Consider the following 43,612-nt stretch of genomic DNA (forward strand, 5'->3'; position numbering starts at 1 on the left):
GATGGTCGCATCTTTAGAAAACCCAGACTATCTCGGTTCACCAACGTCCCGCGGCTTGACCGCGGGATCTATAGATCCTCCTAGTTCTGGATCCCTCGAACAAGTCGTGGGGTGAAGGCAGATAAGCCGCTGTTGCGGATATCGAGGTTAGCCGATATGAGATTAACACCTCCCTCTTTGTATATTCTATACTCTAATAAATGGATTTGTTATTAAAGTGACCGTATGTTTCTTTTTAAAAATGGCATTTTAAAATTAATGACAATTATTGGTTTATCAGTCAGTACCAATATATTTGCCTGTCAGTGTTTTAATTCATTTTTTTTATCTTCGATTTTTTCTAATAACCCCAAAGAAATGACCTGTTCACTATCTACAGATTATGGCAGAGTTGTTCGGGTTACTCTCTCTGATGGAAGAAATAGTGCAATTTCCTCTATTTATGGTTGCTCACTAAACTCTGTCAGCAGCAACATCCATAGGGACTTTTTTGAATACACTAATGATAATGAACTGTGTGCTGAAGAAATCTTGAATGCTTGCCGGATGCTGAACATTGAAATTCAATCTTATTAACTAACAAATATAAATGCTATCTGAACGAGGCCTCTACTTTTGATAACACTCTTGATGTTCCCTATTATCGTATTGTATATCATAAAATATAAGTCGATTTCTTTTTTTAGTTATTACCATAATCAAAAGGTGTATGTTGTAGTCCTTTCGAAACTTCAGTTGACGCTCCTTTTGCACGCAAAAAACTTTGACTGGCTATCGAGGAAAGTGAATTGGCATTTAAACGCCATTTACCTAAAATGGATGGTGTGCTCCACTCCATAGGCTGTATAGCAGGCTCGGAATTTACACAATTTTTTTCATTCGCATTAATTTTTGATTTATCCTGGATTCATATTGTGCTTCATCCAAAAGTATTTTATTTTTTTCCTGAGGAGGAACGGGGTCAACTTTGTACGAATAAAAAGGCGCAAGCACTCTTAATTTTACAACCATCAAAAAAGCTTTAAGCGGAGTAAGCTCCTCGTATCCATAGTGGCTGGCAATAAAGGGGGAATTTTTGTATTTATGATGGAGAAAATGTCAATCAATTTTAAATCACCATTGCACTGAGCATTTGATGATAAAATAAAGCCCATCAACTAGCAACGGGCTTTATCTTTGAATAGCTCCATCAGAACTGACAGAGCTTTAAGGTATACATGAAACTCTTACGCCATCGCAGCGGCTTTCTTTTCTTTCTCTTTGGCAATTACAGCTTCAGCCACATTCGCTGGGCAAGGAGCATAATGAGAGAATTCCATAGAGAATTGACCACGACCAGAAGTTAAAGTACGTAATGTACTGATGTAACCAAACATTTCTGAAAGAGGAACATCGGCCTTAATACGAACACCAGTGGCACTTGGCTCCTGACCTGAGATCATTCCGCGACGACGGTTCAAGTCACCAATCACATTACCAACATCATCTTCAGTACTGTAGACATCAACTTTCATGATAGGTTCTAGCAATTGAGGACCTGCTTTGGGAATCGATTGCCGGAAAGCACTCTTTGCTGCAATCTCAAATGCGATGGCCGATGAGTCAACGGCATGGTATGCACCATCGGTTAAGTTAACTACAACGTCCAATACAGGGAAACCAGCCAATGTTCCCGTATCCATCATAGAGCGGAAACCTTTCTCAATAGCAGGGAAGAATTCTTTAGGAACATTTCCACCGACTACGGATGTAATGAATGTGAATCCAGTATTTGGCTCTCCAGGTTGAATCGTATAATCGATTTTACCGTATTGACCCGCACCACCTGATTGTTTCTTGTGGATATAGCTGTCCTGAATAGTTTTAGTAATGGTTTCACGATAAGCAACCTGAGGTTGACCCACTATCAATTCCACATCATAAGTACGTTTCAGAATATCTACTTTAATATCAAGATGTAGTTCACCCATACCTTTAAGAATGGTCTCACCTGAATCTTGGTCAGTTTCTACTCTAAACGTTGGATCTTCTGCAACCATTTTACCTATCGCAATAGACATTTTCTCAGTCGCACCCTTATCTTTTGGCGTTACTGCAATAGAGATAACGGGTTCAGGGAAGACCATCGCTTCAAGTGTACACTCATGATTAGGATCGCAAAGTGTATGACCAGTTCGAACGTTTTTCATACCTACAATAGCAATAATGTCGCCTGCTTCGGCACTTTGCAATTCATTACGCTCGTTCGCTTGCATCTCCACCATACGGCCAACACGTTCTGTTTTACCAGTAAAGGAGTTAAGAATGGTATCTCCTTTATTGAGTTTTCCTGAGTAGATACGTATGAATGTTAGGGCCCCAAACCGGTCATCCATAATTTTGAATGCCAATGCACGGAATGGCTCATCAGCAGAGACAATAGCAAATTGGCCATTTGGATTCCCTTCAGCATCGGTTAAAGGTTGAGGGTTCACTTCATGAGGTGCAGGCAAGTAATCAACTACTGCATCCAGTAAGAGCTGCATCCCTTTATTTTTAAAAGCCGAACCGCAATAAGTTGGGAAGAAGGCCAATTCAAGAGTTCCTTTACGGATACAACGCTTGATGTCTTCAATTGAAGGCTCTTCGCCTTCTAAATAACCCATCAGTAATTCATCGTCCATTTCAAGGGCTGTTTCAATTAATTGTGCACGATACATTTCTACATCGTCATGCATCTCAGCGGGTACTTCAGTTTCTTTGAAATTCTCAGGCTGACCTGATTCGTCCCAAACATATGCTTTACGGCTTAATAAATCAACAACTCCCACGAAGCTGTCTTCAAAGCCTATGGGCAAAGTCATAATTAACGGATTTGCACCCAATACTTTCTTAATTTGATCAGTCACTTTCAAGAAATTTGCGCCGACACGGTCTAGTTTGTTTACAAAAATCAAACGAGATACTTTTGAATTGTTCGCATAGCGCCAGTTGGTTTCTGATTGAGGCTCAACGCCGCCAGATCCACAGAATACCCCAATACCTCCATCGAGTACCTTCAGTGATCGATATACTTCTACAGTGAAGTCAACGTGTCCTGGGGTATCAATAATGTTAAAGCGATGACCTTTCCAAAAGCAACTTACTGCAGCTGATTGGATGGTAATTCCACGCTCCGCTTCCTGTTCCATGAAATCGGTTGTTGATTCACCATCATGAACCTCACCTATTTTGTGAATTCTACCGGTCAGTTTAAGAATACGTTCGGTAGTTGTCGTTTTGCCAGCATCTACGTGAGCGAAGATACCAATGTTTCTATAAAGGTTTAAATCAGCCATAGCAACTCTTATCTATTTAATGGTTAAAAATTTGACACATATTGTACAGTATTTTATCCGAATATGCAGCAGAAATTTGATGAAATTCATCTTTTTATTGATTTAGCCTATTGTTGTACAAAGCACAAGTGCCAACTCTCGCTACAAAAGTAATTGTAGCAGAATCCGTATAGAATGTATTTTTTATCTTGATGGTCTTATAAACTTAAAACAAATATTTTGTATTTTTACTCAAAAGAGAAGCACTATCATCAAAAGCAAACGGTATATAAAACTGTAAGAGGAACAACCAGGCGTGGTATTTACTTATTATTTTAAGGTTTCTTCAGTGCCCGTTCGGGGGGCTATAATTTCTAAAGAGGGAGAAGCCCAATAAAGAATTTGTTTTGAATCTATTATTTTATAAGGTAGTGATAAATAAGGTTCTTTTTTAAAATTCCAAAATTCTCCACAATATTGTCCATCATTTCTTTGTGAAATCACTTGTAATTTGTGATGGTTGTGATCGGTGAATTGTAAACAATAATTAGCATTTTGATTTGGCGGGATTTTTAATATGGAAGCGCTAAGAGGGATTTCTCCTTTCGCATTTAGAGAAAAAATAAAGCGGTCTGTCTTGGCATAAAAATCTGTACTAAGCCTTAGTATTAATGATGCAAATATTAAAGTAATAATCGTAGCCTTTAATCTCGGCAATCTTCTATTTCTAGACTTTAGAATTTTAAAGAAAAAAATCCATGCAGCAATTAGTGCCAGTATTTTTATAAGCATCATCATAGTTTATTCCTTAAATTCCTATGGGGCTTCATGAAACAATTCATAAGGATAGTTTAGTCCAGTTTTACAAATTACTGATGACACTGCATTATCTGCTCCGGGAAACGAATTTCTCAATGTTGGAAGTAATTGCCGGATGCTTGCTTTAAGCAATGATTTCCTTATTAGAATATTGGTATTTTTCTCCTTAAATTTTAATAACGCTATGAAAAAATAATTGAGCAAATGAAGCCACTTACCTTCCAATCCACCCTGTATCAACATACACTTCTTTTTGAGCATTAGTGTACAAAGCAATCAGTACTTTTTATGCGCTATAGTATAAGCAACATATATGAATAGAGAGTATTATGGCAAACATCATTAACCTTAATAAAAAAAGAAAAGCTAAAAATAGATTGGAAAAAGAAAAAAAAGCTTCTCAAAATCGTATTAAATTTGGAAGGACTAAAGAAGAAAAACAGATAGAGAGGAAAGAAAAAGAACGCCATGAACGATTTCTGGATGGACATAAATTAGATAAAAAAGATGAGCCTTAAGAAAACCCCGTTGTCGATAAACGGGGTTTCTCAAATAAGATGTTTTGGAGACCAATGAGATGCCCCCTATCATGCATTGACTATATTCATCTCAATTTAACGCAAAAATCCTAAGCCTAGAATACCCACCACAATCAAATAGATTGCCACAATATAGTTTAGTAATCGGGGTACAATGAGTATCAAAATTCCTGCAATTAATGAAATAATAGGTGTAAGATGACCATTAAGATCGTTCAGCATATTTCTCTCCTCCGTGAAATAGATATTTTTATTATATAGTAAGCATAAACTATTTGCTTACAAACGCATATATTTTGTGCTGTAAGTCTAACAGTACATTCAAAAACAGACAGCGCTTTAAATAGTTAGTTTCGCCACACTTCCGCTAAACCCTACTCCAAAAGAAATAAGCAAGATATTGCCCTTCTCCTTCTTTTTATTAATTAATGTATCCAGCATAAAACCAATAGAACAAGACGACAGGTTCCCATAATTTTTAAGAATAAAATAAGATACAGCGATTTTATCCTCGTTTCCTTCTAATTTTAAATTTCTCTGAACGGCATTGATAATTTTCTTACTGCCGGTATGGATTAGAAAATAATCAATATCTTTTTTTTCCATAGGACAGTTTTCGTTATTGATAAATTGATCTAATAACAGCCTGCTATACTCAGCACCTCGTGCAGGTACAGTTCGTCCTAATGTATATTGCGGAAAATTATCATAAGTTGGAATCTTACTTCCCCCTTCATTCATCACTAATATTTCACTGTCTGATGGTTCTATATTTGTTAAATGGTAAGATTCAAAGCCGTCATCAAGAGTACTATGGCCTAAAAGAAAAGAAACAGCACCATCACCGAATAAATAACTGTTGATTAAATTATTTAAAGCAGATGCTGCATCTTTCTGGCTCTTGCCTTCATTGAATGCTTGAATTTCTTTAAAGGAAAAAATTTTTTTTCCAGAAAGAGCTGGCGAGATCATTGCTGTATGGGCTTCTCCGACACAAACGATCACGTGCTTTTCAGGATTGGCTTGCAAAAAATAAGAGGCGAGTTCAAAAGCTTTGATCATAGCGCTACAACCTTGATTTTGCATATTTACGATATTGATATCATGAGGGAGTAGGCTATTTTCGGTCTTTGACAAAATTTCATAGGCCATACAAGGTAAAGGTCTCTCTGCAGTATTTGTTACAGCAATGAGTAAACCAACGTTCAGATCATGTGGAAAACGAGCAACACATTGGGTCATCGAGTCAAGGACTAAATCATTAACTCCAACCATGATTTTCCTGTCACACTGTCCACAAAGATATTCTGGATAATTTTCAATAATGGAATACCTATTCTGAATGTCCATTTGCTCAAGCATTTCTAAAGTAGGTTGGCTCACTTTTTGTGATGCATAATTTAAAATGTCTTTACTTGCAACAAGTTGCTCAGGTACCGCAGAGGCAACACTTAAAATTTCAATTGATCCCATAAATATCCTCAACTAAAAGCTATAACCAAGATTAATAAACGAAATGTGCACAAAATGAATTGCACCAAATGAATACTTCTGTTTTTTTTGAACACAAAGAACCGATATGAGTTAACCAAAAAACAGCAAAATCTTTAGTTATAAATACCAAAACAATTCCCGGATGGCGCTGCATCAAGGTTATGGTAGTAACTATAGTCTATCTGTGCATTTTGTACGTATATTTTACAGTTTTTTAGCGAAAGCGTTAAGTTTGCTGGATTGATAACCTGCGGGAAGTCACTCAAGTTGATTATAGATGATTTCGAATAATAAAAATTTAGCAGAAATATCTAAATAAATGATGCATAGATGCGCGCACCGAAGTGCGCAACCTCAAGATGATGCAATGATTTGAAAATTTTTTACATTGGCTACAACACCCTGTTCCCATCCTCCTTCAATTAAATGTTCTGCACTTTTTTGCAAGGCATTAGCCACTTTTCCTGAGAAATGAATCTTTTGCGCATCTTTATCTCTAAAAGTATCAAATATCGCATAAGTGCCTATATCAGTCTTCATAGCAATCCAAAAAGATGTATTGGGTTCTGTTGAATTAACCAGTTGAGCACCTTCTTTTAATAAAAATTCTAACTCCTCGTTTTTACCGGGTTTTGCCTGAAAAGCGATAAAAGTGGCCACCTGAGCGCCTAAAACAGTATTTTTATCATAATCACTTGAAGCAATTAGCTCATAATTATTTACATTTCGTAATACCCCTTGCTCCCATCCTCCAAGAATCAAATTTGATGCATTTTCCTTTAATGCGTGGGCAACTTGCCCGGCGAAATGCAGATCCCTACCTTTTTCGCTGAAAAACACATCAAAAATTGCGATCTGATTATTTTCTTTCAAACCGAACCATAACGCTGTCTCAGGTTCGGTTTGACACACTAATTGAGCCCCTTTGATAAAAAATTCCTCTATATTTAGGGCTGAGTTTTCTTTGCTTTTCATAGGAATATAAGTGGCCACTTGAAGGGTTCGTGTATGAAACATTTTTTTCTCTCATTAGTTAGGTTCATTTAAAGTAAAAATATTTTGTAATTTTTTCTGCCTCCTTATTATTTATCTACCTATCAGTAGATAGGTAAATTAAATAAAAAAAATTTAAAAGTTATTTTGAATATATTGATTTACTGTATCGATATACGATGTATCCTCGTATAATCTTGACAAAAGCAATCCACCTTCCATCTGTACTAATAAGTATTTCGATAGTTCCTCGGGTCGACTTCCCAATGGCCTTTGCTCAGAAAATCCATTGCTGATCATGTTCCTTATCCACTGCTCCAGAAGGTTAAAAAAATCACGTACTTTCTTTTTAACTTTTTCAGGCAATGAGATCACATCGGATGCAAGCATACCCCCTAAACACATTTTCATTTCATCGTGTACAGTCAATGACATGACTTTATCCACTAACTTCAATAATTTTTGTCGTAAAGACAGTGAGGAATTCAACTGCAGTTCTTTTAGAAATAAAGTGAGTCCATACATTTGCCAATCAATTACCGCAACAGCTAAATCCTCTTTCGCGGGATAATAATAGTGAATACTTGATGTTTTGATCCCTACTACATGGGCAATATCTTTATAGCTAAAAGCATTATAACCCATTTTTTGAATTAAGCTTTCAGCAGTAGTTAATATTTTTTCTTGCATTACCGTATATTTCATCCTTGCATTCTATCTATTAGTAGATAAATTGTCAACTCGAGTGATTCTTATTATCGCAAGTTAATGATTTAAAATTATTTATATATATATATTTAATGAAATACTTTAATATCATTTATGACTAAAATTTATTTCGCAATACCAATTAAGATAATAACTCGAGCAAAAATATTATGTCCGAAATTTTAGTTCTTGCATTTTCATTTGTATTGGTTGCTGGTTTTACCTGTCAATGGCTTGCATCCTATTTAAAAGTTCCTGCGATTTTATTCCTTCTTCTTAGTGGAATTTTTGTAGGGCCGATTTTTCATTGGCTCAATCCAGACAAACAACTTGGCGCTTTATTATTTCCCTTTGTTTCCTTCTCAGTGGCGGTCATTCTATTTGAAGGAAGCATGACCTTGAATTTTTCAAAAATAAAAGGATTAGGAAGTGTCATAAGAAATCTAATTAGTTGGGGTGTATTTGTTACTTTTATTTCGGTAGCGATTTGTACCCATTTCGTAACCCAAACTTCTTGGGCTATTTCCTTTTTATTTGCCTCATTGATGACAGTCACGGGCCCGACTGTCATTCGGCCCATGTTAAGGATATTGCGGCCCAATGCGAATATATCTAATGTATTACATTGGGAAGGGATACTAATTGACCCAATTGGTGCAATTTTAGCTGTTCTTGTATTTGAGGTTCTAACTTCCCAGGGTATCGCCAAAGGTATTATGGTTGGGTTGATTGCATTTATAAAAATAACTTTTATTGGCATCTCCTTTGGTTTAATCGGAGGTATCTGTTTAGGCATCGCTTTCAAAAAATATTGGATTCCTCAGCATCTACACAATTTTGCAGTCTTGTCTGTTATAGGAATCATTTTTTCCAGTGCAAATTATATTTTAGCCGAGTCCGGATTACTTGCGGTAACCGTGATGGGGGTTACTTTAGCTAATTTTAGGGATATCGATTTAGAACACATCTTTAATTTTAAAGAAAGTTTAAGCATAGTATTGGTGTCGTGTTTATTTATAGTACTTTCAGCTCGAATAAATTTTAGTTCTTTTTGGGAATTGAAATATCAGGCTATTATTCTCTTTGTATTAATCCAATTTGTTATACGCCCTTTCAATGTGTATACCTCCTCTCTCGGCTCTGATCTCACTATGTCTGAGCGACACCTCATTTCTTGGGTTGCTCCTAGAGGGATAATCGCTGCAGCAGTTTCTTCCTTATTTGCTTTACAATTAGAAAGCATCGGATATGCGGATGCTGAAAAACTTGTTTCTTTAACTTTTTTTATGATTATTGCGACTATTGTGTTACAAAGCCTAACAGCTAAAACTCTTGCTAAAAAATTAAAAGTAGCAGAGCCTAAACCTGAAGGTTTTTTAATAGTTGGCGCAAATAAATTAACTCAAGCTATCTCGGAACAATTAAAAGAAAACAGATATTATGTCTGTTTGGTGGATGAAGACTGGAGTTCTTTGAACGAAGCCAAAATGAAAGGTTTGATTACATTATGGGGTAATCCCATATCGCAATATATTGCAGAAAAATTAGATTTAATCAAAATAAAACAGCTGTTAATTATTACCCCTCATTTGGATTTTAATGTCCTTACTGCGAAACATTACAGGTATTTTTTTGAAGAAAAAGATATTTTTACCATCCAAACACAAATTCCAAAGGAAGGACAAAAAGAAGAAAAATTTACCTTTAAAAACAGCGGAAGGGTTTTATTTAACTCTGAAGTGACATTTAATGAATTGGAGTCCATGATCAGAGAAGGCGGCAAGATTAAAACTACCACCTTAACCGATCAATTCACTTATGAAAAATATAGCTTAATGCAAGAAATTAATTACCCTTTATTTGCAATTGATCCTGCAGAATCAATACACGTATTTTCAGACAAATATGATTTCAAACCAACCAAAGACTGGAAAATAATCGGTATTTCTTCATCCAAAACTTAAACTGGTATTGCTCTGTTCAAAATATTTCATTACTTTAACTATAAGTGCATTTTGTGATTTCATCGAAACTTAGATTAGGCCCATTCCCAATCGCTTCTTTATCCTGAAAAAAATAGTTTTGGTTTCTTTTGCCGCACTGTATTTTCAAAAATGATTGTATTGTGGAAAAGAATTCTTCGGGAACATCAGACTCCATTGAATGATCTGCATTGGGAAATACTACAATTTGATTGTTCGGTATCTTGCTTGCCATAAATTCAGAATGTTTTTTATCAGTAACCCAGTCCTCTTCTCCAACTAAAATAAGTGTTGTACATGCGATTTCATGCAGACGCTCTTCATAATTAAAAGTCCGTAGAAATCCGCTAAATCCCTGATTCAATGGTTCATATTCAAAAGCATACTCCGGAGCTGGCCGACTCACTGATTGATTGTTTCTTTTTTTCCAAGAATACATGGTATCCATTACATTAAAAAAATGGCTCACCTCTTCATTACTTTTAAAACTTCCTTCCCACAACTGTTCACAGACTGTTTGTTGCTCCTGAGTGCCTCTTTCCGCTATGTTACGTCGCGCTGTTTCAATATTTTTATAGCTTGGTGAGCCTGCCGCCAAAATAAGGCTTGAAACATGTTCCGGATAATTGAGGGTATATCCTAATGCACACATTGCACCATAGGATTTACCCAATACAATTATTTTATCCAAATGAAGATGTTTACGGATTTCTTCAACATCTTGGATATAATTATCCATATTATAAGTGGAAGGATCCTGTTTGTTGCTTAATCCGCATCCTCTAGGATCAATGAAAACTATATTGCCAGTAGTTACTAGGCACTCATAATCTTTGTAGTGAGAGTGGTTTGCGCCAGGCCCTCCAGGAAGCATAAAAATATAAGGCATTTTTTCTAGATTTTCTTCCCTTGCACTCACGATTCGTATATGTAATTTGGTTTCTGGAGCTTTAGCCCGCATTGAGATATCTATAAAAAAATCCTTAGACCACATGTGTTTCTCCTTATTATAAATAATAATGATATCCCTAAGTGTTAGATAGCAGGGAAGTGTTAAATTAAAATAGAACTTATAGGATGCTTGCAACCTTAAATCTGTGGGTTTCTGTAAAACTCTTTATTGGTTAGTAGACTATACTCTTTAGAAATTAAATTTAAAGATACTTTCTAAGAAATTGTTCAATAGAGAAATAACCATTTTCCAGTCCGAACAACATTGATTAAGGAGGTACATGTGAAAACTGCACTCATAACAGGAGCAAATAGAGGTCTGGGTTTGGAGTTCGCTCGCCAATTAAAAGATCGAGGTTATTACATAATAGGTTGTTGTCGTACCCCATCACAAGCTTACGAACTAAAGAAAATAGCTGATGAAATCATTTCATTGGATGTGACAAGCGATCAAGAAATTGCTTCGTTAAAACACTCCCTAAATAATAGACCTATCGATTTGCTGGTAAATAATGCAGGAACTGGTGGGGAGCAAGGTGTCACAGTTGGGAATATTAATCGGGAAAATTTCATCGAAGTAATCAATGTGAATTGTATCGGTGTCATAAAGTTGAGCGATGCCCTACTGAGCAACATCCAAAGCAGCCATGAAAAAAATATTTTAGTTATTAGTTCCTCAATGGGCAGTATCTCTGAGAATAATAGAGGTAAATCTTATGCTTATCGGACAAGTAAAGCAGCTCTCAATTGTGTTATGCGTAGTTTTGCTATTGATGTACAGGATAAAGGAATCCATGTAATGCTCATTCATCCAGGTTGGGTAAAAACAGATTTGGGGGGGCCAGAAGCTTCAATTGATGTTCAGACTAGTGTTGAAGGCATTCTAAAGCAAGCTGATAAAAAATTAGCTCATAGTCATGCAGAAAAACTTCATAGTTATGATGGAAGTATGATTGATTGGTGAGTTCGGATTTTTATTCAATTTTAGAAAAAAATGTTTACAAATAAATGACCTCACTCTTGAATGAGATTCATGGAATTTTTGCACTGCTTTTTACGCCATGAGAATATCATATCAATCTAATCCCTGATTCTCAGCTATATATCCCATTTGTCTCGGTTCATTTTCATGTATGTCTCTGTTTCGGTTAATATTTCATTAATATTTATCAATTAGAATATACGTTTTTTGTATAGATAAATCTTATGACCAAAGAAAATCGCTGTAGAAAGCTTACATCGGACGAGATCCGCAACGCCACCCTTCATCAATGGCCAAGACAACAGAAGACTTCAATCATTCCTTATTCTTTTGATTTATCCATCATACCAAAAAGGATAAAAGAAGAGGCGTTTGTTGAGTTTGCACAAGAATCATTTGATCCATTAAATGTGCAGAGTATCAGCTGGCTACACAAAGTACTGCATCAATGGGAAAAGAATTGTGACCATGCGGTAAAATTCACCTATGTAGAAAAAATCAACAAAGAGGTTTTTGGTGGCATAGTTATCGCGAATTGTGACAATTTAAAGGATGCGTCCGGTTATTGGCAACAAGTATTAACTCCCGCTGGGCAGTTTCAGTTTGGACTGGTGTGTATTCCTTCTCAATACTATGATGCATCGGGCGCACTGATACCCTACAATGTGAGGACCATAAGCCATGAAATAGGACATGCTATAGGTTTGGCGCATCTACATGATGTCGAATCCATACGTATCTTTCTGCAAAATACTCCCCAAGGAATGGGATGTTCCGTTATGCCCTACATTACCACCATTCATTCTGATACAAGCTTGTGTAAGAGTTTGGAACCTTGTATGAATACCAGTTATGCCGTAATGCCTGGAGATTTTGATACCCAAATGTGTCAGGCAATTTATGGAGAAGACAGTCTTTTTTTCCATAAGCCTGGCAAGTTACAAGAAATGCAAAATTATGCATTTACAGGGGCTTCAATAGGATATGTCACAGGCTTACGCGGCGCTGCGGAATATCTTTTCATGCGTATGGGTGATACGCGGGCCAATGCGGGTTTGAAAGTTCTCACTATTTATTATGCAATGGTTCTTTTAAACTCTGTGTATTTCTCCGACACAAGTGGCTATTCAAATCTTTTTGAACAAGCACAACAACTCATGATTCCTTTAGGAGGCGAGTTATGCCATGTCGCGCTTAATTATCTTTTAGATTATTTACGAGCACATGATCGACATACTCTAAGCCGTACATTAGAAATTACTTCCACCAGTTTGATGTTTCTCACCTTAGGTCATGGGGTTTTAACGGCAGCCCAAGAGAGTTTTCATACCAGCTTCAATTATGGTGCAGCAATTGTATCTGGATTATTTAGTTATCGATTTTTTAATTCTATAGGTGAGGTGCTGATTGACAGTGTACTAGGCCCTCCGGACTCAAAGAATAAGAGGGTTGTGAAAGAGCCTAAAAAGGGAATCATCGGTTCTCTTTGGAGTTTCTTTGCAACAGATACCCCAGATGATGGGGAAGAGGACCAGAATCAAATCAGCAATTCCCGTCCGAATATGTCAAGCTGATTAGGTTACCCATTTAATGTTAACTCAGCTCTTTTGAATTACTAATTAATCCAGCTCAATAAAACTTGAAGTCTTCCCTTCAACAAAGCGTTTGATCAATTGTTGCCAAAATGGACGATATAAACTATGAAATAAGGGATGGCTATCATCAACAGGGAAGCACGGACCATGATTTACCTCAAGCAACCAAACTGTATTGCCCTCAGCTTCCACCATAAAGTCAAATCCAAAACAGGCAATACGGGGTTGATTATCTTCCCATATACTTGCGAATTGGTTTTTCAATTTTTGATTCACAAGTTGGCATATTGAAATAATATTTTTTTTATAAGGTTGAAAAACTGCCATTTCATCACTTAAACGTTGAACTACATTCATGCGTTCATGACTCAGATGTTCATTGGTGAGATGAGCCTCTAAGTGGCTAAAGTCGTTTTCCTGATAGGGTTTCAAAGCAATGTTTAAGTAACCACTGGGAAATAAAGCAGAACCTCGATGTGTTGAGAGCACCGATAAAACCCTGATAGAAAATTTATGGCCAAATTCAGGACCTTGAATCAGTTGCGGTTTGACAATATACCGTTGCAATACTTGAGGACCTCCCATTCGCTGAGACGAAATAAAATGATCCTTAATAGCATTTAAATCATGAAATAGATGAATATGTTGCCCATTATTCAACATAGATGGTTTCAATATCCAAGGTGCATGAGCGGAGGGAGAACTCTCTAGATTTGATAATACACTGGGCCAAACCTCATCATCGATATAGAATGTTTCTGGCATGATATAACCAATCTGATTGGCTTGAAGAAAATCTGCCAGTAAATGTTTGTATTCCAGGGTTTCGCTAATTAATGGTGAAAACTGCAACCATTTTTCATTCACTGATGCCAATCCGGAAAATTTGCTTGGCTTCCACCCTTCTGCTTTCAAAAAACGGATTAAATTTGCATGTGTTGGGGATTTGTATTCTTCTAAATGAAATTTTTTCATAACTACGATTTTAGTTTCAATTCGCCATGTAATAGTAAGTATAGCAATTTGAGATTTGATTCAATCAGGATAGTCGATGATACAGAAGAAAAATTCGCATTGATGACTTAAAGTTGGCTGATGCAGTTCGATAAGGGTTTTCTACATTAATGTATTCATTTTTAACGTCGATTGTTTTTATGCTCTATTGATTGAATGGCAGCAAAACGTTCAAACAATTTGATATTTTTTGAAGCTGCATCAAATATAGAATTCACTATTTTTTTCTTCATAAGTTCAAAAATAAATTGAGTACGTACCAGCTGGTTAGAATGAATGGGACAATGTTCCACTTCTTTAATAATTTTTCGCATTGCTGGAAAGTCCATTCTAGAATATCGATAACACACATTGTTTTTGTAGATTCTTTTAGGAAAATTCAGATTTTTTACATCCGAAAATAGATTGATTTGATGTATTGATTTGTCTTCTTTTTTTATTTTTCCATTTTCGGTATTTTTAATAAAATTTACTTGGTTTATAAGAAAAAAATCTTGGGATAAACCAGTCACCTTACGGTGTACAATTGAGCAATTTATAAGGGGCAAAGCCAAATTAATGTTGTTAAGGAACAAAAGATCGGCGATGTTTTCTATATAATCTTCAACCAATTTCTCTTTATGCTGCTTTATTGCATCATAAATGTACTTATAATCCAATCCCCTCCAGGTTATTTGACCTGAGTGAAGATACCAAAAGACATAAAGAATACCCTCCCATGGATTTGAATAATATTCTTCTGCGATTTTATTTTGTTGGATTCTAATTTCATTCACTAAGGTGGGGGTAATAACATAAGAGATTTGAGGTTTTAAACAGACAGCGATTCCATTTTCTTTAACTTCGCGAATCACCAACAATTCAACATCTTTTTGATGAAAGGTATTTACCATGGGCACCCCCTATCCTATATGTCACTTATTATAGCAGCTGCTTCCTATTCTGCTCATAAATTAAGCAATAATAATTTTTAAATTTCAAGAAACTTTTGATTTAAGACGATATTTTTAAAATTTTTAAAAGCACTTTTTCTATTAATTGATAAAAAATTTACTAAGAAAGAGAAAAAAATAATTTAGTATGTGAAAAAATAAAAATGACCTACTAAAGAAATAAAAAACATAAAAAATGATATTTCTTTTGTTTTTATTCATAGGAATATTTTAATTATATTTCTTATAAGCAATTAATATAAATTAAAAAATTGAAAGATTTTTATTATTTAATAACAAAAATTTCTAATGAATGGAGTTATTTTTGTTGTATTTTATTTGTGCATTTTGAAAAATTATAATCTAAAATTAAACTCTAAGATTCGTTAACATCTGATTAAATTAAGGTTTTGTTATGGCCGTAGAAAACGTTTTAGATATTTTAAAGGCATTCGACAATCTTCAACTCGGCACAGTAAGGCAAAAGTGCCAAATCAACGGAGTGAATTCAATTGATGAAATAGCAAAAATCTATGAGTTAACACGACAGAAACAAATCGAACTTGGGCAATGGGGCTATGAAAATTATACAATGCAAGGGAGCAATGCATCTGGATTAATACGAAGCGATGCAAATCAGGAAATTCAAAAAAATTGTATTATTTGGTCCATCAATCATTATCTAGGACTTAATCGCCATCCGCAAGTTATTGCAAGTGCCACTGAGGCAACACAGATTTATGGTACCGGCTCAGGAACTTCCGCTATGAGCGGCGGCCACAATTTACTACATAAACAACTAGAACAACGTTTAGCGAAAGTCATGAAAAAAGAAGCAGCCATTCTTTTTTCTACTGGATTTACTGCGAATTTTGGCGCGATTACTGCACTGGGTAAATGTGGAAAAACATTATTCTTGTTAGACGAAGAATGCCATGCAAGTATTTTTGATGGCGTCAAATTAAATTCATGTAATTACATGATTTTTAGGCATAATAGAATCAGCGAATTGCGTCAATTGTTACATACTTATTCTTCTGATTTCGACAATATTCTAGTTCTAGTGGAATCTGTTTATTCGATGTCTGGTGAAGAGGCTTTGCTTCAAGAAATAGTTAAATTGAAAAAAGAATACAAATTTTATTTATTTGTCGATGAAGCCCATGCATTCGGTTTATATGAGGTAGGTGGTTTATGCAGTCAGTTAGGCATCACGGAAGATGTTGATTTTATTGTTACCACCTTATCAAAAAGCACTGCTTCTATTGGGGGGGTAGTCGCATGCAGTCGAGAATTTAAGACACTTTTCCAGGCAGAAGCCACAGCCTATATTTTTCAAGCCGCAATGACGCCGGGAGATGCGGCAGCAGCATTACAAGCATTAGAAATTATTGAATCTGAGCCCCTGCTTCGCGAATCTCTTTGGGAAAAAACCCATTATTTTAGAAAGGGTTTGAAAACCAGCGGATTTGATACAGGCAAGGGTACTAGTCCGATTATAAGCATATATATACGTAATGTTGATTTATTATATCGATTTTCTAAAATCCTCTTTGAACACAACATTTTCGTGACACCAATCACCTATCCTGCTGTTAGTCCATCAGAAGTTCGTTTCCGATTCATTGTGAATAATGGTCATACATATGATCAAATAGATCATACCTTGTCCCTGTTAACTAAAATCGGCAAACAATTGGGTGTAATTTAATACAGAAATTTCATTTTAATGCGTTACATCATCACTGATGTTTTGTGAGGAATATATGGAGAATATCGTTTCAGTCATCGAAAAAAATCTTCAGGACAACATTTATGGAAAAATACATTATTTAAAAGATGGGAAAGAAGATCTATCAATCCCTTACGTTACTGTTATCCGTGATGCAAAAAGATTAGCCACTTTTTTAAAAAAGAATTTTGTGCACCAATCCCGCATCGTTTTAGTTTTCCCGCAGGGAATTGATTTCATTACTGCCTTAATAGGTTGCTTTTATGCTGGAATGATCGGTGTACCAACTTACCCTCTGCAAAATGCCAAACATTCTTATCGTCTTAAAAAAATAATCAATTCTTGCAAACCCTCTCTTATTTTAGGCACGCATAAAACGATAAATAATCTCTCAGATATGTCGGATTTCAAAGAATTTTTTATGATTTCCTCAGAAAAGGTCTTACAGCAACAGGAAAATATTGATTTTGACTTAATGGAAATTCCTTCGTTTGAAGATTTAGCCTTCTTGCAATACACCTCGGGTTCCACTGGATCTCCAAAAGGGGTAATGGTCAGCCATTCTAATTTAGCCCATAATTTATCTACTTTAAAAAATGACATCCATTTTTCAAAAGACAAAAAAATAGTGAGTTGGCTACCATTTCAACATGATTTAGGTTTAATGACTGGCCCCCTATCTTCACTCTACAACGGAAATGAATTTATTATTCTGCCCCCTGTTTCTGTAATTCAGAATCCTTATTTATGGTTAAAAGCTTTAAGTGATTATGGTGCCTATTTTACTTCAGGTCCGAATTTCGCCTATCAACTTTGTGTGGATAAAATTTCAGATGAACTACTCGATACTCTCGATCTTTCTACCCTGGATTACGCATGTGCTGCTGCGGAACCTAATCGTATCAATACAGCAACATCATTTTTTAAAAAATTTTCACGTTGTGGTTTTAAAAAAGAAGCTTACTGTGTGGGTTATGGACTTGCTGAGGCAACGGTCCATGTTACTACCAATACTTATGGCCGCATCTCTTCGCAAAAAGAAGTATCCTTTGATGGGCTTAGTCAATCCATAATAACTGCTCCCCTAAACCAGAAAGATACCCAAATCTTAATGAGCGCAGGAACATTATGTCCTGAGCATCATGTAGTTATAGTCAATCCTGACACAAGAACACCTAGTAAACCTAATGAAGTTGGAGAAATATGGGTCTGTAGTCAAAGTATTGCACAAGGTTATTGGGATAATGAAAAAACGACCCAAGAAACCTTCAAAGCAACTATAGAGGGTGAATCCAATCATTACCTCCGCACTGGGGATTTAGGATTTATTGATGGAAACCAATTGTATGTCACTGGACGTTTAAAGGATTTAATCATTATCAATGGCCGCAACATCTATCCTCAAGATGTTGAGCTAATAATTGAAGGATGTCATGAAGAAATAAAATCACATGGTGTAGCGGTCTTTAGTGCTGAATTAAATAATCAGGAATCGGTCGTAGTGTGTGCCGAAGTCAAACGCAGTGCTGTAAAGAAAGACAATTCAGAAATGATAATCGCTATTCGTCATGCAGTGGCTGAGAATTTTGAAATAGATATAGCCGATATCAAATTAATTTATCCTGGTCACTCTTACCATACTACGAGCGGGAAGATTCAACGTTCAGCAACAAAAGAAGCCTATTTAAATCATGATCTGGTCTGTCTGAAAACCACAGAAGGCACACCTACCTCTGAGCTTACAAATTCTCATCATAAAAAAGAATTAATGGACATTTTATGTAGCGTATTGGATGTTCATGATATCAAAGAACACCAGCATTTTATGGATTTAGGCGGAACATCGCTCCATGCCAAAATGCTCCATCAACAGCTTGAAATGAGGTTTGGTAAACAATGCAAAATACCGCCCACCATTGCTTTTGAATACCCCACATTATCTGCTTTAGTCGCCTTTTTCGCTCAGGTAGAGGAATGACTATTCATCGGTTCATTTGGTGTTTTACATCCCTATTTCAAATTGCGAATTTTTAAATTATTTCGGGAGCTAGAATACCCACCATTAAATGAAGTCTATACTCAAAATAATTAAAGCGGAGAAAACAGTTCAAGGAGAGAAACAATGGATAAAAAAGCAAAACTCGTAGGTATCAATCATGTTGCTCTCTCAGTAGGTGATATTGATAAAGCACTTGATTTTTACAGTTCCATTTTTAATTTTAAAATTAAAAGCAAAGATCAAGAGAAAGCATTTATTCATCTAGGGGATCAATTTCTGGCACTTTTTTCCAAGGATTTTCATCCTCATGAAGATAGGGTTCGTCATTTTGGCTTAGTTGTAGATGATCGAACCCATGTACTTCATTTAGCTCAAAAAGCAGGCGCCAGACTAACCAAAAAAACCCCATTTATGGAGTTCACTGATCCATGGGGAAATTTAATTCAAATTCTAAATTATGAGGATATTGAATTTAAAAAAGATCCCGATGTTTTGAAACATATGGATTTAGTTTTGTCCAAAAAAGAAATGGAATGATATCTTTCTTGAAATGAAACAATAAAATTTAAAAATACCGCTGATATAATTTTAAGTATGTCCCATCATTTTCTAATTCCAGCAGATATTTGTTTATTGTTGAAATCAGGGCTTCATTATCTTTAGTCGTCATAATAGCGTAACCAGAGCCTATTGGAGCACCTACTGCCCTAATCTGATCGCTGCTGTTAGCAATCCAATAATCAATCATGCTGCTGTCATGTAATACCACATCCACTTTATTATCTTTAAGTGCTTGTAACACATCCGCTAAAGTATTAAATTCTTTGACTTGAGTTGTATCCCCAAACTGGGATTCGACCCATGCTTTAAAAATCGTTCCTTTTTCTATTCCCACGACTTTCCCTTTAATGTCATTGATTGTTTTCACAGGACTTGATACTTGAGTTGCATATTGCCCTCCCCCAATAAGGTATGGGAGGCTAAAGAGAAATTTTCTTTGCCTATCCGGAGTAATCGTAATAGTACCTATGGCCAAATTAATATGCCCCTCTTGGACTTCATCAAATAAATTACTGAAAGTAAATGTAGAAAAGCGACATTCTAGTTGTGCTCGTTGACATATTTCCTTCATAAGGTCAATTTCAAATCCATAAAAATTGTTGTCTTTCGCTGCGATTGCAAAAGGTGGCCCAGAATCTGCCGTACCAATAAGGATTGTTTGAGCAAACAGTTGTAATGAGCATAAAAAGCAAATAGGAAAAAATAAGAATCGCATGTGATTTCCTTATCTATGTACTTTCATTTTAGCCGATTTTTACTCTTCCTATTAATAATATATGTTTCTAACCATTTCGCTAGTATTTAAGCTTTTAATCCAGCTAACTATTTTATGACCTAATTACTAACATCCAAAGCTACGTGATTCGACTATAATTTGATAAAGAGTACGAGGTATTACTATGCTTCAATTTTCCAAAATGAAAATGCATACAGGTTGGTTAGCGAACGCTTATCTGCCCTTTTTTGATGAATCACCCATAAGTGGTTGGGGATATATGTATTATGATTTAAATGGAAATTATCTCCAACTTATCTCTGATCCAGATTTATTAAATGATTTTTTCATTCGTGAACTCTATTCAGACCAAATTTTAAGTGATATTCAAATATTAGATCACACGCATTATGGTTCTACCATTATTGGTGACGATTTATTAAATCATGATTTAAAAACAATTGTAATGGATCGAGGTTATACCTACTTTTATGATTTTATTAAAAGAAATAACGTGCCCCGTACATTTTCCACTGAAATCATCACCCTTGCTTCGACTGCAGACTGTTGCATCGCGAATAATTTCATCATGAATAATTTAGGAATATTAGAAAAAATTTGTAACCATATTATTGAAAAATGCCGTAAGCTTTTAAACAAAGAAAACACGATCATTTTACCTAAAGAATTCATCATCAATGTGAATGAAGCTTATGAAGAAACCAAGAAAAAACCCTCTGCAAACTGGCACAATAAAATTTTAGAACACGCAAATAAATCTCAAAAACTATCTGAATTTTATGATAAGACTTTTGATTTAAATCAATTGCCTTTTAGTTTTTTAGCATCAAAAGAGCTCACCCATAAAGAAAAGGAAATCATTTATCTCCTTTATTTTGGTTTTAGTATGCCGCGTATCGCCAGTATATTAGAGATTTCCAAGCGTACTGTAGATAAGAATTTAGAAAATATCAGAAAAAAACTTCAATGTGATAACAGCAGTCAGATTATTCCGGCATTATTGAGATTCGATAATGAGATAATGCGCGGCACAATAAGACGAGCTGTTTGAGGCTCTGATCATCCCCTCATTGATTAATTTATAAATAATCATCTATACCGTGGACACGCTACCCAGTCAAATAATGACTATAATTAGTACAACAGCTCGTAATAATGCGAACGTTAAATTGCTTTGCTCTTTGCATTACATTATTTTGGTCGGAGTTTCGGCATGAGTTTTGGAAAGCTACGTGGTTTTTTTCAATCGAAACCACTTGGAATTAGTAAATTAGCCTTAATCATAGAACGTGACGTTCCTTTTTATAGAATGGATGGCCGTTTTCCTGAGAATGGCTTACCCATGAGAGGTAATTTTGATAGTGTTCCTATTGATGCATTATTAAAATACATATCAGGAAACAAACCAGCCATAGCTTATGGAGGAACTGTTGTCCTTGACGATTTATTAAATGGCTTTTTAAAGAACCAACCTATAGAAAACGGTAAAGATGGATTAATCGTTGGGATTGCAAAAAGAGCAATTGAATTGTCTTCTCTATATGAATCACTACTCGACCATGAAATTCCTTTCATTCCGGAAGAACATCCTAATGAAGCAATTATAGAGAGTTTACCTGCTGAGCGTGTTATTGCTTATATTACTGATTTGCAAAATTTTATGAATGGTGAGGTGGTAAAAAACCATTTTTCAGAAATAAATCCCTGTTTACCACCAGAAGTAACATTAATTGAATTAAAAGATTCCGATTTTGTCCGTGCTTTATGGGAAAACATAACATTAAGCACTCTTTACGAACAGAAACATACCCTCCCCCTAAAATAAATTTTGTATGGCGCTCCTCAGGCTATTTAATATTTTCTTAATATTTTGTGTATATATTGATCTTCAAACAAACCATAGGACATGACATGAAATTTGAAGATTCTTTATTTGAGGAACGTTACAACGGGTATTGGAACAATACTGTCGTTCCATTAGACACCGCCCTTCGTCATATTTCTCTAGGTCTCAATTTATTTAAAAATCGTGCGAGTATTCCTCAACTGATCTTAGCTTATCAACAAAACGTATCCAACATTTTATCAAATTTGGACCGTCAATCTTATTTATTTGATGATAAAATCTATGTGCAAAATTATATGAAAAATACAGTAGAACAGGCTGTGGAAGATCTCACTTTTTATTACAAATCATTCCCTGAATCCCAGGAAATTTGTTCTAAATATTTGAAGAATTTTGGTATTGAATTATCAAATGTAACTTCAGAAATAACACTTACCGCTTCCAAATAAAAACTTTTAAAATAACGCCTGTTTTTTATCTACAGGCGTTATTGTTCCGTGAGGCTCTAATTAAAAGATTCGGCAGAGTATCGTTTTTGGGGTAAATCATCGTGATTAGAATGAATCACATGATGAAGTCTGCTTGCTTTATCGGTGTCGAAGAAATAAGGAGAGTAAGTTAATTCAGAACGGGGCGAACGCTTAATAAAGCAGAAAAAGGTTGCTTTTGAAACATCTTTAGATGATCGAACTTCTTCTTTAACTAAGGTAAGTCCTAATTGTTGGGTCATTACATCGAGAATGTTTTTAGAAAAATAATGAGACTGATAGTCATTTTTAAATTTTATTATGGCTTCATCCGCATCTGATTGGGTCAGGATTTGTTTTTTATCTATACTGTATCTTAAATTTAATAAAAGATGGGAAAGATCCAAAATTTCATCGTTAAAGCAATTTGCATGCTCTGATAAAAAGAGAATCCCACCGGGTTCCAAAATTTGACTTGCCTGTTTTAAACTTTCAAATTGAGCTTGAAATGAAGGAAAGTGGTGAAGTGAATGGTTGTACATGACTACAGCAAATTTTTTTCCTTTCAGTGCATCCATTAAATTTTTCCCATCATAGACGTAGTAATTATCAATTTTTGCCATATAGTCGTTTTTACTTTTTTGATCACTACTGTTTTCGCCACCCCAATCTATCTGCATTTGCACATCAATTGCATTTCCTTCCATTTCTAATTGTTGGCTCACTAGATAGGTCATTGCACAATCTCCTGCACCGATATCAAGCAAAGATTTTCCTTTCAATTTTTTTACACCTCGGGAGGATAAATGAGACGTAAGGATACGTGCAATATTGCCAGATTTAGAGTATTGATACTCCTTATCCGTCATTGCAAAGCCTTTTTTATATTCTGGCTTAACGGAAACATACCATTTGAAAATAATACCAGCAACCTCTGGGTCTGAAGTTTCTATAGGAGCATCTTCCAATGTTTTGATTAATTTCATTACCTCTTCCATTCCTATATCTGCGAAGGCGTATAAAAAAACTTTTTGTGCTTCTATTTTAAGAGATGCCGATTTTAATAATCTTATTATATGGTTGGAGTGGAATGAATTCGGCGGAGTTGAAATAGAGGTTTCATTTACTGTTTTTTCTATTTCCACTAAATTAGAATTGCTTTGATTTAATAAATCAAAATTTTGATTTTTAAAGGTATTTGTTAGCATATCGAATAAAAAATTGAAGAAAAGGATGTGCATTATATGACATATTGACGCAAATATGAATCATTATGGTTGTTTTCTTTTCTTTTAGTATCAATTAATCCCTAGGTATTATGGATAATCTTATTGCTGAATAAAATTCTTATAGTACTATTTAAGTTGGTATCAAGCTAGGAAGCTTATTGATATGAAACAATTTTTTTCACATTTTTCCAATCCTTTAGAAATATTTCTAACCTCTTTTTTAAGTTTTGTTATTATTGTAGCGCTTTGGAATATCTTTCAAAAAAAGCATATCATTTTAAGAAATTTTCCCGTCATAGGGTATGTGCGTTATTTTGCTGAATGGTTAGGGGTTTACTTAAGACAATACTTTTATGCCCGGGATCGTGAAGAACTCCCTTTTAATCGTACTGAAAGAACCTGGATCTATGAAGCAAGCAAAAACATCGACACAACCATAGGATTTGGCTCAACACGTGATCGAAGACCTGTTAATACTATCTATTTTGTCGACTCTCCCTTCCCTGTTCTCCAAAGGGATGTTGTGCTATCCAAAACTATAACCATAGGAGAACATTGCAGGCATCCCTACACAACAAATTCCCTAATCAATATTTCTGCTATGAGTTATGGCTCTATTTCAGAAAATGCCATTCTTGCATTATCTCAAGGAGCAAAAATGGCGGGTTGCTGGCTGAATACCGGAGAAGGTGGATTAACCTCCTACCATTTAGCTGGCGGATGTGATGTCGTTGCTCAAATCGGCACTGCAAAATATGGATATCGAGATCAAGATGGAAATCTCAATGATGAACGATTAAAAAAAGCAGCTGAAAATCCTCAAGTTAAAATGTTCGAAGTGAAACTAAGCCAAGGAGCTAAACCAGGAAAAGGGGGATTATTGCCTGGTGTAAAAGTAACTGAGGAAATCGCCAGTATCCGTGGTATCAGGCCCTATGAAGATTCCATTAGTCCAAATCGTTTTCCAGAAATAGCTAATTCATTTGAATTGCTTAACTTTATTCATCATATTAGAGAAGTCACTGGAAAACCCACCGGATTTAAGGTAGTCCTGGGTAATTGCGATTGGCTTGATGAGCTCTGTCAGGAAATTATAAAAAGAGGTGTTGAATATGCACCTGATTTCATTACCCTTGATGGCGCAGAAGGTGGCTCAGGCGCAACCCCTTTAACTTTAGCTGATTACATGGGACTTCCGCTCAGAGAAAGCCTCCCTGTGCTTATAGATAAATTAATAGAATATGATCTACGGGATCGCATTAAGGTTATTGCTTCCGGTAAATTAATCACACCAGGAATGGTTGCATGGGCCTTGTGTGTCGGTGCGGATTTCGTTAATTCAGCTCGAGGGTTTATGTTTGCTCTTGGCTGCGTACAGGCATTAAAATGTCATGAAAATACCTGCCCAACAGGAATTACAACTCACAATAAATGGTTGATGAGAGGCTTGGACCCAAAGAGCAAAGCCACTCGGGTTTATCATTATGTCAAAAATTTAACGTTTGAAGTCGGTGTTATTTGCCACTCATGCGGTGTAGAAGAACCCCGAGAATTGAAACGGGAACATGCTCGTATCGTTTCAGAGCATGGCACCTCTATTTCGTTGGCAGACATATATCCTCCCAAGGAGAAAGGATCAAAAATTAATAAAAATTCATAAGGAATTCGTAAACCTACGAATCCCTATTTTATCACTTGGATATATTCGTTTGTGCTTTCTCGACAGCCAGGTAAAGGCAGAAAATAGTTAATATTGCCATGATAATAAGGTATACGGATACAGGCCATGTGGCGCCATGAGCCCATTGTACCAAGCCGGTAGCCACCAAAGGGGCTAAACCTCCAGAGAAAGCAGCGGATAAGTGATACGCTATAGCCGTTCCACTATATCGAATCCGTGTTTTAAAAAGTTCTGAATAAAATGCTCCTTGGGCTCCATGCATCATTGCATGCGGAATACACATCCCAAATACAATAGCAAAAAAGATTCGCTCTGGATGATGTGACTGTAGGAACCAAAAAAATGGAAATGAATAAAAAGCCATTAATAAGGCGCCTGAAATATAAACAGGCTTTCGGCCAATTTTATCGGATAGCATTCCAAAAATGGGGATTAAAATAGTTTCTAAAATAGCCCCCATCATCACCGCATAAAGAAGAAGTGACTCAGATAATTTCAGCTGTAGCGTTCCATAACTTAATACAAAAACAGTTAAAACATAGAATGAAGAACTTTCAATCAATCGGGCTCCAATGGCCAAGACGAAGTTTTTGAAATGTGAATTCAACATTTCTATAGCTGGCGCTTTTGGCATAGGTTTACTCTTCGTTGCCTCGACAAAAGTCTTACTTTCCATAACTCTTAGTCGGATATAAAGTCCGACTAAAATAACGAAGAAACTCAATAAAAAAGGAATACGCCAACCCCAAGATAAAAACTGGTCACTGGGAAGCGTAGAAAAAATGAGGAAAACTCCTATAGAAATAACTAACCCCAATGGAGCACCTGCATTAGGCCAGCTTGAATAGAAACCCCTCTCTTTTTCTCGACTTACTTCAGCCGACATGACCACTGCTCCGGCCCATTCCCCCCCCACGGCCACTCCTTGAGTACACCTTAATAAAACTAATAAAATCGGAGCCAATATCCCTATTTGATCATAAGTGGGCAGCAACCCAATCAAAAAGGTAGAGATGCCCATCATGCAAAGGGTGATAACAAGCATATTTTTTCGACTTATTTTATCGCCGTAGTGACCAAATATAATACCGCCAAGTGGTCTAGCAAAAAAACCTACGGCATATGCCGCATAAGCTGCCATAATTCCTGCAACAGGACTAATTTTAGGAAAAAATAGTTTGTTAAAAAACAAAGCAGATGCGGTACCAAAAAGATAGAAATCATACCATTCGATGGTAGTACCGATTAAGCTGGCAAATGAAACTTTTCTCGAGGCTTTTGATTTAGGATCCCGTCTAATAATTGCCATAATTCCCTTACATGAAAAATGTTAAAAACCTGATTTTATCCTATATGAATTCATTTAAAATTGCGAGAATTCTTTATAGCTTACTCTAAATAATAATTCTTTTATTGTGACTCATAATTGTATTTTTTTTTTTTATTTAGACTTTGTTTTTTTATTAATCTCTAGACTGTACGAGTACCCATTAAAAACAGAAAATTGTCCTTGTTATTTATCACTTTTGGAAATTTCGGAATGTTTCGGTTCTCGAATTTATCTTTTTCATTAAATCATGATTTGAGTAATTAGATGAAATGCGAATTTTTTAAGATAATAATATTTTTATGGCTAAAACCCCTAATTGGAAAGTCTAAATCTTTTTAATGATGTATCCACCACACTTTCAACACTTGATCTCTCTTTAAATGTTTGTCGTAAAAATGACGCGTCACTTCCTTGATGGGTAATTCTATGTATATGATCCAATGCATCTATTCCATTTAATTGCTCGGCATGTGTTTGCACTAAACGTAACGTAGTAAGTATGTCTTCCCGTAGCAATATTGGTTCATGTGTTTTAGGGTGGATGATTGTTCCTTCTAAACCAAATCGACAGGCTTGAAATCGATTGTAATTGTATACAAGGTAATCATCCTCCTCTGGGAGCGGTTGTAATCCTTCAAGTAAATAGGCGCATAAACATTGTAAATAGGAAGCTAAAGCTGCTGCTCTATTGACTGTTAAAGGGGTATCGCAAACACGTAATTCAATTGTCCCGAACTCAGGTTTTGGACGAATATCCCAATAAAAATCTTTCATACTGTGAACTATGCCAGTTCGCTCCATTTTGGCAAAATATTGGTTAAATTGCTCCCAATCTAATACAAAAGGTGCGCGACCACTCAACGGAAATGCAAAAACCGAATTAAGTCGTGCGGAGTTAAACAAAGTATCCTTGCCTTGTACAAATGGGGAAGAAGCAGATAGGGCAATGAAATGCGGGATATATCGATTCAGACTATGAAGTAGAAAAAGAGCCTCTTTTCCGGAAGTACAACCAATGTGGATATGTAGACCAAATATTGTGAACTGTTTGGAAAGGTATCCATAAAGTTTTGATACCTCTAAAAACCTTAATTTATTATATATTTTTCGCTCAGACCATAATTGAAATGGATGTGTCCCCCCACCACAAATTCCAATATTCAACTTATCACCAGCTAATATCAATTTATCTCGAATAGCGAGTAATTCATTTAAAAGATTCGTATAATCACTATGGATATGAGTTGATACTTCTACCATGCTTTCGGTAATTTCCGGCGTAAACGCCCCTGGAAATGGGTTACGTTTTAGTAATTCCATTAGGTCAGGGCTAGAATCAGTTAAATCATAGTCACTCAGGTTAACTAATTGCAATTCGAGTTCAACACCCATAGTCAAGAGCTTTGAATCTTTAAATACCTCCAAAGGCATCATCTCTCTCCTTAGTTATAGGAATTTCTTTTGCGAGATAGAATGAATATTGAACCATAATCGGCCCTACAACTTCCAAACTTATGGAAACCATTGCCAAAGGAGCAAGTGTATCTACTAAATGGAGCCCAATATACCGAGTTTGTTCTAATATTAAGATGACAAATACAGAAATCGGTGCCATCGCAACTCCTGTCAGTAGCCCCTTTTTTAGCGAGATACCACTTAAATAAGCCAGTAAGCTAATGCCTCCAATTTTTGCAAACTGGCGAACGAGAATAATAGCTAGTCCAAGAACCCATCCTTTTTCAAGGAGATGCCAATCGATTTGTGCTGCAATAAATACAAATAATAAAACAGTCAGTAAATCACCTAAAGTACCAAAACCACGTTGAGAAGAGTTAAAAACGATGCGTCCATGTCGAGAAATAATACCAAAAGTTAAAGTTGCAAGTACCGGGGAAAGTTTAAAATAATGGGCTATGGCAACTATTAAAATAATTGAAATTGAAAAAGCGAGCGTATTGTCACTTCTCGTATTTTTAAAAACTTTAAGTAGCGTAGGGAGAATCACTCCAAAAATGATGCCTAGGGTTGTAGAAATTGAAAGAACCATTAGGCTATGAGAAATCGCTTCCCAAAAATCACCAGAGTTCCTGAATATGACCAAACCAAGAATTACTTTAAAAAGAAAAACGGCCATAATACAATTTAATACGGACAAGTGGAGAATACGCTCTGTTACTTGCCCAGAACTATGCTGTTCATGAATCAGGCGAATGATAGTTGCTGGAGAGGTTGCTGTACATAGAGCTGCTAATAAGAGACTTTTAGATTGATTTAATCCAAAATATTTTGCTACCAGAAAAACAAAGACAAAAGTGAGTGATGCTTCCAGAAAGCTGGTTGCAAGGATCCATAAGTTATTGAAGAACCATCGTAAATTTACTCGATATCCCGATTCAAACAGAATTAATCCAAAACCTATATTTGCTAAAAATAAAATGGATGAATTATCATTTTTTGGTAACAATCCCATTTGAGTCGGGGCTAAAATAAAACCCACTATCGCGTAGACGCTAATATGAGGCAATTTCGCCCACCGAAATCCAATTTCTCCAAAAATCCAAGCGATAACCAAGCTAATCGGCCATGCCAGATCCGTTATAATTGTCCAAAGCTGGGGCATGGTGCATCCCTATCAAACCATTTTCTAGATATTATTCAACTAATTGAAAAATCCCTTAATCTCATAATTGTATCGAAAACCAACCCCGAGTACACCTAATTTTTATTTTAAACCAAGTTTCATGAGCGCATGATCTGGAATCTTAAGCTTTATTATCGGCCTGCAGAAAATTGATTGCGCCTAACTGGCATTAAGACCGCTTGGCTTTACTATAGTAGAATATTCGTAAGCACCGTCATTATTGAGATTGTGCCACTCCATAAACATTCAATTATTGGTGTTCGCTTATTACTTTTGCCGGTCTGAAGCTAGACCTACAGTACTTTTAGTATTTCAGTCTTTTAGTGAGTATTCTGTACTCAGGAGACACTGGTTGTGTCTGTTACCTTAGCTTTTGGCATAATCCCGCCCATGGATTGAATAATAATTAAATACCAGGTTGGACTATCTCTTTAACCAATTTAAAATTTACTTTTAAGGGAATAACTATCTACTTTCCACTGTTTTGAAAATGTAGTTATAATGTATTGGTACACTTAAGATTTTCATCGACGCAATAAGGACATTCATGAAACAAAAATTATTACTCATATTAATTTTCAGCTCTTTATTATTTGGATGTACATCCCATCATAGTCAATCTTCTGAAAAATCAGATAACTCAGGATATGGTGGAATAGGTGGTGAAGGAGGAACTGGCGGCCTAGGAGGACCTGGTGGCACTGGAGGAGCCGGCGGACACGGGGGTGGTGGCCATTAAAATTTACGCAGGATGAGACTTTTATTCGTTTCATCCTGATTTATGCTCAATGTAAAGAGTCATTGTTTGGCAATTTTTTGATATTTTAAGCAGAATACTTAAGCCAAATGGGCATAATCCTATTTAAATAAACCATAAATTTCCATAACCCTACTTGGGATTCCACATTGCCGTACATATCCGCCCTTGTTTCTGGATATGCTATTCCCAACCCAAACAGTCCAGGTCCAATAATACCTATGTAAGGATTATGATGGGAATATTCATAGTCACCAATAACGATACTTTTCCGTTTCTCAAATCCTACTGAATAGATCACTTGATTACATTCTGGCAAAAAACGGGCAATATTGGATTCGCTGACATTGTAGCGCACCAGATTAGAGGGTAAAACCCCATCAATATGTTCTCGGGCCCATGCTGCACTCTGTCCTTTAAGTCCTGTATTATCAAAAAGAATCCAATCACCCATATCCATGGCATAGCAGCATGGCGAACGGTAAAAATTAATTATTTTTTTGGCATTCAATTCGACCAGATGTTTTAAAATAATGATTGCTGAATGGGAGGAACCAAATACACCGTAGGTTTCCTGAGGCTGAACTACCGAAGATAATTTTTCCTTATCAATTGCTACATCAAAAGGAATCACATTAACGCCGGGATAATTTAATGTGGATGGAAGTGCACCGGTAGCTAGAATTACATTTTTGGATTGATAAGTTTGTGTACTGGAAATTAAAGACCACATGCGCTGTAATAAAAACATTTGATGAATTGTAGTTTTGACAGATTTTACTTTATGCAAAAAATGATTCGTAATCCATTGTAAGGGTTCAGCCATATAACTTAAGGTACATGTTTGATCTAAAGGTAAATGGTTTAATGGAAAATCAATGGGTGCCTCTTGATATTGAAAAGAATGAACTGCAAGTAAAAAATCCTTAAAAAATTGGACCTTAGTATTACTCGAAACATTACGCCAATATAATCCAAAATCCCCTACTTTAAAATGAGGGTCAATCCACAAAATATGTTCCGGCAAGATCCCATTATCTAATAATTTACCTATGGCTGCGATGCCAGCAGGACCCGCGCCTATCACAGCCCATTCGTATGTTTTTTTATTCATCAGTATTGTCTTCGTCTCATAAATTTAAATTTCTAAGTCAAACGTGTTCCGGTGACATGCCATATCATCTATGCTAATATAATCTTCGTTCCAAAGATTACAGACAGCGCTTATTTAACCTACACTTAATATGGAACAAAAATCTTAGGCAATCAATAACTCTTTTGGATTCATATGGCAGTTACTATTAAAACCCCTGAAGAAGTCGAAAAAATGCGAATTGCTGGCAAATTGGCTGCAGAAGTTCTCGAAATGATTGGTCCCCATGTACAAGAGGGTATCACAACTGACGAACTGAATAATATTTGTCATGAATATATCGTAAAACAGCAACAAGCGATTCCGGCTCCTTTAAATTATAATGGATTCCCCAAATCTATATGTACTTCAGTAAACCATGTGGTTTGCCATGGAATTCCTGGGAAAAAAGTCCTAAAAGATGGTGATATCATTAACATTGACGTCACCGTCATTAAAGATGATTACCATGGCGATACCAGCAAAATGTTTATGATTGGCACTCCATCTATCAAAGCAAAACATGTTGTTCAGGTGGCGCATGAGTGTTTATTTATAGGAATAGAAATGGTTAAACCTGGAGTCCATCTGGGTGATATAGGTCATGCCATACAACAACATGCTGAAAAGAATCGTTGTTCTGTGGTACGCGATTATTGTGGGCATGGTATTGGGCGTATTTTTCATGAAGACCCTCAAGTATTACATTATGGGATACCTGGGACTGGAATGAAATTAGAGCCCGGTATGACCTTTACTATAGAACCTATGATTAATGTTGGAAAACACCATACCCGCTTATTGCCTGATCAGTGGACCGTCGTGACTAAAGATCATAGTCTTTCCGCCCAATGGGAACATACCTTATTGGTAACCGATAATGGTGTTGAAATTTTGACCTTACGCGATGAAGAACGAAAGTAATCGAACACAAATTAATCCCTCTAAGCCCATGCAGGATGCAAAGCAAAAAGGGATTCCCATACAATTAATTGATCTTAAAAACAACTTAAAACAATTTAAAGACAATCTGCGAGAAGAATTTAATTATAAAACCAATATCACGACAATTATACGTAAACTGGTAACCTTTATTGATGACCTTGTTATTAGTTTATTCATAAAAAATCAACTAGATCATAATGTATTCTGTCTTCTTGCTTTAGGCGGATACGGTCGTCGTGAACTACTGCTATATTCTGACGTCGATATTTTATTATTACACACGGATAAAGTCCCTAAATCTCAATTAAATCGCGCCCAAAAATTTATACAGGATTGTTGGGATGTTGGATTGAATCTCAGTCATCAAATCACCGGAATTTCTTCTTGTGCCGAACTTGCGGGTAGAGATGTCTCAGTTATATCCAGTCTTATGGATATGTTTTTACTTTGTGGCCGCGGTGCATTAATGGAAGAGTTAGTTTATCAAATTCACCCGCTACACATGTGGACGAGCCAAGAGTATTTTTTAGCAAAGCTACAAGAACAAAAAAAGCGGGATGCAAAATATGGTGAAACAGCTTATAACTTAGAGCCCAATGTCAAATATGGCCCTGGCGGGTTACGTGATTTACAGATACTACTCAGCATTGGAAAACGACATTTTAATATTAAAAAATTAGCTGATGGAATAAGCTATGGATTTATAACGGATAAAGAATATGAAAAGCTCACTTACTGTCAACATTTTTTATGGCGGGTACGATTTGCGCTACATGTCTTAGCTGAGAAAGCTGAAGAACGCTTATCTTTTGATTATCAAATTAAATTAGCTCAATTTTTTGGATATAAAGACAAATCTCATTCTCTAGCTATAGAACAATTTATGAAGGATTATTTTAAAGTAATCAAACGCAATCGGGAACTTAATGAGATGTTGTTACAGTGGTTTAATGAAACCATTGTTCATTCGCCAAAGCAAAAGCTGTATCATTTGGACAGTGAGTTTCAACTATCTAATAATTACATTGAGGTGAGAAACACTCGCGTCTTTATTCATCATCCACAAGCATTATTGAAATTATTCCTTTGGATAGCAACAATGCCTGAAATTGAAGGTGTACGAGCAAATACAATTCGACTAATCAGAGAATCACTCTATCTAATAAATAAAAGATTTAAACTTTCTTCAGAAACTACAAATTTGTTTATGAGTATCCTTAAAACGTCACATGATCCTTATGAAGCAATACACCAAATGAGTCGTTACGGCGTCCTCGCCCATTATTTAGAATGTTTCTCTTTAGTCACTGGACAAATGCAGTATGATTTATTTCATGTTTACACTGTCGATCAACACACATTATTTGTTATTCGCAATTTGTCGCGCTTCAAAGACAGCAAATATGCGGAACAATTCCCCTTGTGTGTACAGATTATGCCGACACTTAAAAAACCCGAACTGCTCTACTTAAGCGCATTATTCCATGACATTGCCAAGGGAAGAGGCGGTGACCACTCAGAGTTGGGGGCTCTTGAGGCATCTCATTTTGCCCATAACCATAACCTTGATAAAGAAGACTGTGATTTACTTGTTTGGCTAGTGCGTAATCACCTTATTATGTCACAAACAGCTCAACGCCAAGATATCTATGATCCCACTACCATAAAAAATTTCTGTCAAATTTTACCTCAACCCTACTATTTGGATTACCTCTATTTATTAACCGTTGCGGATATCTGCGGTACCAATCCTACTTTATGGAACTCCTGGAAAGATTCTCTGCTCAAGGAATTGTATGGTGCTGCAAAACATATGCTACACAAAGAGCAAGAGTTAATTGATGAAACAGCACTCATCAAAGTACGGAAACAATATGCATTGTCTATTTTGGTTACTGAAGGCATCGCCGCAAAAGCAGTGGAAGGTTTATGGAATCAATTTAAAGATAGATATTTTTTACATGAATCCCCGGAAATCATAGCACGCCATACAAAAGCAATTCTTTCCTGTAGCAATTTTCCTTTGGTCATGATCATGCCTCATCACAGTCAAGGTGGAACAGAGGTATTTATTTACATGCCTCATCGAGATGATCGGTTTGCAATTGCAACCACTGTTTTAAACAATCATAATGTCACCATTCAAGAGGCAATGATTCTTACTTGCGATAATCAATATGATTTAGACACCTACATTATTCTAGATGAACAAAATCAAGCTTTTTTTAACAAACAACGAACTTATGAAATCCAGCAGGCTTTATGTACTCATTTAGCTAGAATGGAACATTTCCCGGTGGTCACTAAAAAACGCCTGTCACGCGCTTTAGCTCATTTTAATGTAAATACCGAAATTCATTATCATGATCATCTATCCAATCAAACCCTATTGTTTCTAGTTACGGGAGATAGACCTGGATTATTGGCTACCATCGGAAGAGTTTTTTCCACTTTACACATACACTTGCACAATGCAAAAATTGTAACTGCCGGAGAACGCGCTGAAGATACTTTTTACATTACCAATCAACAAAATCAAGCATTAAACAATTTAGAAAAAGAGGATTTGAAACAAAGACTCATTCAGGAATTACAAACCACTGCAAAGTAAATTTATTCCCCAGCGTGATGAAAATACCATTGAACCTTATCTCTTTAAAGATTTTTTATTTTTGGCGGCACATCATAAAAAAATCCGAAAGCAAAAGGGAACATTCTGCTTGCATAATGCCCTCATCAATTAGAACTTTATGGTTCAAAGGATACCCTTGTAATAAATTATAAACTGAACCTGCGGCACCTGCTTTAAAATCCCGAGTTGCAAAAACCAACCTTTTTATTCGGGCATGGACAATTAATCCTGCACACATGGCACAAGGCTCCAATGTGACATAGAGCGTTGAATCATTTAATCGATGATTTTTTAGCTGTTGGGATGCAGCTCGAATGGCACGAACTTCGGCATGATCGGATGGATCATTACTGTATTGAATGCAATTTCTTCCTGAGCCTATTAATTGATTGTCTTTGCTTACTAATACAGCCCCAACAGGAACTTCCCCCTCTGTTTGGGCAACTAATGCTTGCTCATATGCTTTTTGCATCCAATTGAGATCGTTCATTATCGGCTTTCTATCTTAAAATGTACTTTGGGTTCCGCGAAGTAACCCGGGTAAGCAATTTTTCCATAAACATGGATTACGCTTCTGAACCCAGGCTACATCTAGTGGAATTATTCCCATTCAATCGTAGCGGGTGGTTTTCCTGATATATCATAGGTGACGCGGGATACTCCATCTACCTCATTAATTATTCGATTAGATACTTGACCCAGAAAATCCCAAGGTAAATGAGACCAATGTGCTGTCATAAAATCAATGGTTTCAACGGCACGAAGACAAATAACATAGTCGTATTTGCGGCCATCACCCATTACCCCAACGCTTTTCACAGGTAAAAATACGGCAAAGGCTTGACTCACTTTATGATAGAGATCAGCTTTTTTTAATTCATCAATAAAGATAGCATCCGCTCTGCGTAAAATATCGGCGTATTCCTTTTTAATTTCCGCTAAAATTCTCACCCCTAATCCCGGTCCAGGGAATGGATGGCGATATACCATATCGTGAGGCAAACCTAACTCCAAGCCTACTTTTCGTACTTCATCTTTAAATAACTCTCGAATAGGCTCTAATAACTTCAGGTTTAGAGTTTCAGGCAATCCGCCTACATTATGATGTGATTTAATAACGACTGATGCACCATTGGTACTTGTTGCAGCAGATTCAATCACATCAGGATAGATTGTCCCTTGAGCCAACCAGGATACCCCCGGAATTTTTACTGCTTCTTCATCAAATACTTCAATAAAAGTACGTCCTATAATTTTTCTCTTTTCCTCAGGACAACTAATTCCTTTAAGCGCATTAAAAAATTTAGCTTCTGCATGAACAGCAATCACTTCTATGCCCATGTGTTTGCCAAACATTTCCATAACTTCGGTTGCTTCATTTAAACGCAATAAACCTGTATCCACAAAAACACAAACCAACTGTTTACCAATTGCCTTGTGAAGTAATGCAGCAACAACTGAAGAGTCTACCCCACCTGATAAACCAAGCAACACTTTATCAGTACCTACTTTTTCTCTAATCTCTGTAATTGCTTCATCGATAATCAGTGATGATGTCCAGTTGGTAGAAGCCTTACAAATATCTACAACAAAACGATGCAAAATACGCATTCCTTGAAGTGTGTGAGTTACTTCTGGATGAAATTGAACGCCATACATTTTTCGGCTTTCGTCAGCCATACCTGCAATGGGCGCATTTCGTGTTTCACAAATAATCTCAAAACCTTGGGGCAATTTCGTCACTTTATCGCCATGGCTCATCCACACATCTAGTAATGCACATCCATCCGCATTGAGACGATCTTCGATTTGTGAGAACAATTGACTATGTCCATGCAGTTTTAATTCAGCATAACCAAACTCCCTGACGGGTGAGGAGTGAACCTCCCCCCCTAATTGCACAGCCATCGTTTGCATTCCATAGCAAATCCCCAAAATGGGTAGGCCTACAGTAAACAACCATTGCGGTGCACGTGGATTCTCATTATGTGTCACAGTAGATGGACCACCAGACAAAATAATTCCACATGGGTTTATGGCAGTAAATTCTTCTTGTGTTAGATTAAAAGGATGAATTTCACAATATACGCCCAATTCTCGCACGCGGCGCGCAATAAGTTGTGTATATTGAGAACCAAAATCAAGTATAAGTAAAGGATGTTGTTTTAAATCACTCATTATTAATTATCCACCTGATAGTTTGGTGCCTGTTTTGTAATGCTGACATCATGAACATGCGATTCCTTCATTCCTGCATTAGTCACTTGTACAAACTCTGCTTTTGTATGTAATTGCGTGATATCTTCACATCCTGTATATCCCATACAAGAACGTAAACCACCTAATAATTGATGAATAATGGTTTGTGCCGGGCCTTTATACGGAACTCTTCCTTCAATCCCTTCCGGAACTAATTTTTCCGAGCCTAAAGAGGCATCTTGGAAATAGCGGTCACTGGAACCTTGAGAAGAAGCCATTGCTCCAATTGAGCCCATACCGCGATAATTTTTATAGGTTCTTCCTTGGTACAATTCAATTTCGCCTGGAGATTCTTCTGTACCTGCAAACATACTACCTAACATGACAGTATCTGCACCTGCAGCCAGTGCCTTACATACATCTCCAGAAAAACGAATACCCCCATCCGCTATTAAAGGAATCTTACCCTTAAGTTCCTGGGCCACATTCGCAATCGCAGTAATTTGCGGTACACCTACTCCGGTAACGATTCGCGTGGTGCAAATTGATCCTGGGCCGATACCTACTTTGACTGCATCAGCACCTGCAGCATATAAGTCACGAGCTGCAGCGGCCGTGGCTATATTTCCTCCAATGACCTGGACATCAGGATAATATTTCTTAATCCATTTCACGCGATCCAGTACGCCTTGAGAATGTCCATGTGCTGTATCAACCACAAGAACGTCGGCACCTGCTTCAATTAATGCTTCAATACGCTCATCAGTACCTTCTCCCACACCAACAGCCGCACCAACGCGAAGCTGCTCGGCATCATCTTTACATGCATAAGGATTTTCCTTAGCTTTTTGAATGTCTTTTACTGTGATCAGTCCGCGTAACTGAAAAGCCTCATTCACGACCAACAATTTTTCAATACGATGCTTGTGAAGCAAGCTACGTACTTCTTCTCGGCTTGCTCCTTCTTTAACTGTCACTAATTGTGTCTTGGGCGTCATTACTTGTCCAACGGTTAAAGACAAGTTTGTTTCAAAACGAATATCTCGGCTCGTTACGATTCCGACTAAATCTTCTCCATCTACAACCGGTACTCCTGAGAAATTATATTTAGTCATTACATCCAGTAATTCTTTCACACTTATATTGGGAGTCACTGTAATTGGATTTCGAACCATACCGCTTTCGAATTTTTTCACTTTTTTGACTTCTTCAGCCTGAGCCATAATGGTCATATTTTTATGAATAATGCCGATACCGCCTTCTTGTGCCAAAGCGATTGCCAAGCGGCCTTCAGTCACAGTATCCATAGCTGCTGATACAAGAGGAATATTCAAATTAATGGCACGAGTTAATTTTGTTTGTAAAGACACATCCTTAGGAAGTATTAAAGAATGTGCAGGAATAAGAAGAACATCGTCAAAGGTCAATGATTGCTGCACAATTGAAAGAGCCATTTTATTCTCACTACAGGAGTTAAATTAACCGAATAGTTTACTATAAATTGTGGATAAATTAAACAAAAAATTTATCCTAAATACAAATAATTCCCTCTAATTATAGGAAATTTATCTTATATATCTAAATATCTTCCTTTTTATTTTCATTTTGTTATCTCAAAGAGGCAACACTCTTCAGCTTAAACATACAACAACTCTAACTTCCTTTATCCTATCCATAACTTGTACCTCCCCTTCCCTCCTGGCAACGCTTCTCTTCCGATAACTCTCTACCCCTGCAAATATCGTTAACCTATTCTCTACGTCCCGCGACTTGTTCGCGGGATCCAAAGATTCTGAGTTTAAAACTCTAAACCCCGCGGACAAGCCGCGGGGCGTAGGCAGGTAGAGCATACCCGTCTGCAGGCCATAATTTCAAAACCAGCCCTTCAAATAGCTTCGTCTTCCGTACGTTACCACGAGCTCTTATTTTCTTTTCCATGCTAACAACCCGCACCTTATCTTCCCTCCTGGCAACTTTCATCTTCCGGCAACTATCTACCCCTGCAAATATCGTTATCCTATTCTCTACGTCCCGCGACTTGTTCGCGGGATCCAAGGATTCTGAGTTTAAAACTCTAAACCCCGCGGACAAGCCGCGGGGCGTAGGCAGGTAGAGCATACCCGTCTGCGGGCCATAATTTCAAAACCAGCCCTTCAAACAGCTTTGGTCGTAGGCAGTTACAGGAAATAAAACTATTTTTATAATGAAGGGCCATTATATTAAAGATTTAGTTAAATTAGCCGATGTCGCTGGAATTTTTTATAATGAATCTCTTCAGGATGATGGTAAAATCGTTGAGGTTCTCTGACTAAATTGGTGCTCTAAAAATTGATTGGTTAAATCTTTGATTTTTGCCGGGATGAGCGGCATATCTTCATAATAAAGAGCTATGGAATTTGGTATAGCGCTGTCCTCAGATTCCATGTCCACTTTTTTAAATGTTAGTGTTTCGATAATCGAATGTTCATTTGAATCAATATACTCATTAATGTCTTTAAATTTATCCCATACCTTTCGGAATTCAGAGTCGCTTATAGCGTCAAATAAATCTTCTTGTAAATTAAAATAGAGATGGCATTTCAAAAGTTGTATTTTAATATCATGATTCTGAAGGAATGGTGATATTTCTTTTAAGGATTCAAAGTATTTTTTAAACGGGGAAATCAGTTCATCAGCAAAAATATGGAAAGTTTCGTATTTTTCGGGATGATTCAATAAATCAAGCAAAAATAGAATACCCATTAAATTGATTTTATTTTTATAAAACATATAAAAACCATGTGATTCTGTATTGATGGAATCAGTGCCGAAACGGACAATTTTACAAAATAGAGCTGTCATTGATTTCTGTGTTTTAGAATTATGGGCAGGCAAAGGTTTTCCTGTCATTTTACAATCAAAAATCTCCATTATTTGTTGATGGAGAGCGTTATCTTTCTCTAACCTCCTGTCATAAACCTTGTCTAAAAATTGAAAAAACTTTTCTCTGCTGCCGATATTTAACTCTCCGTTTATAAATAAAAAGGATTCGGCGCATAATTCATATAGCTCTTCTTCAGACAAAACAGTTCTTTCAAACATAAATCCACTTAAAATAGTGTCTAGTTCTTCAGGAGAGAGATCTTCCCTTTGTAAAATATCTTCTTCGACTGCATCAAGAGTAGGAGGATGAGTTCCATACCGCTCTTTGTATTCTTTTTTATAGTTTAAATATCTTTGATAAGCTTGTTCATTCAATATGTCATCTGAGGTGATAAAATATTCAGTCGCCATATCGATCCAGTTCCATATTTCTCTTGACCACTTTATCCCCGTAGTTTGGCGGGAAAGATCAATCATTTCCCAAAAGGTATGCAGAATATCCTTTGGGATTTTACTCATGATTTTACTATGGTACCTATCGTGTTCAGTAACCTCTTTCGCTGTAAGATTCTCATATTCATGTACACTTTTGGACTTGAAAGCCCCCGGAAAGATAGCTGCAGTATACCGAGATTGGAACCGTACCCCTTCTTCAATATCATCTATAGATTGTTTTCCGAGACGCATCATGGGACGAACATATTCGTTGACGCCATATTGAGTTAAACCCAATGCATCATGAATTCCTGCCGCCAAATTGATAAAATGATTGCCATCAGAATAAATGGACTTTTGTTGATACAAAAGACCCATTAGCGTTTTTTGATTTGAATTTGGATTAAATCCGCCCATTTCTGTAGTGTAAAACATTTGTTCTGATTTGGGCAGCTGAAGAATGAGATGTCTCAATAAATTTAATTGGTCTTCTGATAGGCTCGGAAGGCTCTTAAGCATTATATCACGGGCTTCATCCGTCCAATCACCTTCTTCATTCAATATTGCATAAGTGTTTATCAATGGATAGTCTTTTAATGTCTGATCCCGCTCCAAAAGTGTATACATTTGTTGTTGGGTTATTTTTTTTTGATCAAATAAAGTCATGGCGGCATAAAGATATCGGGAATGGGAAAAAACAGGGGCTGACCAATCGCCCAAATCCAGCGCTTTCTGTAATTCTTCTAATAAAACAGAGTTGAGGGATTTTTTGACATTTTCTTGATGCAGTAAATGTAAAAACTCATAGCGATGATTTCCTTTTCGGGATATATTCAGAAGATTCCTGTGCTTCGCTTTCCTCCATACATTTTGAATCACAGTCGCTGCTTGCTCCACCTTTTCAGCACCATGTTTTGATTGAATAAGTTGCATGAAATCAGCTGCAGCTTGTTTGTCTAAATAACTTCTAGCTATTTCGATTTCTTTAAAACTGTATTTTTGATAAAACTCCCTCCAAATGAGCTTGGCTTTTTCAATATTCATCATCAAACCAGGATATTTTTATGTATATATATTATACACTCAGATCATTAAGCGATTCTTACCTGCTTGAAAGTTTTGTATAAGGGTGTTTAAAGTTCATGAGCACTAGGAAATTCGTGCGCTTTTTATAGTATGGAATTTATATCTGCTTCGAGATTATGGTGCCTATTCCGCTTTGGAAAAAGTTTTTCCAAAGATTGCAAATGGGACTACTTGAATTATGAATCAATTCACGTGTAAACTGATGGTTAAATATTGAGTTGAATCAAAAATAATAGGAAGGGTTCAGCGTTGGCTAAAATAATTGTAATTACATCCGGTAAAGGTGGCGTAGGTAAAACTACTTCTTCTGCAGCTATTTCTTCTGGTCTTGCCTTATTAGGGCATAAAACGGTTGTCATTGATTTCGATATTGGTTTACGAAATCTTGATATTATTATGGGATGCGAACGTCGAGTAGTTTATGACTTTATCAATGTAATTAATAATGAAGCCAGTCTCAACCAGGCTTTAATTAAAGACAAGCGTATTTCAAACCTTTTTATACTCCCTGCATCCCAAACTCGGGATAAAGACGCACTTACTCTTGACGGTGTAGAGCGAGTACTCGATGATCTAGCAAAAGAATTTGATTTTATTATTTGTGATTCACCCGCGGGAATCGAAGCTGGCGCATTAATGGCTATGTATTTTGCCGATCACGCAATCGTCGTTACTAATCCTGAAGTGTCCTCAGTTCGTGATTCGGATAGAATACTGGGTATACTTGCCAGTAAAACCAAACGAGCCGTGGAAAATAAATCACCCATTCAAGAACATCTATTATTGACTCGTTATGATCCAGAAAGAGTGGAACGTGGCGATATGCTTTCTGTCACTGACGTAAAAGAAATATTAGCTATTCCTCTAATCGGGGTTATTCCAGAGTCCAAATCAGTACTTAAAGCGTCAAATACAGGCACACCAGTTGTACTTGACGAAACAAGTGACGCAGGTATTGCTTATCAGGATGCCATTGCCCGTTTTCTCGGTGAAGAAAGACCAATGCGTTTCATAAGTAATGATCGTAAAGGATTATTGCGTCGCTTATTCAGCAAAAACAAGGAGGAGGTGACGGTATGAGTATTTTCAATTACTTGCGCAGAAGAAGTGCTACCGCATCAGTTGCTAAAGAACGCTTACAAATAATCATTTCTCATGAGCGCTCTCAACGTAATACGCCTGACTATCTACCAAAGCTTCAAGAAGAAATTCTTGCTGTAATTGCGAAATATGTTCATGTAACGCGTGATCAGGTTAGCGTAAATCTTGAGCGTATGGGCGACAACTCAGTTCTTGAATTAAATATTACTATGCCAGATGATGTTAACGAAACTGCATAATACTTTTTAATATTCATACTTTTTTAGAAATGCTTCTATTATACTAGTATACTAGGACCATTCTCCCTATTCTTTTCTTCAAAATAAATTTTATCTTTTCTCACTTTTATAATGATAAAAAAGTAATTACCTATTCTTTATAAAATTATAACAATCACAAAGATAAATTGTGAGAGTTTACAATGAGACTCTTCCGCTTCTTCATCTTCATTCTGGATTACATCTAATAGGTACCAGGAGGCGTTTGTACAGAAGGCCCTGATCCAGGTTTGATATGTAAACCCGGTGTTACTTTTGGAAGAGTTTGAGTATTAGATCCAGGGGGTGCACTTCCGGGATTGATTGAACTTGGATTTGGCCCGATTGGAGGGGTTTTGGGTTGAATATTGATACCAGGATTGTTATTTTGCACTGGGGCTGCATTTGGGTTTTGTTGAATGATAATTGGATTTCCATTAGGGCCTGGCTGAACATTAGGGTTCGGTTGAACAGTGACTGGATTAGAATTCGGACCTAGTTGAATATTTGGGTTGGGTTGATTCGAACCAGGAGTACCATTAGGACCTAATTGTATGTTTGGATTTGGCTGAACATTCGCACCGGGTGTTACATTAGGGCCTAATTGGATATTAGGGTTTGGCTGAACATTCGCACCGGGTGCTGCATTAGGGCCTAATTGGATATTAGGGTTTGGCTG

General features: G+C 36.5%; 37 protein-coding genes and 1 pseudogene. 18 read left to right on the forward strand and 20 right to left on the reverse strand.

All coding sequences use genetic code 11. The features are described from left to right. Positions 1–225: 225 nt before the first annotated feature. Together BU07_RS0111025 and BU07_RS0111030 are read left to right on the forward strand one after the other, a co-directional pair. Positions 226–576, forward strand: a complete 351-nt coding sequence (locus tag BU07_RS0111025; protein ID WP_031566002.1) for a hypothetical protein — start codon at positions 226–228, stop codon at positions 574–576. Between the two features lie 212 nt (positions 577–788). Then, the gene (locus tag BU07_RS0111030; protein ID WP_031566004.1) at positions 789–1,025 is read left to right on the forward strand and encodes a hypothetical protein; all 237 of its coding nucleotides are present in this window, start codon (positions 789–791) and stop codon (positions 1,023–1,025) included. 201 nt (positions 1,026–1,226) lie between these two features. Here the strand turns inward: BU07_RS0111030 and fusA are convergent, their stop codons facing one another. Together fusA and BU07_RS0111045 are read right to left on the reverse strand one after the other, a co-directional pair. Continuing rightward, positions 1,227–3,317, reverse strand: coding sequence for an elongation factor G (gene fusA / locus BU07_RS0111040; protein WP_031566006.1), 2,091 nt, complete (start codon positions 3,315–3,317; stop codon positions 1,227–1,229). A gap of 309 nt (positions 3,318–3,626) precedes the next feature. Then, on the reverse strand, positions 3,627–4,094 hold the full coding sequence (locus BU07_RS0111045) for a hypothetical protein (RefSeq protein WP_051635543.1): 468 nt from the start codon (positions 4,092–4,094) through the stop codon (positions 3,627–3,629). A gap of 350 nt (positions 4,095–4,444) precedes the next feature. Here BU07_RS0111045 and BU07_RS0111055 point away from each other — a divergent pair, with 350 nt between their 5' ends. Then, positions 4,445–4,633, forward strand: a complete 189-nt coding sequence (locus tag BU07_RS0111055) for a DUF4169 family protein (protein ID WP_031566011.1) — start codon at positions 4,445–4,447, stop codon at positions 4,631–4,633. A 96-nt stretch (positions 4,634–4,729) separates the two neighbouring features. On the opposite strand, the gene BU07_RS17270 is transcribed toward BU07_RS0111055, so the two are convergent. The 4 genes from BU07_RS17270 to BU07_RS0111075 all read right to left on the reverse strand — a co-directional run bounded on the left by BU07_RS17270 (position 4,730) and on the right by BU07_RS0111075 (position 7,846). Then, positions 4,730–4,876 carry a DUF3096 domain-containing protein gene (locus BU07_RS17270; RefSeq protein WP_084157845.1) on the reverse strand — a complete coding sequence of 49 codons (147 nt, stop codon included), beginning with the start codon at positions 4,874–4,876 and terminating at the stop codon, positions 4,730–4,732. A gap of 117 nt (positions 4,877–4,993) precedes the next feature. Continuing rightward, a complete protein-coding gene (locus BU07_RS0111065) occupies positions 4,994–6,127 on the reverse strand; it encodes a 3-oxoacyl-[acyl-carrier-protein] synthase III C-terminal domain-containing protein (RefSeq protein ID WP_031566013.1) in 1,134 nt (377 codons plus the stop codon). Positions 6,128–6,502: 375 nt separating this feature from the next. After that, positions 6,503–7,165, reverse strand: a complete 663-nt coding sequence (locus BU07_RS0111070) for a hypothetical protein (protein WP_031566015.1) — start codon at positions 7,163–7,165, stop codon at positions 6,503–6,505. A gap of 111 nt (positions 7,166–7,276) precedes the next feature. Then, positions 7,277–7,846, reverse strand: coding sequence for a TetR/AcrR family transcriptional regulator (locus BU07_RS0111075; protein WP_031566017.1), 570 nt, complete (start codon positions 7,844–7,846; stop codon positions 7,277–7,279). A gap of 173 nt (positions 7,847–8,019) precedes the next feature. On the opposite strand from BU07_RS0111075, the gene BU07_RS0111080 reads away from it, so the two are divergent. Further along, complete coding sequence (locus tag BU07_RS0111080) at positions 8,020–9,813, forward strand: cation:proton antiporter (RefSeq protein WP_031566019.1); 1,794 nt, start codon at positions 8,020–8,022, stop codon at positions 9,811–9,813. Between the two features lie 34 nt (positions 9,814–9,847). On the opposite strand, the gene BU07_RS0111085 is transcribed toward BU07_RS0111080, so the two are convergent. Beyond that, a complete protein-coding gene (locus tag BU07_RS0111085; RefSeq protein WP_051635544.1) occupies positions 9,848–10,825 on the reverse strand; it encodes an alpha/beta fold hydrolase in 978 nt (325 codons plus the stop codon). Positions 10,826–11,065: 240 nt separating this feature from the next. On the opposite strand from BU07_RS0111085, the gene BU07_RS0111090 reads away from it, so the two are divergent. Both BU07_RS0111090 and BU07_RS0111095 read left to right on the forward strand, forming a co-directional pair. After that, complete coding sequence (locus BU07_RS0111090) at positions 11,066–11,746, forward strand: SDR family oxidoreductase (RefSeq protein WP_031566024.1); 681 nt, start codon at positions 11,066–11,068, stop codon at positions 11,744–11,746. A 242-nt stretch (positions 11,747–11,988) separates the two neighbouring features. Beyond that, the gene (locus BU07_RS0111095; protein WP_051635545.1) at positions 11,989–13,338 is read left to right on the forward strand and encodes a zinc metalloprotease; all 1,350 of its coding nucleotides are present in this window, start codon (positions 11,989–11,991) and stop codon (positions 13,336–13,338) included. Positions 13,339–13,383: 45 nt separating this feature from the next. On the opposite strand, the gene BU07_RS0111100 is transcribed toward BU07_RS0111095, so the two are convergent. Both BU07_RS0111100 and BU07_RS0111105 read right to left on the reverse strand, forming a co-directional pair. Beyond that, positions 13,384–14,334, reverse strand: coding sequence for an ATP-grasp domain-containing protein (locus BU07_RS0111100; protein ID WP_031566027.1), 951 nt, complete (start codon positions 14,332–14,334; stop codon positions 13,384–13,386). Between the two features lie 161 nt (positions 14,335–14,495). After that, positions 14,496–15,266, reverse strand: coding sequence for a hypothetical protein (locus tag BU07_RS0111105; protein WP_031566029.1), 771 nt, complete (start codon positions 15,264–15,266; stop codon positions 14,496–14,498). Positions 15,267–15,720: 454 nt separating this feature from the next. On the opposite strand from BU07_RS0111105, the gene BU07_RS0111110 reads away from it, so the two are divergent. From BU07_RS0111110 to BU07_RS0111120, 3 genes are all read left to right on the forward strand, one after another. Continuing rightward, positions 15,721–17,016, forward strand: a complete 1,296-nt coding sequence (locus tag BU07_RS0111110; protein WP_031566031.1) for an aminotransferase class I/II-fold pyridoxal phosphate-dependent enzyme — start codon at positions 15,721–15,723, stop codon at positions 17,014–17,016. A gap of 55 nt (positions 17,017–17,071) precedes the next feature. Continuing rightward, a complete protein-coding gene (locus BU07_RS0111115) occupies positions 17,072–19,015 on the forward strand; it encodes an AMP-binding protein (protein ID WP_051635546.1) in 1,944 nt (647 codons plus the stop codon). Between the two features lie 144 nt (positions 19,016–19,159). Further along, on the forward strand, positions 19,160–19,573 hold the full coding sequence (locus tag BU07_RS0111120; protein WP_035899053.1) for a VOC family protein: 414 nt from the start codon (positions 19,160–19,162) through the stop codon (positions 19,571–19,573). Positions 19,574–19,601: 28 nt separating this feature from the next. On the opposite strand, the gene BU07_RS0111125 is transcribed toward BU07_RS0111120, so the two are convergent. Then, positions 19,602–20,312 (reverse strand): transporter substrate-binding domain-containing protein, encoded by a 711-nt coding sequence (locus BU07_RS0111125; RefSeq protein WP_031566037.1) that lies wholly within the window; start codon positions 20,310–20,312, stop codon positions 19,602–19,604. A gap of 184 nt (positions 20,313–20,496) precedes the next feature. On the opposite strand from BU07_RS0111125, the gene BU07_RS0111130 reads away from it, so the two are divergent. From BU07_RS0111130 to BU07_RS0111140, 3 genes are all read left to right on the forward strand, one after another. Next, positions 20,497–21,384 carry a helix-turn-helix transcriptional regulator gene (locus BU07_RS0111130; RefSeq protein WP_031566042.1) on the forward strand — a complete coding sequence of 296 codons (888 nt, stop codon included), beginning with the start codon at positions 20,497–20,499 and terminating at the stop codon, positions 21,382–21,384. Between the two features lie 162 nt (positions 21,385–21,546). Then, positions 21,547–22,158 (forward strand): hypothetical protein, encoded by a 612-nt coding sequence (locus tag BU07_RS0111135; protein ID WP_031566044.1) that lies wholly within the window; start codon positions 21,547–21,549, stop codon positions 22,156–22,158. A gap of 86 nt (positions 22,159–22,244) precedes the next feature. Beyond that, complete coding sequence (locus tag BU07_RS0111140; protein ID WP_031566046.1) at positions 22,245–22,628, forward strand: hypothetical protein; 384 nt, start codon at positions 22,245–22,247, stop codon at positions 22,626–22,628. Between the two features lie 56 nt (positions 22,629–22,684). On the opposite strand, the gene BU07_RS0111145 is transcribed toward BU07_RS0111140, so the two are convergent. Continuing rightward, positions 22,685–23,632 (reverse strand): methyltransferase domain-containing protein, encoded by a 948-nt coding sequence (locus BU07_RS0111145; protein ID WP_242601910.1) that lies wholly within the window; start codon positions 23,630–23,632, stop codon positions 22,685–22,687. Between the two features lie 406 nt (positions 23,633–24,038). On the opposite strand from BU07_RS0111145, the gene BU07_RS0111150 reads away from it, so the two are divergent. Further along, the gene (locus tag BU07_RS0111150) at positions 24,039–25,535 is read left to right on the forward strand and encodes an FMN-binding glutamate synthase family protein (protein ID WP_031566049.1); all 1,497 of its coding nucleotides are present in this window, start codon (positions 24,039–24,041) and stop codon (positions 25,533–25,535) included. A 31-nt stretch (positions 25,536–25,566) separates the two neighbouring features. On the opposite strand, the gene BU07_RS0111155 is transcribed toward BU07_RS0111150, so the two are convergent. The 3 genes from BU07_RS0111155 to BU07_RS0111165 all read right to left on the reverse strand — a co-directional run bounded on the left by BU07_RS0111155 (position 25,567) and on the right by BU07_RS0111165 (position 29,506). Next, on the reverse strand, positions 25,567–26,865 hold the full coding sequence (locus tag BU07_RS0111155) for an MFS transporter (RefSeq protein ID WP_031566052.1): 1,299 nt from the start codon (positions 26,863–26,865) through the stop codon (positions 25,567–25,569). Positions 26,866–27,198: 333 nt separating this feature from the next. Then, complete coding sequence (locus BU07_RS0111160) at positions 27,199–28,317, reverse strand: YbdK family carboxylate-amine ligase (protein WP_031566053.1); 1,119 nt, start codon at positions 28,315–28,317, stop codon at positions 27,199–27,201. After that, positions 28,298–29,506, reverse strand: coding sequence for a cation:proton antiporter (locus BU07_RS0111165; RefSeq protein WP_031566055.1), 1,209 nt, complete (start codon positions 29,504–29,506; stop codon positions 28,298–28,300). The genes BU07_RS0111160 and BU07_RS0111165 overlap by 20 nt, the downstream gene beginning before the upstream one ends. Positions 29,507–30,074: 568 nt before the next feature. Here BU07_RS0111165 and BU07_RS17615 point away from each other — a divergent pair. After that, positions 30,075–30,266 carry a hypothetical protein gene (locus BU07_RS17615; protein WP_051635548.1) on the forward strand — a complete coding sequence of 64 codons (192 nt, stop codon included), beginning with the start codon at positions 30,075–30,077 and terminating at the stop codon, positions 30,264–30,266. An 85-nt stretch (positions 30,267–30,351) separates the two neighbouring features. On the opposite strand, the gene BU07_RS0111175 is transcribed toward BU07_RS17615, so the two are convergent. Continuing rightward, positions 30,352–31,398: an FAD-dependent oxidoreductase gene (locus tag BU07_RS0111175; protein WP_031566056.1), complete on the reverse strand. Its 1,047-nt coding sequence runs from the start codon at positions 31,396–31,398 to the stop codon at positions 30,352–30,354. Between the two features lie 174 nt (positions 31,399–31,572). On the opposite strand from BU07_RS0111175, the gene map reads away from it, so the two are divergent. Both map and glnD read left to right on the forward strand, forming a co-directional pair. Beyond that, complete coding sequence (gene map, locus BU07_RS0111180) at positions 31,573–32,340, forward strand: type I methionyl aminopeptidase (protein ID WP_031566058.1); 768 nt, start codon at positions 31,573–31,575, stop codon at positions 32,338–32,340. A 28-nt stretch (positions 32,341–32,368) separates the two neighbouring features. Then, positions 32,369–34,972 carry a [protein-PII] uridylyltransferase gene (gene glnD / locus BU07_RS0111185; protein ID WP_242601913.1) on the forward strand — a complete coding sequence of 868 codons (2,604 nt, stop codon included), beginning with the start codon at positions 32,369–32,371 and terminating at the stop codon, positions 34,970–34,972. Positions 34,973–35,027: 55 nt separating this feature from the next. On the opposite strand, the gene tadA is transcribed toward glnD, so the two are convergent. From tadA to BU07_RS0111210, 4 genes are all read right to left on the reverse strand, one after another. Beyond that, a complete protein-coding gene (gene tadA / locus BU07_RS0111190) occupies positions 35,028–35,483 on the reverse strand; it encodes a tRNA adenosine(34) deaminase TadA (RefSeq protein ID WP_031566062.1) in 456 nt (151 codons plus the stop codon). A 110-nt stretch (positions 35,484–35,593) separates the two neighbouring features. Continuing rightward, positions 35,594–37,171 carry a glutamine-hydrolyzing GMP synthase gene (guaA, locus tag BU07_RS0111195; protein ID WP_031566064.1) on the reverse strand — a complete coding sequence of 526 codons (1,578 nt, stop codon included), beginning with the start codon at positions 37,169–37,171 and terminating at the stop codon, positions 35,594–35,596. Between the two features lie 2 nt (positions 37,172–37,173). Continuing rightward, positions 37,174–38,646: an IMP dehydrogenase gene (gene guaB / locus BU07_RS0111200; protein WP_031566065.1), complete on the reverse strand. Its 1,473-nt coding sequence runs from the start codon at positions 38,644–38,646 to the stop codon at positions 37,174–37,176. A gap of 820 nt (positions 38,647–39,466) precedes the next feature. Beyond that, a complete protein-coding gene (locus tag BU07_RS0111210; RefSeq protein ID WP_031566069.1) occupies positions 39,467–41,533 on the reverse strand; it encodes a hypothetical protein in 2,067 nt (688 codons plus the stop codon). A gap of 291 nt (positions 41,534–41,824) precedes the next feature. On the opposite strand from BU07_RS0111210, the gene minD reads away from it, so the two are divergent. Continuing rightward, positions 41,825–42,655 carry a septum site-determining protein MinD gene (gene minD / locus BU07_RS0111215; protein WP_031566071.1) on the forward strand — a complete coding sequence of 277 codons (831 nt, stop codon included), beginning with the start codon at positions 41,825–41,827 and terminating at the stop codon, positions 42,653–42,655. Then, positions 42,652–42,915 (forward strand): cell division topological specificity factor MinE, encoded by a 264-nt coding sequence (gene minE / locus BU07_RS0111220; protein ID WP_031566073.1) that lies wholly within the window; start codon positions 42,652–42,654, stop codon positions 42,913–42,915. The genes minD and minE overlap by 4 nt, the downstream gene beginning before the upstream one ends. 223 nt (positions 42,916–43,138) lie before the next feature. Here the strand turns inward: minE and BU07_RS17890 are convergent. Next, positions 43,139–43,612 (reverse strand): annotated as a pseudogene (locus BU07_RS17890) (hypothetical protein); the annotation flags it as partial.

The sequence above is a fragment of the Legionella wadsworthii DSM 21896 = ATCC 33877 genome (assembly GCF_000701265.1).
In the GTDB taxonomy this organism is placed as follows: domain Bacteria; phylum Pseudomonadota; class Gammaproteobacteria; order Legionellales; family Legionellaceae; genus Legionella; species Legionella wadsworthii.

Bases quoted from the DNA above. Each gene is read 5' to 3' on its own strand.
- BU07_RS0111055 (WP_031566011.1), top strand. From the start codon at position 4,445: ATGGCAAACATCATTAACCTTAATAAAAAAAGAAAAGCTAAAAATAGA.
- BU07_RS0111095 (WP_051635545.1), top strand. From the start codon at position 11,989: ATGACCAAAGAAAATCGCTGTAGAAAGCTTACATCGGACGAGATCCGC.
- BU07_RS0111125 (WP_031566037.1), bottom strand. From the start codon at position 20,312: ATGCGATTCTTATTTTTTCCTATTTGCTTTTTATGCTCATTACAACTG.
- BU07_RS0111175 (WP_031566056.1), bottom strand. From the start codon at position 31,398: ATGAATAAAAAAACATACGAATGGGCTGTGATAGGCGCGGGTCCTGCT.
- BU07_RS0111145 (WP_242601910.1), bottom strand. From the start codon at position 23,632: ATGAAATTAATCAAAACATTGGAAGATGCTCCTATAGAAACTTCAGAC.
- BU07_RS0111130 (WP_031566042.1), top strand. From the start codon at position 20,497: ATGCTTCAATTTTCCAAAATGAAAATGCATACAGGTTGGTTAGCGAAC.
- BU07_RS17270 (WP_084157845.1), bottom strand. From the start codon at position 4,876: ATGCTGAACGATCTTAATGGTCATCTTACACCTATTATTTCATTAATT.
- BU07_RS0111025 (WP_031566002.1), top strand. From the start codon at position 226: ATGTTTCTTTTTAAAAATGGCATTTTAAAATTAATGACAATTATTGGT.
- BU07_RS0111105 (WP_031566029.1), bottom strand. From the start codon at position 15,266: ATGGTAAATACCTTTCATCAAAAAGATGTTGAATTGTTGGTGATTCGC.
- BU07_RS0111070 (WP_031566015.1), bottom strand. From the start codon at position 7,165: ATGTTTCATACACGAACCCTTCAAGTGGCCACTTATATTCCTATGAAA.
- map (WP_031566058.1), top strand. From the start codon at position 31,573: ATGGCAGTTACTATTAAAACCCCTGAAGAAGTCGAAAAAATGCGAATT.
- BU07_RS17615 (WP_051635548.1), top strand. From the start codon at position 30,075: ATGAAACAAAAATTATTACTCATATTAATTTTCAGCTCTTTATTATTT.
- BU07_RS0111045 (WP_051635543.1), bottom strand. From the start codon at position 4,094: ATGATGATGCTTATAAAAATACTGGCACTAATTGCTGCATGGATTTTT.
- BU07_RS0111120 (WP_035899053.1), top strand. From the start codon at position 19,160: ATGGATAAAAAAGCAAAACTCGTAGGTATCAATCATGTTGCTCTCTCA.
- tadA (WP_031566062.1), bottom strand. From the start codon at position 35,483: ATGAACGATCTCAATTGGATGCAAAAAGCATATGAGCAAGCATTAGTT.
- BU07_RS0111155 (WP_031566052.1), bottom strand. From the start codon at position 26,865: ATGGCAATTATTAGACGGGATCCTAAATCAAAAGCCTCGAGAAAAGTT.
- guaA (WP_031566064.1), bottom strand. From the start codon at position 37,171: ATGAGTGATTTAAAACAACATCCTTTACTTATACTTGATTTTGGTTCT.
- BU07_RS0111140 (WP_031566046.1), top strand. From the start codon at position 22,245: ATGAAATTTGAAGATTCTTTATTTGAGGAACGTTACAACGGGTATTGG.
- BU07_RS0111085 (WP_051635544.1), bottom strand. From the start codon at position 10,825: ATGTGGTCTAAGGATTTTTTTATAGATATCTCAATGCGGGCTAAAGCT.
- BU07_RS0111160 (WP_031566053.1), bottom strand. From the start codon at position 28,317: ATGCCTTTGGAGGTATTTAAAGATTCAAAGCTCTTGACTATGGGTGTT.
- BU07_RS0111135 (WP_031566044.1), top strand. From the start codon at position 21,547: ATGAGTTTTGGAAAGCTACGTGGTTTTTTTCAATCGAAACCACTTGGA.
- fusA (WP_031566006.1), bottom strand. From the start codon at position 3,317: ATGGCTGATTTAAACCTTTATAGAAACATTGGTATCTTCGCTCACGTA.
- BU07_RS0111150 (WP_031566049.1), top strand. From the start codon at position 24,039: ATGAAACAATTTTTTTCACATTTTTCCAATCCTTTAGAAATATTTCTA.
- BU07_RS0111065 (WP_031566013.1), bottom strand. From the start codon at position 6,127: ATGGGATCAATTGAAATTTTAAGTGTTGCCTCTGCGGTACCTGAGCAA.
- BU07_RS0111165 (WP_031566055.1), bottom strand. From the start codon at position 29,506: ATGCCCCAGCTTTGGACAATTATAACGGATCTGGCATGGCCGATTAGC.
- minE (WP_031566073.1), top strand. From the start codon at position 42,652: ATGAGTATTTTCAATTACTTGCGCAGAAGAAGTGCTACCGCATCAGTT.
- BU07_RS0111115 (WP_051635546.1), top strand. From the start codon at position 17,072: ATGGAGAATATCGTTTCAGTCATCGAAAAAAATCTTCAGGACAACATT.
- glnD (WP_242601913.1), top strand. From the start codon at position 32,369: ATGCAGGATGCAAAGCAAAAAGGGATTCCCATACAATTAATTGATCTT.
- BU07_RS0111110 (WP_031566031.1), top strand. From the start codon at position 15,721: ATGGCCGTAGAAAACGTTTTAGATATTTTAAAGGCATTCGACAATCTT.
- guaB (WP_031566065.1), bottom strand. From the start codon at position 38,646: ATGGCTCTTTCAATTGTGCAGCAATCATTGACCTTTGACGATGTTCTT.
- BU07_RS0111100 (WP_031566027.1), bottom strand. From the start codon at position 14,334: ATGAAAAAATTTCATTTAGAAGAATACAAATCCCCAACACATGCAAAT.
- BU07_RS0111210 (WP_031566069.1), bottom strand. From the start codon at position 41,533: ATGAATATTGAAAAAGCCAAGCTCATTTGGAGGGAGTTTTATCAAAAA.
- BU07_RS0111080 (WP_031566019.1), top strand. From the start codon at position 8,020: ATGTCCGAAATTTTAGTTCTTGCATTTTCATTTGTATTGGTTGCTGGT.
- BU07_RS0111075 (WP_031566017.1), bottom strand. From the start codon at position 7,846: ATGAAATATACGGTAATGCAAGAAAAAATATTAACTACTGCTGAAAGC.